Genomic DNA, 54,392 nt, shown 5'->3' with positions numbered 1-54,392 from the left:
AGCGCATCGCGCAACTGGTTAAGCCCAGCTTGAACAATACGTGCCAGATTATAGGCAGCGACCAGCATCAGAGGGCCGATGAGCAAGACTGGCAAAAGTTCTGAAACTTCCAGCTTTCCGTTCAACGCATCGGTTGCCCACTTGAAAAAGTAAGGAACCAGGATCAATACAATTTTGGAAATGATGAGGTAGACCGTAGCCCATACGACCCGCATGCGCAGATCTGGACGTTCAACCGGCCACATATACGGCCAAAGGTTGCGGATTGTCTGGAAAGTTTTTCCAGACTCGGATGATACGGTCTTTTCGGGCACGTCTAATCCTCGAGCATGTTTTCGCGCCAGACTTGCGGCTGCGGTGGAATGATTTTTTGTGGTGGACAGCAGAGCTCTGCCATTTTGTTTACAAGCATTGCAACGTGAGCGAATGCTGCCGGGTCAATGCTGTAATGCGAGCTTTGACCGGACTGGCGATAACGAACCAATCCAGCTTCAACCAAAATCTTGAGATGCTGCGAAACCGTCGATTGAGCAAGGTCGAGACCAGCGACAATATCCTTGCAGCACGATGCATCCAGACATGACAGCTGACGGACAATGCGCAGACGAGCCGGATGGGCAAGCGCGGCCAGGATACGGGCGTTCTCAATGTCTTCAAAAGATTTTTGGCAAGTCATCGTATATCGTCGATAAACGATATATATCGCAAACGCAATCCTACCCGCAAATCTTTTGCGTAAAACCGCCGGAATACAGCAGATATTTTCTATTGGACGGCGGGTTTATCCGTTTCAGGCAAGGCGAACACTTGTCCAGGAAAAATCCGGTTTGGATTGCGTATCTGCTCTTTATTGGCAAGATAGATGGTGGTGTAACGCATTCCCTCGCCATAGGTCCGGCGCGAAATCCGCCACAGATTATCACCCCGGCGAATAATGACCGAGCCCTCAACACTTTGCAGTGGTGCGGCAGCATCACCTGTTGCAGCTTGCGCTGTCGCGCTCTCGGCCTGTACAGGCTCATCGGCTTTCGGCGCAGCTGCGACGGCCGATACTCGCTCGCCTGCCTCACGTTTGAAAGGTACGGCGGATCTGGCAAGAACGGTAACACCGTCAGCCGCAAGCATATCGGCGCGAACGATATAGTCGCCAACTGCCAGCTCCTTTACGGTCTGAACAAGAAAACGCCCTTCCGGCGTTGTCATTGTTGATCCCAGCAAATCGCTGTTTGCGTAAACCTTCACAGTCAAGCCTGCTTCGGCAGTGCCAGCGATGAAGAGCTTGTTGCCTTCGATCTCGACAGCTTCCACAGCAATACGGGCTTTAACGGCTGGCTGAACAACGGGCTTGTCGCCCTTCGGGGCAGCAGTGACCACTGCCTGTGCGGCATCGGGCGCGGGCGTGGCCGCTGGTGTCGTGATCATGCGGCTTGGCTGGCCCGATTGCTCGACAAGAGCCAACACCTGTCCGGTTTTGGATTCAGGAATTGATACTATTGCGGTTTCAATCGAAGTCATGGCTGTCCCGCTGGCTCCGGTTGAACGCAGCACAAGCTGATAATCGCCGGGCTTCAACGGATCTTCGAGAACAATAACAAAGTCGCCACTTTCATTGGATTTTGTAGTGCCAATGACTTTAGAGCGTGAGAGCAGATCAACAGTGGCATTGGCCGACGCCTTGCCCGCAATGACAATCGACCCGGTCGGCTCGACACGCAATACATCAAAAGTGGGTGCGCCAGAGCTTGGTGGAACTGTTGTCAGTTCCGGTTGCGGCATTGCTGCTTGCTGTGTCGGGGCAGTGCCCGTGGAAGGCACCGAAGCAGCCGGTTCGGCGGCTGGCTCTGTTGGTGCGGCAGGCTTCACCGAAGTGTCAATATTAGCAATTGCGGCTGGTTTATCAGCGTCTGTCTTACCCGAAATATCTGCCAGATAAAGCGCAACCAACCCCGCGGCAACAACGGCGCTGACCCCCAATAATGCAATTCGTGTGCTGAGCATTGTTTTTCTACCCTCTTGTTCTTTTTTGCTCTAGCGCCTTTTATGCTCCTCTACAAGAAACGACGCAAATCCGGCCTACTATACTTTTAATTCAGCCAAAGCGGTAGGGTGTCCCGATTTGTCGCGCTTGACTGTCAGCAAAGCAAAAGGCACCAAGAATATATGAGCAAGATTCGATCCATTTGTGTTTACTGCGGTTCCTCGCCGGGCCGTGATCCAATTTACAAACAAAGCGGCAAGCTGCTTGGAAACTCTATAGCCGAGCATGGCCTTGAGTTGATCTATGGCGGCGGCACAAAAGGTATTATGGGTGCAGTCGCCGATGGCGTCATGTCCGCAGGCGGCAAAGTGACCGGCATTATTCCGAAATTCCTTATGAACAAGGAAGCCACCGAGCATTCACTGCAGCAGCTGTCAGAGTTGATCGTCACTGAGGACATGCACCAGCGCAAACACAAGATGTTCGAGCGTTCCGATGCTTTTGTCACCCTCCCCGGTGGTATTGGAACTGTCGAAGAAATTGTCGAGATCATGACCTGGGCGCAGCTTGGCCGTCACAAAAAGCCGATGGTTTTTGCGAACATCAATGGATTCTGGAATCCGATGCTGGCTCTACTTGATCACATGAAAGCCGAGGGGTTCGTACACACGTCACATTTGGTCAATCCAATTGTGGTAGACAGGCCCGAAGATATTGTACCCGCAATCCTCAGCGCCGCGTCGAGGGGGGATCGGGAAGGCAATGAAGCGATCATCGAACGTCTCTGACGGAATGAAAGGGTCAGCATCATCGACACGCTCGATCCCAAACATTTATCGCCTCGAACCGACGATTTTGTCATAGTCCATGATTTTGATACCGGCGGCTGCCTGATTACGAAATCTGCTGTGGATAGTAGCTGGTCATGGAAAAGTTACGCGCTGGTAGATGTACGCGCCAAACGTAACCTGGAAAACGACGACGACCTCCCGGAAGCGGTCAAGGAAACCTTGCTCGCTGCGGGCGACCAATATCAGATAAACTATGAAGACGGCTGGCTTTTCGGCGAACTTCCCGACCTGCAGCACGAGCATTATGGCGATGCACGCAAACTGGGTTATTTCCGCTTCGCTTTAAACGAGAAACTATTCATTAGCGGGCGCAGATACCCTCTGCAATCGGTCGATGATGTCCGGCAGTTCATATTGCGGGACAAGATCAGACTTGAAACTCCGCTGGATCTGTTCCACGCCATATTTCGGCGTTTTCTTGAATTGTTGAAAGCTGAAATAGCAAAACTTGCCGAGACGCTCGACTCAATCGAAGATCATATCGTCGGCGATAATTGGCAGGGCGAACGGGAGCGGCTTGTACCCGTAAGGCGTCAGATTGTGCTGTTTCATCGCCATTTAACCGCGGCCACCGGCATTTTTCGCCATATCGACCATGCTGACCGGCGTGCATTTCCCGAGAACCTCGATGACCTGATCGAAGGCCTGTCTCGCAGAGCCGAAACGCTGCATGCAGAGGGAGAGCAATTGCAACAGCGGGCTCGGCTTTTGCAGGACGAACTCATGGCAAAGCTATCCGACCAGTCCAACCAGTTTCTCTATATTTTGTCGATCATGACCGCCGTCCTGTTGCCCACAACAGTGATCAGCGGCTTGTTCGGCATGAATACCGGTGGATTGCCATTTCTGGAAAGTCCGCACGGTTTCTGGATCGTGGCTTTTGTAGCGCTGTTTATTTCAGTGATGGTTTATCTGTTTGTTCGCAAGATTGGCGGTTCGCGGCGCTAGGCCGCCGTAGCCGGGCGAGCTTTGCGCGCTTCGTGCAACATGGACCACGTATAGATGGCCAAAGCCGACCAGATCAAAGCAAAAGCGATGAACTGGATGTGTGAAAATGGTTCGCCAAATACAAAGATTGCACTCAGAAACACAATGGTCGGCGCAATATATTGCATCAGGCCAATCGTGGTGTATCGGAGCAGTTTCGCACCAAAGGCATAAAGGATAAGTGGAACGGCGGTTGCCGGACCGGCGAAAAGCAACAGAGCGATATCATGCGTATTGCCCTGCATGAAATGGCTGGTGCCCTGAATGATAGTCCAGCCGATTAGAGCAAGCGATGGGATCGACAAGATCAAAACTTCCAGCATGAATCCCTGCGTCGGGCCAATAGGTAGAGTTTTGCGGAAGAACCCATAGAATCCAAAGCTGAATGCGAGGACCAGCGATATCCACGGCAAGCCACCTGAATAAATGGTGAGGAGCAGCACGGCGCAAGCCGCCAGCGCAACGGCCACCATTTGGGGCTTGGATAGACGTTCGCCGAGAAACACTGCACCCAGAACGACATTGACCAGCGGATTTATATAGTAACCCAAGGCCGTATCGATCGCATGGCCAGAGCCGATAGCCCAGACATAAGTGCCCCAGTTAACAGTGATCAGACTGGCGGTTAGTGTGGCCATCGCCAGCATGCGCGGAGTTGTCAAAGCGACCTTGAGATCACCAAACAGGCCGAGCCACCAGAGCAGGATACCGGCAATTGGCACAGACCAGACAATACGATGTGCGACCACTTCCAGCGCAGGAATATGAGCGACGGTCTTCAGATAAAACGGAAGGACGCCCCAAAGAAGATATGCTGAGAGAGCAAAAAGAAAGCCTTTCTTGCCATCGGACATTCCCGGCAAAGGCACGGATTGCATTGCATCATTCATTTTTGCTTGTTCGCTCATGGAGCGAAGTCCTAGACTTCAGCCTGCACTGCGTCCATTGAATTCGAATGATCGTAACATCAACCCATTTGATGTTTTGGCTCTTTTCTAGTCAAATCAATCTATTCCGCGGCAATTTTTCCTGCAAGATCGCGATTTTTCATCAATTTATAGACCACAGAGTCCATTAATGCTTGAAAAGACGCGTCTATGATGTTGTCGGAAACCCCGACTGTCCACCATCTGACATTGGTCGAATCTGTCGATTCTATCAAAACCCGGGTAATCGCTTCCGTACCACCATTGAGAATACGGACCTTGAAGTCCGCCAAAACAAGATCATTGATCTCATCCTGATAGCTGCCCATGTCCTTGCGCAAGGCAAGATCGAGAGCGTTGACCGGCCCGTGCCCTTCGGCCACCGACATACGCATTTCGCCGTCGACTTCCATACGAACCACAGCTTCGGAGACCGTTTTTATATTTCCATTGGCATCGAAGCGGCGCTCGACCATACAGCGGAAGGAATCCACTTTGAAAAACTCCGGCACAGTGCCCAGCGTGCGCCGGGCCAATAGCTCGAAGCTGGCATCGGCACCTTCATAGGCATAACCTTCAGCTTCGTGTTCTTTGACGAGCGAAATCAGCGTATCAAGACGCGGATCGGTTTTGGTGACAGAAATGCCGCGCCGCTCCAGTTCGTTGATGAAATTGGACTTTCCGCCTTGGTCGGAAACCATGACCTTGCGGCGATTCCCCACCGTTTCCGGCGGAACATGTTCGTAGGTCGCTGGCTCCTTGATCAGGGCAGAAGCGTGAATACCCGCCTTTGTGGCGAAGGCGGAAGAACCTACGAAAGCGCCCTGCGCGTTTGGCGCACGGTTAAGCAGTTCGTCGAAACTGCGCGACAAGCGCGACAGCCCCTTCAGCTTTTCGAGGCTGATACCGGTCTCGAAGCGATCCGCCCATGCGGGCTTGAGCATCAATGTCGGGATGATGGTGATTAGATTGGCATTGCCGCAGCGCTCTCCGATACCGTTAAGCGTGCCCTGCACGTGGCGGACGCCAGCATCAATGGCAGCGAGCGAGTTTGCGACAGCTTGTTCCGTATCATTATGCGCGTGAATGCCCAAATGGTCACCCGGAATGATTTTCGTGACCGCCTTGACGATCGCCGTCACTTCAGCAGGTTGCGCACCGCCATTGGTATCGCAAAGAACCACCCAGCGAGCACCAGCATCATAGGCGGTCGTGGCACAAGCCAACGCATAGTCAGGATTTGCCTTGTAACCATCAAAGAAATGTTCACAGTCGACAATGGCTTCCTTGCCCGCGCTGACAGCGGCTTTCACTGACGCGTCGATGGACTCGAGATTTTCTTCGTTCGTGCAGCCGAGCGCAACGCGAACATGATAATCCCAACTCTTGCCAACGAAACAAACCGTATCAGCCGAAGAGCCAATCAGCGCTGTGACACCAGGATCATTTGAAACAGAAACGCCGGCGCGTTTTGTCATGCCGAATGCGGCAAACTTTGCATGGTTTGTGCGTTTTTCGGCAAAGAATGCTGTGTCGGTCGGATTCGCTCCGGGATAGCCGCCTTCAACATAGTCGAAGCCAAACTCGTCCAGCATAGCCGCGATTACTTTCTTGTCTTCCACCGAGAAATCAATGCCAGGTGTCTGCTGGCCATCGCGCAAGGTGGTGTCGAAAAGGTAGATGCGTTCTTTGCTCACTTGTGCGTCTCTTCCGCGGGCCATCTGTCTGTATCGAAATCCGGATGCTGATACGAAATCATGGTTTTCAGGAAATCGATGGATTCCGGATCGCCTTCGGACGTATATCCGGGCAAAGACGAGAGATCATCGACATAAGGCAATTTGCCTTCGAGTCCCCATTGAACAGTCGGCGCTAGTTCTTCCGGCTCATCAAAGGCACCGATGGCAAGAGCTATGCCATCGGGCGCTTCATAGGTCAGCGGTGTTCCGCAGTCGGCGCAGAATCCCCGCTTGACGTGGTTGGACGACTGAAACCGTTTTGGTTCGCCTCGCGTCCATGTCAGATCGGTATCCGTTACCGAAACCAGCGGCGCAAAGAAATTGCCGAATGCTTTCTGGCACATGCGGCAATGACAGATCGATGGGCTCCCCAACGCGCCAGTAGCGCGAAACCGTACGGCCCCGCATTGACAGCCTCCGGTGTAGACTGGCTTGTTATCCAAACTCACCGCTTCACCTCCCAGCTTGTCACACGTTCACCCGTGACCGCATCCTTGCCATCTTTGAGCTGAATGCCCTTTTCCAGCAATTCATAACGGATAGCGTCTGCTTCAGCAAAATCGCGTGCACCGAGCAGTTCTAGCCGTTGCATTACCTTAGCTTCAATCTCTGCGGCGAATTCAGACGACACTTCGTCGGCATCACTACTCAAATCAATGCCGAGTAATGCAAATATTGCCTTGTAAGCTGCGGGATCCAGTGACCGGGATTTGCGGACTGTAGCCAGCCAGTTGATGAGGCCCGGTGTTGCAAGATCATCAGACAATATCTCCAAAGCCTCATCGGGCACCCATCCGACAGCGGCAGAGCCTGCATATTCCCGCGCTTTGGCGAGGATATTCTCAGCTTCTTCTAGCCGATTGATGGTGAAATCAATCGGCTCGCGATAATTGGTCATGAGCATAGCCAATCTCAAAACATCACCCGGCCATTTGCGATCGCCAAATGTCGTCGTCTCCAGCAATTCGTTGATGGTGAAAAAATTTCCGACGCTTTTCGCCATCTTCTGGCCCTCAACCTGGAGGAAACCATTATGCATCCAGATATTGGCCATCCGATCCGTGCCGAATGCGCAGCATGACTGGGCGATTTCGTTTTCATGATGAGGGAAAACGAGATCAATGCCACCTCCGTGAATATCAAGGATATTCTTCATCGGATCATCGCAGCGCAACCCACCGCCGAAGGGCTCAAGCAGCTTGGCCATAGCCATGGCAGAGCACTCTATATGCCAGCCGGGACGACCGAGACCATCAATCCCCGCCGGTGACGGCCAACCGGGCTCACCTTCCTTGGAAGGCTTCCACAAAACAAAGTCCATCTCGTCGCGCTTATACGACGCAACGTCGACGCGGGCACCTGCGAGCATGTCATCTGCGGAGCGCCGTGCCAAAAGCCCATAGCGCGGGCCCCTCGCCGCATTCATCGCAGAGGGTGAGAACAGCACATGTCCGTCAGCAACATAGGCAACGCCGCGCTCTACCAGCCGGTCGATCATCGCCACCATTTCGGCAATATACTCGGTCGCCCGCGGCTGCGCCGATGGCTCCAGATTGCCAAGCGCTGTCACATCGGCCTGAAACTGAGCGTTCGTAGCTTCCGTCACCTTTCGAATAGCTTCGTTCAGTGGCAGATTCGGAAAATCCCGGGCGGCACGCGCGTTAATCTTATCGTCGATATCCGTGATATTGCGAACGTAAGTGACATGATTTTCGCCGTAAGTGTGACGCAAAAGCCGAAACAGCACATCAAAGACAATGACAGGTCTGGCATTGCCGATATGGGCGTAGTCATAGACTGTCGGGCCGCAGACATACATGCGCACATTTTTAGCGTCGATTGGCTCGAACTTCTCCTTCGAGCGTGTCAGCGTATTGTAGAGGCTAATGTCATGCGGCATGGGTCATCTCAATTTCAGGTTCAAGGATGTACAGAATATCAACAGACGGGTCGCTTGACCGGCATATTTGCATCTTTGGTACTGGAAATTTGAGATGAAAACGACCGGGCCAGCAGGAGCTAGCTGATAATGGTCCGACAGGTGATAATAATCGTGACTGACAACGTTTTCATGATGTCTTTATGATTGAGCGCAAGCCAATCGTCAAGCACCGGCAATTGGAAGCTGGTGTGGCAAATTTGTCGGGATCACATTGGTTAATGCAAATTAACCGGAAAGCCTAAAATCCTCCCGGAAAGTGCCTTTTTTCCGGCCAATTTGAACGGGATTCCTGTCTCTTATGCGAAAGGGGAATAGGCCCCGCCCAAAAGGACCAGACCCATGATACCGACACAACAGACTGCAAAGCCGCGAGAGAGTATCTTTGCCGACCACCTTGCCCTGCAATACCGCGCCATCGGCCCGGCAGCCATTCAAGCCGCAGTACTCAACACTGTCCGTCAGCATCCGCCTTTGAAGCTCGCTTCAATTGTTCAGGAAACGGACTAAAAGACTAAGCGCGATCCCCGCCATGACAAGGCCGATGATAACATCGAGCACGCGCCAGGCAGCCGGACGGGCGAACACCGGTTGCAGCAGCCTCGCACCATAGCCGAGGCCGAAAAACCAGACGAAGGATGCAATCGCCGCGCCAGCGCCATAAGCCGCGCGGTTAGCCCCTTCGAAGCGGGCCGAGAGGCCCCCAAGCAAGACAACTGTATCCAGATAGACGTGCGGATTGAGGAATGTTAGCGCCAATACGGTGCCAATAGCCGCCTTCAGCGAGCTACTGCCAAACCGTGCAGCCTGCATTGCCTCTGGGTGCAATGCACGCCGGAATGCTACCGAGGCATACCAGAACAGGAACAGAGCGCCTCCAAGCGTTACAAATGAAATGAGTTTGGGCGACTGGGCGATCAACGTGCCAAGACCCGCAACACCTGCGGCAATGAGCAACGCATCGGATAATGCACAGATCAGGCTGAGAATAAACACATGCTCGCGCAACAATCCCTGACGCAGTATGAAGGCATTTTGAGCGCCGATGGCAATGATCAGCGATCCGCCAAGAAGAAAACCGGAAAGTGCGGCTGAAAGCATTCGAAGATATCCTGATAAACCTGGGCGAATTAAAAAAGCTTCATCTGCGTATCAGGTTCTTCGGGTTTGTTGCGAGCGGATTTTTTGGGCTCGCTCAAATTTTCAAGCACCCTTTCCTGAATATCCGGCCCGGTATTGGCAACCTTGTTGACCTTGTCGGATACGGGAATGGCTTCAAAAAAGTCCGCTTGCGCCGGCTTTAATAAATCCGAAACATGGCGCGGCTCCTGTGTCTTGCAATCGAGCCAGCGGGCAAAATCCTTTTGCTCGATGATCACAGGCATACGATCGTGAATGTGACGAATATCGTCATTGGCACGCGTCGTAAGTATGGCTCCAGTGTCCATTTCCGAGCCTTCGGCATTAGCCCAAGGCTCATAAAGTCCGGCAAAGGCAATGATGCCGCCATTGCGCGGTCTGATCCAGTAAGCTTGGGATTTTTTGTCCCCGCTGCGACGCCACTCATAAAAACCTGATGCCGGAATGAGAGCCCGGCGATGGCGCATAGCGGTCTTGAAAGAGGCCTTCTCGATTGCAGTTTCCGACCTCGCATTGATCATCAATGGGTAATCGGCAGTATTTTTCACCCAGCCCGGAATAAAACCCCAACGGACAAGCAGCGCTTTGCGATCCGAACGATTGCTGCCGGGGGGCGGAGTTTCGCCGCTCATCACCATGAGGATTGGCTGCGTAGGGGCAATATTGAAACGTGGCGGAAAATCTTCAAGCTCCATGAGCGCAAGATAGGCCGCTATTTCTTCAGGTGTCCCAAGGAGTGAAAAACGTCCGCACATATTAACCTGCTTCCACGCTGCCGCGACCTTCGTCAATGCACCACTTGCTCAACTACCGCCATCTTGTCAAACGGACTTGCAAGGCTTACCGCTTGGATATGGACCAAATTCCACTTTCCCCAACTGTCGATGGCGTATCGGTTGTATGCATCCGCGACGGTGCATTTCTCCTGGTTGAGCGTGGGCGCGATCCTTCCAAGGGCTGGCTCGCCTTTCCCGGCGGAAGACGAGAGGATGGTGAGACGCCGCAGGAGGCGGCAATTAGAGAATTGCACGAGGAAACCGGCCTCGCTGCGGCGATGGTCACCTATCTTACGACAGTGACATTCGATTACTCCACGCCTGAATTTCCCTCCCCCAGACCATTCCGCCTTGCTGTTTTTCGAGCCCATGATGTTCTTGGGGAAGCAATTGCTGCCGATGACGCGGCAGCAGTTCATTGGTTGCGGTACGAAGAAATGACCGGATTTGACGTTACGGAAAGTGTGCTTGACGTTGCACGGGAACTTGCGCGGGACTTCGAAAGCTGAGGGTATCCCACCAAACTGCCTTGAAGATGCCTTGCTTTCAGGACACAAGGGTTTGGGGAATCCAGCTCAAGGCAATTTTGTGCGTCGAACAGCGTTTATCATATTGGCATTGATGGGAATTTCGTGCGCTGTTCCAGCCTATGCAGTCGATCCTCTTTATGAAACCAAATTGATAAGACTGGCGGAAGTGCTGGGCTCGATCCACTCTTTGCGCAATATATGCGGCGAGAACAGCAGCCAATGGCGCGACAGAATGGATGCACTGCTTCTGGCCGAAAATCCAGATCCAGTGCGAAAGGCGCGTTTGATTGCCAGTTTTAACCGGGGATACAGGACCTTTAACGAGACCTATTCGACCTGTACAAGCCAGGCGATTGCGGCGATTGACCGCTATGAACAGGAAGGAACAAAGCTTTCTTCCGAAATCGTATCGGGATATGGAAATTAACCGGGCTTTAACTGTTGAAGCCAATGAACCGCATTTTAAGCAAAACCTATGGTATTGTTTAGTGGCACTTTAAGAATTGGCTTCGGCCAAGGATGGTACATCATGAACATGACCTCGACAGATATTGATAAATTGGTTGCTGAAGAGAAAAAACTCGTAGCGATCGAATATCAGAATGAAGTCTGGGCTGATGGCACGCTTGAAGGTATCGAACCGGAGATCATGGCTGAAGCAGCATTTGCCACCGCGCTGATCGAACTTATCCGCGATAACGGGGAAGTGTCCGCGTTAGCCTTGCTCGAAGCCTTGCGCGAACGTATCTCTGCTGGCGAGTTTTCGACGAATCGCATTCTGCAGTAGTTAAATTCCGGGTGACATTCATGCTTGAAAAGCATCTTTCCGCTTATCCTTTCGCCAGAACCATCATGCTGGCGACAGCGGTATGCGCATTGAGCCTACCTGCATGGTCTGCAAATTCAGGTGCGCCGGTGCAACTTGCATTGAGCGAAATCAAAAAGGAAGAACTGCCCAAGGCGGCAGAGCCTGCAAAGCCTGACGCGAGCCAGCCAACTGGCGAAACACAGACACCCCCGCCCGCATCATCAGATACGCCAGGTGCAGCGCCCACCGAGCCTACGGCGGAAGATGGCGCCGAGGGTGCCAAGGCTACCAATCCAGCAATGCCCAATGCGAAGGATGGAGCGGAAACACCAGAGGTCCAGTACGATCTCACCAAGCTACCCTTCCCCGTACAAAAGATGCATCAGCTTATTCTCGAGGCTGCGAAATCGGGCAATATTGAAGCGCTGCGGCCACTTATCGGGTCTGGTGACGATGTAACCATGCTTTCGCTGGCCGAAGTCGACGGCGACCCGCTGGCCTATCTGAAAAGTCAGGCAGGCGATCCGGATGGGCAGGAAATACTTGCAATTTTGGTTGATGTGCTGGAATCCGGCTTCGTGCACATCGATGCAGGCACAGCAGACGAATTATACGTTTGGCCCTATTTCTTTGCCTATCCGTTGGATAAGCTGGATGCAAAACAAAAAGTTGAGCTCTTTCAAATCGTTACTGCTGGCGACTATGATGAAATGAAGCAGTTCGGCACGTATGTATTTTATCGTCTGGGTATCACTCCGAAAGGCCGCTGGCGCTTTTTCGTGACCGGCGACTGATTTTTCAGATTTATTTTCATTGGATGTCACATCCGGCAATGCTGTCTCGTCTCGTATTCAGGCAACTGAATGCCACACAGGAGACAGATGATGAAAGCCAGATTAAATCCTATAAGTTTTGACGCTCTCAAGCCGATGCTTGTCATGAGTGAAGGCGTTGAAGGTAACGGCCTTGAAAAAAGCCTGCAAGAACTCGTCAAGTTGCGTGCATCCCAGATCAATGGCTGCGCCTATTGCCTCGATATGCATTCCAAGGATGCGCGTAAGCATGGCGAAACCGAGCAACGCATTTATTTGCTGAACGGCTGGAGAGAATCTCCATTATATAGCGATCGGGAAAGGGCTGCCTTGGCCTGGACAGAGGCGTTGACTCTGGTCTCGCAAACCCATGCGCCCGATAGTGATTATGAAGCCCTGAAGCTGCACTTCACTGACGAGGAAATTGTGAAATTGACGATGCTCATTGTCACCATCAACGGTTGGAACCGTATTGCCATCGGGTTCCGCTCCATACATCCGGTAGCAAAATCCAGTGTCGCAGCCTGACGACACGCTAGAAGCGTTCAACCGCCTGAGGCCTCGACTGACCCGGATTGCGTATCGCATGCTCGGGTCAGTCGCAGAGGCAGAGGATATTGTTCAAGAGGGCTTCATTCGCTGGCACAAGACCGACAAGTCGAGTGTTCGCAGTGAAGAAGCTTTCCTTGTCAGCATAATTACGCGCCTTTGCCTTGATCATCTGAAATCGGTGCGTGTGCGCAGGGAAAGATATGTAGGAGATTGGCTGCCAGAACCCATATTCGATCCATCTGACGAGGAGTCTGAAGGCGATCTTACCCTAACGCTTATGGTGGCGCTGGAACGATTGTCACCACTTGAGCGTGCCGCCTTTCTCTTGCATGATGTCTTTGGTCAGGACTTCAAGCAGATCTCCGAGACTATTAACCGGGATGCCGCCACGTGTCGGCAACTGGCTAGCCGGGCACGCAACCATGTGCAAAAAGCGAAGCCGAGATTTCCCGTGTCAGATGAGCAAGGCAGCAGGATCGCTGCGGCCTTCTTCAACGCGTCACGCACTGGCGACACACAGACACTTCAAACCCTTCTGGCAGATGACGTTGTTATGTATGCTGACGGCGGCGGAGTTAGGCTTTCGGTGGTCAAGCCAATTTACACAGCTGAGAACATAATGCGCTTTTTCGAGGGCGTTTCACGCCGTGCAGATTTCGAGCTTCCAACTCTGCTATTTGAAGGCCTGATTGATGGCTTGCATGGCTTTGCTACGATGGAGTCTGATGACCTGCCACAAACAACCGCTCTGGAAATCGAGAACGGGAAGATCAAGGCCATCTATGTCATGCGCAACCCGGAAAAACTTGGACATTTGCAGTTTGCGAAATTCCCGGCAAAGGGTACAGCTTGAGGCCACTCTTTTTGAATTCACAGGTGCCCAATGAAGACGCTGACAATGTACCAGGTGGATGCATTCACCACCGAGCTTTTTCGCGGCAATCCGGCAGCAGTGCTTGTTCTTGACGAATGGCTGCCGGTTGAAACCATGCAGAACATTGCCGCCGAGAATAATCTTGCAGAAACTGCCTTTGTCAAACGCAACGCAACTGGCTGGGATTTACGCTGGTTTACGCCAGTTCACGAAGTGAATTTCTGTGGTCATGCCACCCTTGCCTCATCCCATGTGCTGCTGCATGAACTGGGCATAAAAGGCGAATTGGTATTTGAGACAAGGGTCGGAGCCCTGCGCGTCAACAAAAAGCAATCAGCCTATCAGCTCGATTTTCCAAGCTTTCCGCCAGAGCCAGTGACCAATCTCCTCCCCGCGCTAAAAGATATTACTGCACGGGAAAATATCACGGCATTTCAGAATTTCGAGAATGTCTTCATTGAGCTTGAAAATGAGCAGGCGGTGCTTGATTTTGTTCCCGACCTGCCGAAAATTACAGAACTTGACCCGTTCGGACTGGTGATTACCGGCAAAGGTGAAGAGCATGATTTCGTATCGCGCTATTTTGTACCCCATGCCGGCATTCCGGAAGATCCGGTAACCGGATCAATACATTCAACGCTTGTGCCGTATTGGGCCGCGAAGCTTGGCAAAAATCATTTGTCCGCGTTTCAACGCTCAAAGCGTGGCGGACACTTGCTCTGCGAGCTTGCTGATGATCGTGTACTGATCAGCGGTGCAGCGGTGACGTTCATGAAGGCAGAGATTTATCTGCCTTGAAGTGCCTCACCAAATAGCACCGGCTCGCCTTGTGAGGGAGTGACGATCTCCCCCTCCCACATGATTTTAATGCCGCGCACAATAGTGCCTACAGGCCAGCCTGTGACGATCTTGCCGTCATAAGGAGTCCAGCCAGCCTTTGAACCCACCTGCGCATTGGTAATCGTTTCACGACGCTTCATATCGACAATTGTCAAATCCGCATCATAGCCTACGGAGATGCGACCCTTGCGAGCCATACCGAACAGGCGATTTGGACCATGCGAGCTAAGATCGACAAAGCGTTCAATGGAAAGGCGTCCGGCATTTACGTGGTCGAGCATGATCGGCACAAGTGTCTGCACGCCGGTCATGCCGGATGGTGACGCAGGATAGGGTTTGGACTTTTCTTCCAATGTGTGGGGCGCATGATCTGAGCCAAGCACGTCAACGATTCCCTGCCCGATTCCTCTCCAGACACCATCGCGATGACGGGCGTCGCGCACCGGTGGATTCATCTGAAGCAAGGTTCCAAGCGTTGCATATTGGCTGGCATCAAGCGTCAGATGATGCGGCGTTGCTTCACAGCTCGCCACATCCTTGTGTTGAGCAAGGAAGTCAATTTCCTCAGCGGTGGAGATATGCAAAACATGGATACGGGCACCGGTTTCACGGGCAATCCGTACCAGACGCTCGGTGCATTGAAGAGCTGCAATCTCATCGCGCCAGACCGGATGCGAGGACGGATCATTCGGGACGCGGAAGCTTTCGCGCTCACGCAGCCGGAACTCGTCCTCGGAATGGAATGCAGCGCGGCGGCGGGTATTTCTGAGGATTGAACGAACACCCTCATCGTCTTCAACAAGAAGATCACCGGTAGAGGAACCCATGAAAACCTTGATGCCTGCGGCACCTGGCAGACGCTCCAGTTCAGGAACATCATGCGCATTGTCACGCGTACCGCCAACCCAAAAGGCGAAATCGCAATGCATGCGGTGCTTGCCACGACGGACCTTGTCTTCGAGGGTTTCGGCTGAAGTCGTCAACGGCTTGGTATTGGGCATTTCGAAAACCGCCGTGACACCGCCAAGAACGGCCGAACGGGATCCACTTTCCAGGTCTTCCTTGTGTTCGAGGCCGGGCTCACGAAAATGCACCTGGCTGTCGACGACGCCGGGAAGAATATGCAGGCCAGTCGCATCGATGATTTCGCCCGCCGATGCGGTGCCCAGATTGCCAATGGCCGCAATTCGCCCACTGATGATACCGATATCGCGCAAACCGACACCATCCTGATTGACAACCATGCCGCTTCGATAAATCGTGTCGAATGTTTGAGCCATTTGCATCTCCTTCACCTTGCGAACCCGTCCCGAGCGGATTACGTAACAGGAACAGATAAGGCAAGGATAATGCAATGCCATCGGCACTTTTAAACGGAAGAGCGATCCTCAGCGTTACAGGCGAAGAAGCAGAGAGCTTCCTGCAAAACCTGATCACCACAGATCTCGATAATCTGCAAAGAGGCAAACTCAGACCTGGGGCCCTTCTGAGCCCTCAAGGCAAGATCATGTTCGAGTTTCTGATTTCACGATCGGCCGATGGCTTGCGTCTCGACATTTTGCAGTCTGTGATCGATGATTTTGCCAAGCGTCTGAGCCTCTATAAGCTGCGCGCCAAAGTACAGATTTCCATTGATTCTGAATCGCTTGTGGCCGTTTCATGGGGAAATGAGTCAAGCGTCTCAGAATCTGATTCTACGGTTCGGGATGAGCGCTTTCCTGGCGACCTCAACGTTTGCCGCCACTATGGCGATACCGCTATCAATGGCGATGCCGACGCGTGGACGCGTCTGCGGATTGCTCATGGTGTGGCCGAAGCACCTATAGACTATGCGCTGGGTGATGCCTTTCCGCATGACATCAATTTCGATCAGATCAATGGTGTTTCGTTTAAGAAGGGCTGCTTCATCGGCCAGGAGGTCGTTTCCCGGATGCAGCATCGCGGAACTGCACGACGGCGAATCCTTATTGTCGACAGCCCGGTGGACCTGCCCCCAACAGGAACATCCATAACGGCAAATGGACGTGAGCTTGGTACTTTGGGAAGCGCTGCCGGACGAAGCGGGCTAGCCCTTGTCCGTATCGACCGCGTTAAAGATGCGATCGATAGTGAAACTCCCATTTTGGCAGGAGATATTGCTATCGACCTTGCCATTCCACCCGAACACCGGTTTACATTTCCCGTGACTGCGCAGGAAGCGTAACAGGGAATTATAATGTCAGAAAGGGCCGCGCCCAGACAGGACGATTCAATCGAGCCGGAAATGCGGGCTTGGCAGCGCATGTTGTCGGGCCGACGCCTAGATTTGCTTGATCCATCGCCACTGGATATCGAGATTGAAGACATAGCACAGGGCCTCTCACGGGTAGCCCGCTGGAACGGCCAAACGACAGGCGAACATGCTTACTCCGTCGCTCAGCACTCGCTATTGGTGGAGGAAATATTTGGCCGCCTCTTCCCACAGATAACAACCGAGCAAAGACTGATCGCACTTTTGCATGACGCCCCGGAATATGTCATTGGCGATATGATTTCGCCGTTCAAAGCCGTGGTCGGAGGCGATTACAAGGCCGTTGAGTTGCGATTGCAGCACGCCATACATTTGAGGTTTTCGCTCACTCCGATCATCAGTCAGGAGCTTCGCAGGCAAATAAAACGCGCCGATGCCGTGGCCGCATATCACGAAGCGACACTGCTCGCGGGTTTTTTGCCCGATGAAGCAGTCCAGTTTTTCGGACGCCCGCGTGGTATTGACCCGCAAGGCCTGGACTTGACACCACTTCCCACACAAAATGCCCAGAACGCGTTTTTATTGCGCTTTGCTGCGTTAGATCAACAGCGCATCAAAGGATAGACTATGCCGCATCTCATTGTATCACCCGTCTCGCGTATCGCTGAAACAGCGTCACGTTTTGGTGTTAGGGATATGCTCACTCTCATGAATGTCGGCTCGCAATTCAACCGACCGGTCGAGATTGAGGAAGCACGCCATTTATTCATTGGTTTCAATGACATCACAGAGCCATCTGATGGAATGATTCATCCCTCTGTCGATCATATCAGTCAGTTTATTGAGTTTGTGCGGCGCTGGGATCGAAAAGCTCCCTTGCTCATTCATTGCTATGCCGGAATCTCGCGTTCTACTGCTGGAGCTTACATTACTGCACTCGCACTCAATCCGGATTTGGACGAAACCAAATTGGCGCAAACACTCCGCCGCAATGCTCCATCTGCAACGCCGAATGCTTTGCTGGTTGCGCTTGCTGACGATCTGCTGGATCGCAAAGGACGCATGGTGGACGCGATAAAGGCCATTGGCCGCGGCGAAGACGCCTTTGAGGGCACCCCCTTCATTCTTCCGCTAACGGCAGACACATGACGACCGCGCTCAATGCAGTTGAAATCAATCTGAGTGCAGCAATCGCTGCTGTCGCCAATAATGATCCTCTTATCTTGACGACCTCTTCCAGTGGCCAACCGGAAAGAGATGAATTGCCCTTCGGTCCATTCAACCCACTTGAACATCGCACTTTTGAAACCGGCTTGCGCGAATGGGTGGCCGAGCAAACGCCGCTCCAACTCGGATATGTCGAGCAGCTTTATACTTTCGGCGATCGGGGCAGGCACAAAACGGTCGAAGATCGCGGATTGCACGTTGTTTCTGTCGGATATCTTGCACTTACCCGCATTTCCGAAAATAGCAGCGAGCAACTTCGCAAATCAGGCGCACGCTGGCGAAACTGGTATTCCTTTTTGCCGTGGGAAGACTGGCGCGGCGGCAAGCCCGCCATGATCGACGAAGAAATTCGCCCTGCCTTGCAGGAATGGGCGGAGGCAAACGCATTACCGTCTCGGCTAAGCCGTTTTCGCATGGCCTTTGGTGATGAGAATATAGCTTGGGATGAAGAACGCGTGCTTGAGCGCTATGAGCTTTTATATGAGGCGGGACTTATCGAGGAAGCGATACGCGACGGGCGGGCTGACAGAACTCCTGCACGCTGCCTGCCCGGCCTCGCCATGAGCTTTGATCACCGCCGCATCTTGGCAACGGCGATCTCCAGACTGCGTGCGAAGCTGAAATATCGTCCAGTAGTCTTTGAACTGATGCCGCCCGCCTTCACCTTGACGGCACTGCAAGAGACCGTTGAAGCTATTTCCGGACGTCATTTACACAAACAGAACTTTCGACGGCTTGTCGAAACCACGGAATTGGTGGAGCCGACCGGTGCTGAGCAGATACAAGCACGGGGGCGTCCCGCCGCACTTTACCAGTTCCGGCATAACGTTCTTGAGGAGCGAAGTGTAGCGGGCCTCAGGGTTGGTAACCGGTCATAGGAGCTGCAAATGAATGACAAGCCTACATCCATGAACGCCGACGGCATTTTCGAGCCATTTTCCTCGGAGGACGTTCCGGTTGAAGAGTGGTCGCAAGGCACACGCTTCGGCAGCACCTATCGGTATTTATCAGGATTTGGCGGCTCAACCCATGTCGGGGTTCAGCTTGAAGAACTTTCACCGGGAATGGAATCGAGCCTCAACCACTATCACATGCTTGAGGAAGAGCATGCCTTCGTTCTCGAAGGTGAAATGACTTTGAAGCTTGGCGATAAGACATATGTCATGAAGGCAGGGCACTACGTCTGCTTTCCCGCCGGTCAAAAAGCTGGGCATTCATTTTACAATCACAGCGATGCACCCTGCCGTTTCCTGATGATCGGAGAGAAAAACCCTAATGAGGTGTTGTTCTATCCGGAAAATCAACGTGTCGGCGTCCGCCTTATGGGCGAAGGCTATGTGCGATCCTCCCAGATTGAATACTGGGAGCGTGTCGATACGGATAAGCCGGGTTAAGCTTTGGCCGGAACAATACGGATAACATTGCCCCAAGGGTCAATGATCTCACGCTCTTCCTTTGCATCCGCCGAGCTGAACTCAGCCCAGGCCAAGCCGGATCGATCCTTGTCACGGCGTCCGGCTCCCCGGCTCTGCCAGGCATTTGCAGCCACGTGGTGATGGTAGCCGCCTGTGGACATGAACACAGCACCGGCACCATAGGCAGCAACGGTTTGAAGACCAAGCTCCTTATGCCACCATGCTTCAGCTTCCTTGGCGTTGCCGACCCGCAAGTGGAGGTGGCCGACCATGGTTCCATCTGGAGCAGCTGTCCAAGGCTGGGCTGTGGCTTCGGTCAGGAGATTGCCGACATCCAGCGGTTCCGTTGCCATTGTCACAGCAGAGCCATTCCATGTCCATTTTTCATGCGGGCGGTCAGCGTAGATTTCAATGCCGTTACCTTCAGGATCGGTCAGGTAGATCGCCTCGCTGACCAGATGGTCCGATGCACCGACAATAGGTGTGCGCTGATCAATCGCGCGCCTCGCCCATCGCGCCAGATCAGCCCGCTCCGGCAGCAGAAAAGCCGTGTGATAAAGTCCGGCGCTTTGCGGATCATCGGCACGGACGGTGGCCTGTTCTATTTCAAGCAGCGGCGTTTCGCCGGCACCCAGTATGATCGATTGTCCCTTGCGTGAGATTTCGCGCAAGCCCACCACATCCTGATAATAGCTTGAAAGCAGATCAGCATCCTTGGCTTTTATGCCAATCTTCGACACATAAGTCGGGGCTGTTGCAGCAAAAGATACGTCCGTCATTTTTGCCTCCGCGCGCGTACTGGCCACCGTTCCGACAAGGGCTAAAGTTCCACCAACCAGTTCCCGGCGTGTAAATTGCATCGTACTTCGCATTGTTCGTTTCGTTGTGATGAAAATCGGCTTTCACCACCTCCTGCACAAGAGCCGTGGCGGCGAACAGGCTGTTCGCAAATAATGAACTATGAAACGAGCATTGTTTACCGGATCGAGAGGGATCCCCGTTGTGTTCGATATTGCGAAATAGGCGCAACTTTCCTAAATACGGCACATGAAAGTTAAAGATACCGATATTCTTATCATTCCCGGCTACACAAATTCCGGTCCTGATCATTGGCAAAGCCGTTGGGAAAGCAAGCTTTCCACAGCGCGCCGGGTCGAGCAGGCCGAATGGTCAAAGCCGGTTCGTGAAGATTGGGTTGCAGCAGTTGCCAAGGCAATAAATGAGGCAACACGCCCCGTCGTGGTGGTCGCTCATTCTCTCGGCGTGCCTACATTTATCCATGCTCTTCCTCATGTCGGCGATAAGGTCAAAGGCGCATTTCTGGTTACGCCTCCAGATGTTTCCAATCCGAAAATCCGGCCGAAGCATCTCATGACCTTCGGCCCCTACCCTCGCGAGCCCTTCACATTTCCGTCGATGGTGGTTGCAAGCCGGAATGATCATTATTGCAGCTATGAAGTTGCCGACGATCTGGCGGCGGCTTGGGGATCAGTGATTGTGGATGCTGGAGAGTCCGGTCATCTCAATTCGGAGTCCGGTCATGGGCCTTGGCCGGAAGGAACGATGGTCTTTGCGCAATTCCTCTCCAAGCTTTGATCAATGAAACGACCTATTGCTGATCATCCTAAAAATCGATCAGCGTGGGATGGGTCAGGCGCGTAGCAGCTATTGCGAATGCTGAACCAGTTGAGGCGATTTCGGGCAATATAATCGTAAAGCCAATCGCGAAACAAATGCGGGGCAATTTGGGCAGCACAAGCCATCGACCAGGGAAATCCCAAGATCTCTATTGCTCGCAGCGATCCATCCGACTTGATCCGGATCATCCCCTTCTCGAGCAAAATGTTTGACTCATAGTCCTGAGAAACGAGCCCATAGTGCCGAAAAAGAGCACTGCCAAGCGAAGATTGCGCCGACAGGAACCGGAAACGCCGCTTCTTGTCGGCACGCAAAAGGAAATTGACGAAGCCGGAGCATAGGACGCAGTTTCCATCGAAGATCAGGATGGGGTGATCGTCAGGAAAGTCAGGTACCGAGGGATCTGCGCGATAGCTGAAGGCCTTGCGCATGGCTTGGTTTACACTTCTATCTCGTTCAATAGGCTTTGCACGCCATCAGTTAGATAGGTTGTGTCCACAGCAAGCGGCAAATAGGTAAATCCCAGAGCGGAAAAACGTTTCGCCAATGCTGCATTGCCGGCATAGATTCCGGCAAGTTTACCAGCGGCTTTGGAGCGCCTTGCGATTTCGGTCAAAGGCTCAATGATCGCTTCGGAACCAGCATTGACTTCCGTGCCATTGCTCCACGCAATTGAAAAATCCGAGGGGCCAACGAAAATACCGTCGATTCCGTCGACAGCGAGAATATCGTCCAAAGCTTCATATGCTGCGCGGGTTTCGATCATGGCAAAGGCCAACGTGTCCGTGTTGGTCTGTTCGAGGTATCCGCCAGAACCGCCCGAGACATAGCCACCTGGGCGACCGCGCAACTGGCCCCAGGAACGTTCGCCCAATGGCGGATATTTCATCGCTGCGGCAAAAAGCTTTGCATCAGCCACTGTGTTGATCATGGGCGCAATAACAGCTTCAGCGCCTATATCCAAAGCCCTGCTTGCCATGTCAAAGCGGCCAACCGGCACGCGAACTGCGGTGTGCTTTCCGGCACTGCGCAACACGCCGGTCAATGCAACAACGCTGGCGGTGTCATGTGCGCCATGCTGCATATCGAGCAGGACAGCGGAAAGCCTTGTGCGGCAAAGGGCTTCCATCACCAGGGTATCGGTCATGCTGGACCAGCCGGAATAAATTGTTTCTCCGGCTCTGAGACGCGACGCTAATGACATGATTCTTACCTTCCCTGTGACCATTCATATTGCAAACGCAGAACAATGCCGGTCAAGGTCAAAGAAAACAAAAATCCTTCGCGGATTGTCGCAATTATCGCTGCAATAAAAAACCGCCCCGTAGGGCGGCTTGTATAAATAATCAGTATCGGCTCGGCTTACGAAGCGCTTTCGATCTGGCGAATAGCCTCGATCATCAGTTCTTCCATCGTCCGGCGGATACGATGATCGGACTTGTCGACGCCTGCGGCATCAAAATCTGCCCGGATCTTGCGGAACACATCTTCGTCACCAGCTTCATGAAAATCTGCAACGATGACTTCCTTGGCATAGGCTTCGGCTTCCTCGCCGGTCTTGCCCAGCTTTTCCGCAGCCCAAAGGCCAAGCAGCTTGTTACGCCGTGCTTCTGCGCGGAATTTTACTTCGGCATCATGCGCGTATTTATTTTCAGCTGCGTTTTTGCGATCTTCCATGCTCATCTTTTATTGCTCCCGCAAATGGTTGGGTAATCCCTATATATCTGGTCTTGCGGCGTTTTTCAGGCAGAACCACATATAGATCGTGTCCAAGTCTCCTATAAACACTTCGCAAAAAATCGAAAGTCTCAATTCAACTTCATTGCCTATAGCGTCTTAGCAGCGCTTTATAACCCATAAAACAGGGGAGCTCTACAATGCATCATTGTGAAATGCTTGCTTTTGCGATAGTTAGCGCGCCAACATGACGGCTTGGACCAAGGCCGACCGATAACTCCAATACCAGAGATTTTAAATGAACCGTCGCCGCCGTGTCTACGAAGGCAAAGCCAAAATCCTTTATGAAGGACCAGAACCAGGCACTCTGGTGCAGCACTTCAAAGATGATACAACAGTGCTCCATCCGAAGAAAAGCGAAGTGATTGACGGCAAAGGTGTCCTCAACAACCGCATTTCGGAATATATCTTCACGCAATTGAACCGTATGGGGATACCGACGCACTTCATCCGCCGCCTTAACATGCGCGAGCAGTTGATCAAGGAAGTCGAGATTATTCCGCTGCAGGTCGTTGTGCGCAATATCGCCGCCGGATCGCTCGCCAAGCGTCTGGGCATCGAAGAAGGCACCGTCCTGCCGCGCTCGATTATCGAGTTCTATTATAAAAATGATGAACTCGACGATCCAATGGTTTCCGAAGAGCACATTACGGCGTTCGGTTGGGCAGCGCCGCAGGAAATTGATGACATCATGGCACTGGCCATTCGCATCAATGACTTTCTGAGCGGATTGTTTCTTGGTGTGGGAATTCAGCTTGTCGATTTCAAAATCGAATGTGGCAGGCTATATGAAGGCGAAATGATGCGCATAGTTCTCGCCGATGAATTTACGCCGGATTCCGCAAGGCTCTGGGACAGCCAGACCGCCGAAAAGATGGATAAGGATCGGTTCCGCCGCGACATGGGCGGACTTATCGAAGCCTATCAGGAAGTGGCGCGCCGTCTGGGCATCATGAATGAAAACGATCAGACGCGCCCGAGCGGGCCGGTTCTGGTTAAATAGCACTCGACGGAGAAACAGGTAATGAAGGCACGTGTCACTGTAACCTTGAAAAATGGCGTTCTTGATCCACAGGGCAAGGCAATTGTTGGCGCGTTGGGCAGTCTGGGCTTTGACGGCATCGGTTCCGTGCGTCAGGGCAAGGTATTTGACGTCGAACTCGATGGCAGCGACAAGGCGGGTGCTGAGACAAAACTCAAGGCAATGTGCGAACAGCTGCTGGCCAATACTGTGATCGAAGATTATTCGGTGGAGCTTCTTTAATGAAATCAGCAGTCGTTCTCCTTCCCGGCCTCAATCGTGACCGCGATATGATTGCGGCGCTGACAAAAATCTCCGGCGTTGAGCCTCAGACGGTCTGGCAGACAGATACCGAAGTGCCAGATGTCGATCTGATCGTTATCCCAGGCGGTTTCTCCTATGGCGATTATCTGCGTTGCGGGGCAATTGCAGCGCGCATGCCTGTCATGCAGGCTATTCGTGAAAAGGCCAACAAAGGCGTCATGGTAATGGGCGTCTGCAACGGTTTCCAGATTCTCCTGGAAGCAGGCCTTCTGCCGGGAGCCTTGATGCGTAACGCTTCGCTGAAGTTCGTTTGCCGTCAGGTGAAGCTCGAAATCACCAATGCCAATACGCCATTTACCCGCGGCTATTCGCATGGTCAGATCATCAGCAGTCCGGTAGCGCATCATGACGGCAATTATTTTGCCGATGCAGAAACGCTTGCCCGCGTCGAAGGTGAAGGCCAGGTGGTTTTCCGCTATGCCGAAGGCACCAATCCAAATGGCTCCATCAATAACATTGCCGGCATTATCAACAAACAAGGCAATGTTCTGGGCCTGATGCCTCATCCGGAAAATCTGATTGAGGCCGCCCATGGGGGAACCGATGGCCGTGCGTTGTTTGCTGGTATTCTCGGGGTTGCCGCCTGAGTAGAATCCTATACGTTTGGTGAATGCTGTTTCAGCGGGGAGTGCGTTGAAACAGCGTTTCAAACGGAGGAACCAGACATGAAACTTTATTCGCGGCCGCTATCCCCCTATTCCTCCATCGTGCGCTGCATCGCCTACTACAAGAAGGCTCCAATCAAGGTTGTCGCCCCGCCCCCGGGTTTTCCAATCCCGGAAGAATTCCGGGCAATCTCGCCCTTTAATCGTATTCCGGTTTTGATAACCGGTTCGGGGCTTACAATTGTTGAGGCCTCCGTCATTGCAGAATATCTGGAAGAGCATTTTCCCGAACCATCATTGCTACCTGCCGATTCGCGCGATCGCGCCATCGTGCGCATGACGACACGCATCGCGGAACTCGAAGTTCTGGCGCCAGTCATGGAATTGTTCGAGTTGTTCCACCGGAAGTCCAAAGACGATGCCCGTATAGCCAAGCTGTTCAAACAGATGGAAATCGGTTTAACCGAACTTGAGAAGTTCTTGAGCGATGGTCCTTATGCACTCGGCAATGAAATGACATTGGCAGATGCCTGGCTGACCCCGACCCGGTTTGTCTTCAACAATTTCCGGAAAGTATCGGGCCGGGAAGATCTTCTCAGCGATTTTCCAAAGTTCGATGCCTATCAGCAACTGATTCTTCAGGATTCGGACCTATCACTGGTCTGGTACGAGATGTCGGATGGCCTCAAAGTTTTCCTGAAAGAACTTGAGCCTGCCTGAATCCACGAGAATTAGACCCATATCCCGCCCGTGAGCGGCAGCCGGTACATGACCGGGTACTGGAGAATGAATATGAAGATACCGGGATTCGGCGTTGCCGTAGTTGTCACCCTTGCAGCACTCGCCGGATGCCAGTCCACCAGCAAGCCCGGCCCAGGCGGCTTGGCATTCTCCTCCAGCAAGGCAGCGCTTCCAACAATGGAACGCGTTGCGCTTGCCGCAAACAGCTGCTGGTTTAAATCCGGCGATTCAAGCTTCAAGCCTTATCGTCTTGCTCCCGAGCTTAACTCGTTTTCTGGCCGCCCGCGCATTCTGGTTGTACCCGGCAACAATCCTGGCGGACGCCCTCTGCTGGTGGTTCATGCAGAAGGAAATCCTGCCAAAGTGGAAGCATTTGGTCCGCTGATGAGCAATTCGCTAGGCAATCGTATCGCATCGGATGTTCGCCGCTGGGCCGATGGACAATCGGATTGCAGCGCCAAAGGCTAGCCACGCTATTTCAGCGGATAGACGTTTTCATCGCCCGGGAACTGGCGTGAGCGAACGTCGTCCGCATAGGCCTTGACCGCTTGGTCAATTGCATCACCCACCGCGCCATAGACTTTCACGAAACGCGGTGGCTTCGGGTTATAGCCAAGCATGTCTTCCAATACCAGGATTTGGCCATCGCATTCGCGCGAGCCGCCAATTCCAATCGTAGGAATTGCAATCTCGCGGGAGATTTCGGCAGCAAGCGGCTCAACAACGCCTTCAATAACGACCGAAAATGCTCCGGCTTCAGATACGGCCTGTGCGTCTGCCTTGATAAGCGGCCAAAGCGCGGTATCGCGACCTTGAGTTTTGAACCCGCCAAGAGTGTTGATTGACTGCGGTGTCAGACCGATATGCGCCATGACCGGAATGCCGCGCTGGGTGAGGAAACGGATGGTCCCAGCCATTTGCACGCCACCCTCAAGCTTCACCGCACCACACCCGGTTTCCTGCATGACACGGGATGCGCTACGAAAAGCAGCTTCAGGGCTTTCCTCATAGGAACCGAACGGCATATCGACAACAACCATTGCCTTTTTCGAGCCGCGCACGACTGCCTTGCCATGCATGATCATCATGTCGAGCGTCACGCCGAGCGTCGAATCCATTGCATATAAAACCATGCCAAGGCTGTCGCCGACGAGAAGGATATCTCCATGTTCATCGGCAATGCGAGCAGTTGTAGCGTGATATGAGGTCAAGGCAACGATGGGTGTCGCACCCTTACGGCTCTTGATTTCCGGCGCAGTTATGCGGCGTGTGATGACTTGCTGGCTCATGATTATCCCCCCAACCCGATTTCAGCCGATAACCTGCTGATCGATTAACCGCACTTTGCCAAAGCGAACGGTTAAAAGCACAACGACGGGCTGCTTAAACTTGCCTGACACAGGATCCAGTGTTTCGGCATCGCGAATATCGACTGATTCAACGATCCCGCGCTTTTCCGTCTCAAGTACCGCGCGAACGGCATTGCGTATTGCCGGCACTGAGCGCTGGCCCTGCGCCACCATCTCTTCTGCTTTTGCAAGCGACTTTGCCAAGACAACCGAGGCCTTGCGATCTTCAGGTTTCAGCATTGCATTGCGGGACGAGCAGGCCAGTCCGTCATGTTCACGCACCGTTGCAACACCTGTAATTTCAATCGGCATATCCAGATCAGCCACCATGCGGCGTATAATGGTCAGCTGCTGATAGTCTTTTTCACCGAAGAAGGCATGATCCGGCTGCACGATGTTGAACAGCTTCGTGACGACTGTCGTTACGCCACGGAAATGTCCCGGGCGGATTTTCCCGATCAGGATTCGGGAGAGCAGCGGATTATCAACAATCGTGTGTGCGCCCGGCCGATAAATTTCAGCAACTTCCGGGGTGAAAACATAATCCACACCTTCCGCTTCAAGCTTGGCGAGATCGCCCTTCATGTCGCGTGGATAGGCAGCGAGATCTTCATTCGGGCCGAACTGGGTGGGATTGACGAAAATGGACACAACCGTAATGTCACAAGCTCGCTTGGCCTCATGAACCAGCGCCATATGACCTACATGCAGATATCCCATTGTCGGGACCAACCCAACGGATTTTCCCTGCTGGCGTTCAGACTTCAGCGCAGCCCGAAGCTCCGCGGTTGTAGCAATGACTTTCATGTCAGTACAATATCCAGTCCAATATCCAGCGTTGGCGCTGCCATAGTGATTTTTGATGTCGATATGTAATCAACACCGGTTTCCGCAACAGCTTTGATCGTGTCGAAGGTAATATTGCCGGAAGCTTCCAGCTTGGCACGCCCTGCGTTGATTTTCACCGCCTTTTCAAGCAGTTCCGGCCGCATATTATCAAGAAGAATCACATCGGCATTCACGCTGAGCGCTTCCTCGAATTGATCGATGCCGTCTACCTCCACCTCAATTTTTACCAAATGTCCCGCATAGGCCCTCGCCGCGAGAATTGCCTTGGCTACGCTACCAGCCACAGCAATATGATTATCCTTTATCAAAACGGCGTCGTCGAGACCAAAACGATGATTTGATCCGCCGCCACATTTCACCGCATATTTAGCAAAGGCACGCATACCCGGAATGGTTTTTCGCGTGTCGCAAACCTTTGCATTCGTGTGAGCAATGAGATCGGCAAATTTGGCCGTATAACTGGCAATACCGCTAAGATGCATAAGAAAATTCAAAGCGACACGCTCGGCGGAAAGAATGGATCGCGCATTTCCCTCTATCCGCGCAATGTCCTCACCGGGCTTTACACGAGTACCGTCCTTTGTGAGCATTATAAAATTCAGCGAAGGATCAATCAGCGCAAAGGCCGTGCGGGCAAAGCTCATGCCGCAGATGGTTCCTGCCTCACGGCTCGATAGAACTGCTCGCGCAGTCGCATCTTCCGGCAAGGTAGCATTGGTGGTGATATCGCCCGCCCTGCCCAAATCTTCGAGCAAGGCAGAACGCACGGCCTCGTCCACCAGCAATTGTGGCAGCGATGGTGGATAGGCGAGCTGCGAGACCATCAGGCGAACTCCATCAATTCATTTACCGTCAATTCGGCATCAGCAAGCGTCAGAAACGTCCTGTGCTGCCATTCAGGACGTTTCTCGGGGAAATCGGTACGGAAATGCCCGCCGCGGCTCTCGTGGCGTCTGAGGGCGCTTACGGCGACGAGCTTGGCCGTCGCGAGCACGTTGCGGAAAGCGGCATCCCGATTGGAGCGCTCCAGTTCTACGATGATCCTCAATCCTGCCAGCATGCCATCTCTGTCGCGGACCACCCCAAAACTCTCGCTCATTGCCTTGCGCAGGATCGTCATCGCTTCCGTATCATTTTCGGCAGTCAGATCGTCGCGATCAACTGACCCCTTAGACCAATCCTGCGACTTCCCATCATTGACTGCACCAATCTTGGCGGCAATGCGTGCAGAAAAGACTACAGCTTCAAGCAGCGAATTGGAGGCAAGCCTATTGGCACCATGCGCACCCGTGGACGTGCACTCGCCACAGGCCCACAGACCATCAATGGATGTTTGCCCATCCGCATCGGTCAAAATTCCGCCCATGAAGTAATGGGCTGCGGGAACAACGGGTATGGGCTCCGTTACCGGATCGATACCGGCGTCGCGGCAATATTTGTAGACGGTGGGAAACTCCTCAGCAAACGAAGCACCAACGGCCTTGGTGCAATCCAGCCAAGCGCCTCGCCCACTCATGACTTCGGCGTAAATTCCCCGCGCGACAACATCGCGCGGCGCAAGTTCGGCATCTGGATCAATTTTAAGCATGAAGCGCTCGCCATTACGATTGATCAGCGTGGCGCCGTGACCGCGCAAGGCTTCAGTAGCCAAAGGCGCCGGGTCTTTGTTCACATCCAAGGCAGTCGGGTGGAACTGAACGAACTCCATATCGGCCATCATTGCACCGGCGCGGGCAGCCATACCAATGCCCTCACCCCGTGCTTCTGACGGATTGGTTGTCACAGCATAAAGGTGCCCGATCCCGCCCGTGGCAATGACCACTGTTCGCGATTGCAGCTTAACCTGTGCACCCCGACCGGCCTCTGTGCGCGCTATGACCCCTGAAACTGAACCGTGGCTGACCATGAGATCTTCCACGACATAGCCTTCCATCACGCGGATCGAAGGCGTGTTTTCAACGGTCTTGACCAGAGCCTGCATAATAGCGCGCCCTGCCATGTCGCCGCGAACCCGAACGATCCGGCTTTCGGAATGAGCGGCCTCGCGGGAAACCTGAAGCTTCCCTTCCAGATCGCGATCGAACGGCACACCATATCCGAGCAAATCATGAACGCGCGAGGCGGCTTCGCTGGCCATCAGCGAGGCGATGACCTCATCAACGATGCCATCACCTGCCGCAACTGTATCAGCGACGTGCTTATCCTTGGTGTCTCCTTCCGATACGGCAGCGGCGATACCTGCCTGTGCCCAGGCAGAAGATGCCCCCCGCCCAATCGGCGCCGCCGCAAGAATCGTGACTGGCCGGGGTGCCAGCTTCAACGCGCAAAACAAGCCCGCTAGTCCGCCGCCAATGATGATGACGGGATCGGATTGAGTTGACATGGGTGTCGCCTCCGGCGTCAGTTGTTCAGATTGACCATGCGTTCGACAGCAAGCCGCGCACGCGCGCCTATCAGCGGATCGACATGAATTTCGTCACGCATATAGACAAGGCTTTCAAGGATATTGGGCAGGGTGATGCGCTTCATGTGCGGGCATAGATTGCATGGCTTGATGAACTTCACCTCCGGCACTTCCGACTCGATGTTGGACGCCATTGAGCATTCCGTAACGAGCAGCACTTTGGCTGGACGATTATCCTTGACGTAATCGATCATACCTTTCGTCGAACCGGTATAATCCGCAATCGCAACAACTGATGGAGGGCATTCAGGGTGAGCTATGATCTGGATTTCCGGATCAGCAGCGCGATAGGCAAGAAGTTCGTCCGCTGTGAAGCGCTCATGCACTTCGCAATGCCCTTTCCAGGTGAGAATCTTTACATCAGTCTGCGCTGCTACGTTTTGCGCCAGGAATTCATCGGGAATGCAAAGAACGCGGTCCACGCCGAAGCTTTCGACAACCTGCACTGCATTTGCCGAGGTGCAGCAAATGTCGCTTTCCGCTTTCACCTCAGCCGAGGTGTTCACATAGGTAACAATCGGAACGCCCGGGTAAGTTTCTCGCAATAGCCGCACATCAGCACCCGTGATCGACTCCGCCAGCGAACAACCCGCCTTCATGTCGGGGATCAAGACTGTCTTGGAAGGATTGAGCAGTTTCGATGTCTCGGCCATAAAGTGGACGCCGCATTGGATAATGATTTCAGCGTCGACCTTCGTGGCTTCCTTGGCAAGTTGCAGCGAGTCGCCAACAATATCCGCTACGCAATGGAAAATTTCCGGCGTTTGGTAATTATGGGCAAGGATTACTGCATTGCGCTGCTTCTTCAGCCGATTGATTGCAGCCACGTAGGGCGCATAGACCGGCCATTCGATGCGGGGAATGTGATGCGCCACACGGGCATAAAGATGCTCAGTCTCCGCAGCAACCTCAGGCGTGTAAGTAAGGTCCGGCATTTCGAGGATACCAAAGCGTTCCGCTGCGGACTGGCTCACGGAACTGCTTGCTGCAGCTTTGGTGCGGATAGTGTTGGTCATATCCATATTCCTCCTGGACATCCAATCCGGCGTAAGCCTCTCGGCACCGCCACCGATCATTTATACTCAATATGAGCATATTTATGATCAAAAGAAAAACGGCAAGGCCGCTGCGTTCTAGATAGTGGATTATTTTGTCGGCTTCAAGTGCATGATTTTTGAACTTTAGTCGAAAAACCTGCGGCGTATCAGAATATCGTCTCATACGCCGCGCAATCGAACGTTCTAACTGGATGTTTTATAGTAACGATTATTGTAATAGCGTCGGCTTTCCCGCTCACGCTTATACGGGCTATCGCCACCCACACGCTGCGTGCAATTGGTGAACACAGTTGGGTTCATGTCAGTCGGTCTATCGCACCATACGAGCGGACTTACACTACCCGAATTGGCACAACCTGTGAGGGTGATGGCTCCCAGAACCAATGCTGACAGAGCTAATTTCATTTCATTTTCCTCGGATACTTATAATGTGCAGAACGTTCGGGATTGATACATCATCCCTATTTAGAACCTAATCACATCTGTTCAACTGCTTGGGATCATTATTACGCATCAGGGTTGCAATCGTTTGCGAATGGGTTCGAATTCGGCCGTTGGCTGTCGTTTTAATGGATCAGGCTTGTTTGCTTCGATGGCATCCCAGTATTTCCAGTTTACTTTTCCGGATCCCAGCTCGTAATCCATGCCGTCCCAGCTATCCTCTCGAAAGCTATAAAATGCCCAGTGCAGCTTGTTTGCTTCCAAAGCAGTGAGAACATCATCCAAATAGGATTTGCAGCCCGCAAGGCGTCGCATACAGCCAAACTCTCCAGCAACCAGCCGATTGAGCGGTACCCCTCGCGCCTTTGCCCAATCTACCGGCAGTGCGAGATATTGCGATACTTTTTGTGCGTTCCATTCGACTTTCTCGCCACCAAACGGAACCGTTCCCGGATAAGAATAGGGTTTCTCCCGCTTCATATTGGGTGCGCTCGTTGCTTCATAAGGTTCATACATGTGAAAGCTGTAGAGCACCCTCGTGTCGGCAAGTGCAGACGGCCAGTAACCGAAAGCATCCGCGGCGCCATACCAACCCGCATCCACCATTATAGGCGTAGCAGGATCGACCTTTCTGATTTCTTTTATCAGGAACTCATAGAAGGCTGGCAAATCGCGAGCACTACCCTTTTGTTGATCGTACCAAGCTTGCATCACATTTGCAGGAGCATGCTCACCCACACCGCCCATCTTTTCCGGAGCAGGTTCGTTGATCAGATTATAGGCCGCTATGGATGGCTCGTCTTTCAGCGCCGTAGCGATTTCCCGCCAAAAACGCGCGGCATCCTGCCACTTCGCTTTGTCCTGCCAGAGACGGTCATCAAACTTTCCATCATTATTCTGCGCCCATCGCATCCAAGGCAAAGACAGTGGCGCAATGACAACCTTCAGCCCGGCCTTATGAGCGCGAGATAATGTTTGTTTCAGATTTGCCAAATCTTCTGGTGGTATCCCCTCGTAATGATCAGCATTTCCAATGAGAACGTCGCGCTGGGCGGGTTTCCACTTGTCATAAGACAGCCGAACCCAGGTCGCCCCATACTTTCGCAAAGCATCGAAATAGGCTTGGTCCGGAGGAAGACGATTAAAGCTATTGCCGCCATGCTGGGGATGATCCCAGAAGCCAATGAGATCGGCAGCTCTCGAATTGCCCGCCAAGCTTAGAAAAAGCAAAATTGCCGCCAGAATACGCATACAAACACCGCCTCCATAATCAAAAGCGTCGATTGCGCGAAGAGTGAGGCTTTATTTTGCCGAATACTCGCAAAACCACCGCCCGGATTAATGGGCGGCGGCTACTCCGATTGCGTTAGAATCAAGCTTTGAGAATGGCTTCAATTTTGTCGAGGACGTCGTCCTTGCCAATGCCCGTGAGGAACGCCAGTGTTGTAATGGCTGGCTTACCCAAGTCTTTTGGCAATTGCGCTGTCGATACGACAAGATCGACATCTGCGACATGACTGGCAACTTCGGTGGTTTTGCATTGCCGCGTTGCGATGCTTATGCCGCGCTTTTTCAATGCGTCTTCAACCGCATGAGCAACAACGGTCGACGTGGCAATGCCGGTGCCGCAAGCAAATAGTACAGTCTTTGGTTTAGTCATTTATGCCCCCCTGATTCACGCCTGCAACTTAGCCGAGTAAGCGTGAGACGTCTTCCACGGATTTCGATTGAATCAACGCCTCAATGGTTGCGGGCGATTGAATTGCACCGGCGATTTCCTGCAGCATTTCCACCTGCTTGTCCTTATCATTGAGGGCCATGAGGAAAACCAGCCTGACGGGCAGCTTCTCATCCGGATCTTCCATATTGGCGAATGCCACAGGTTGGATCAGTGTCGCAAATGCCAAACCAGGCTTCAAAACATGTTCTGGATCTGTGTGCGGAACGGCGACATTGTTCACGCCGCCAAGCGGGAGCCCGGTCGGCAACTGGGATTCCCTGGCCAGCACCGCATCTGCAAAGCTTGGTTTGACATATCCCAGGGCATGAAGTCGCTCGGCCAGAAGGCTGATAACCTCACGGTCGGTTTCGGCCCTGACCCCGAGTATAATTGCCCCGGGGTCAAGATAGTTCATCAAGGCTTGCGCCATTTGGTTACTCCACTCAATGCAGTTCAGTTGGTGTCCGGGATATCGTCTTCCGCTCCAGCGGCCCGTTCCCAGGCAGCTGTGTTGCGGCGGTAAGCCCAGAATGCACCGGCGATAATCAGGGCCAGAACCGCAAGGCCGATTGCACCCAGATTGTTGATCAGCGCCATGACGACATAGGGTATCCAAAGGAACCCATCGACCACGCTTGTGATCTGAACAGCGTTTGCGGGCATTTGGAAACCAGACGACTGTGCCGCTGCTGTAAAGAGCGGTGCCAGCGCATTGGCAACATAGAATCCTACTGCCAGCGTGAACGTGCCAACAATGACCATGCGGAAGACATTTCCCTTCAACAGCGGGGCTGTCATCGCAACGATAAAGGGAATGACCGCCAGATCGGCAAACAGAATCACGCGGTTACCGGGCAAAATAACGGAAAGGATGATCGCGATCGGCACAAGAATCAGCGACGATGAAATTGCCGCCGGATGTCCGATCAAAATTGCCGAATCGAGGCCAACAAGCAATTCGCGATCGCCCGTCCGCTTACGAACAAACTCCTGCGCTGCATCTGATACAGGGAGCAAGCCCTCCATCAGGATTTTGACCATACGGGGCAAGAGCAGCATCACCGCTGCCAAAGTCATTCCTGTCTGCAAGACCTTTGTGAGAACGACGCCAAAATCACCGGCATTGTAGTACGCGATGATACCGAGCACCAAACCAATGATCAGGCCGAGAATGACCGGCTCACCGAAGACGCCAAAACGCTTTTCGAATGTTTCAGTATTGAGTTCAATCTTGTTGATCCCCGGAATGCGATCCATGATCCAGTTGAGCACAATAGCGATTGGCAATATCTGCGCAGATGCGAGATGCGGCACGGAAATGCCTGGAATGCCATAGAATTTTTGCACGGCCTTTGCCGACCAATCAGCAAATAACAGGCAAAGCGCAACCATGAGCGCAGCTACGATCAACCCATAAACAAGGCTATTCGTGGCCGCGACAGCAAGTGAGCCGATAAAGGCAAAATGCCAGAAATTCCACACATCGACGTTCAATGTTCGCGTCATGCGGGTCAAAAGCAGGATGATGTTGACGGCAATTGCAATCGGAATCACCCAAAGTCCCACCGACGATCCAAAGGCGATGGCCGCAGCCGATGGCCAGCCCACATCAACAATATCCCGCTGAATACCGGTATTGGTCACGATGGCCTTTGCTACGTCGCCAATGGATGTGAGCATAAGCCCCAATACGAGATTGATACCAATGAAAGCCACACCGATGGTGACCGCAGCGCGAAAAGCTCTGCCAGGCTTGGCGCCCAATATCAAAGCGATAATAAATATCACAATAGGCAACAGGACTGTTGGCCCCATTGCGTCGACCGCAGCCTTGAGGCCGCTCAAGAAACTGTCCATTTATTTCCTCCCCCGCGATCCTCCTCGACCGCTCCCCAATAGAACTTTTGCATTCTATAATGCATTAATGTTCAGCACAGCTGCATTATCAAGTCAATGACTTCATCCGGGCACATGTCTGCCACGCATCATTTGCTAAGAAAAAGTTGCCGATTTTCAACAAATTTTATTGAAATCAAACGGCTAACTTGTCCGAACAAGGTTTTCGAGAGGAAAAATTGAACATGTCTCGGTGCCGTGCGCCAGCAATTTCCCGTTCTGATCTCTCAAGAATGCTTCGGATGTTGCTAAAGTACGTCCGCGGTGAATAAGCCGTCCTTCGCAGAACACCATCCCCATGTTAGCACTCAATGGGCGGACCAGATTCACCTTGAATTCTGCGGTCGTATAGGCCTCGCCCGGCTTCAGCGTAGTCATGACGCAGCAAGCCAGGGCAGAATCCATCAATGTTGCGATCCAACCACCATGGACGCCGCCCATCGGATTAAGGTGCTCGATAGAAGGCAGTCCTTTGAACACCACACGATCCTGCGCTACTTCGTGAAGCGTGAAAGATAGTGTCTTGGCAATGTACGGCGCTGGATATTCACCGCGCAACATTGCCTGCAATATCTCCAGTCCGCTGCGTATGGCCAAGTCGCCAAGCGGAAGCTTTCCCACTCCGGCCGGAAACTCGATAGCGTCCATAATATCACTCCCCATGAGGAACCGGCCTTTCTTCGGCGGACACGACATGTCCTTCGCTGTTTTTCAATGATCTGGCGATAGCATTCAGAAAGCCGTCGCGGGCTTCAGGCGGCTTTTGCGCGCGCGGCTCCCACACATGCCGCATGAAGAAAAAACTGGTCAAACGAAATGCGTCGCTGATCTCTGCCATCGACATGGCCCGAACGCTGGAGTTGACCATGAAAGGCGGCATGACCAGCAGCTTGTCCGCCCATGGCGCACCCGCATCCCGGGATACTGCCCTACCTGACTTGGGTGACACGTAAGTCAGATCGCTGGCAACACCCGTCGCGGCGCAACTTTTCAGATCAAGGCCAAAGCCGAGCTCCTCCAGCATCAGCACTTCGAAACGCAAAAGCAATTCGCCAGCGATCATGGTGTCTTCGCAATGTTCAAGAATGACAGCGAGAATTTCGAAAAGGTTCTGGTGGGGATCACGTTCCGGCAAAAGGCGCAAATGCGAGGCAGCAAGCTGCAACCCATAAAGCGCGACGGGCTGTTCAATCAGGCGTGCAGCTGAAAAGCTGACAGGCTCAACCTGCATCATGCCAAGATGTTCATCCATACGGGCCCGCCAGATGACATCAACGCGGTTTCCGGCCTGCAACAAGGGCTGCATACGGCGTGATCGCCCACCGCGCACGAGGCCAAGATGGCGGCCATGATCACGGGTCATCAGTTCAAGGATAGCGCTGGTTTCCCCGTGCCGCCTCGTTCCGAGGATAATGCCTTCGTCTCGCCATTCCATAGCCGAGACTTGGCGCTATTATTGCGGAAATTCAAGTCCCATTTCACGGTAACGCTCGGGATCATTGCCCCAATTGTCACGAACCTTGACGAAAAGGAACAGATGAACCTTCTGCTCCAGGATTTCCATCAATTCCTTGCGTGCTGCCTGACCAATTGATTTTATCGCCTGGCCTTCATGGCCAAGAACGATCTTCTTCTGGCTATCGCGCTCGACGTAAATGACCTGCTGAATGCGAACTGAACCATCCTTCTTTTCTTCCCAGCTTTCGGTCTCAACTGTTGAAGAATATGGCAGTTCATTATGGAGGCGCAGATAAAGCTTTTCGCGGGTGATTTCAGCAGCAAGCATGCGCATGGGCATATCCGAGATCTGATCTTCCGGATAATACCACGGACCTTCAGGAAGGTTTTCCGCCAGATATTTCAGCAGATCCTTACAGCCATAGCCCTTCAGCGCGGAAATCATGAAAGTCTGATCGAATTTGACCTTTTCATTGGCTTTCTTGGCGAGTTCAAGCAGCATTGGCGCTTCAATACGGTCGACCTTATTGAGGACCAAGATCACCTTGCGCTTTTTATCCCGCAGACTATCGAGGAGAATTTCGGCCTCGTCATCAATGCCCTGTTCAACATCGATAAGAACCAGAATGAGATCGGCGTCCTTTGCACCGCCCCATGCGGTCGTCACCATGGCGCGATCCAAGCGGCGCTTCGGTTTGAAAATACCGGGCGTGTCGACCAGCACCATCTGCGTCTGATCGTGAATAACAATGCCGCGAACCAGCGCCCGCGTCGTCTGCACCTTGTGCGTAACGATTGAAACCTTACTGCCAACAAGCTGATTGACCAGCGTCGACTTGCCGGCATTTGGGGCGCCTATCAGGGCAATGAAGCCCGAGCGTGTCGGAACAGCCTGTTCGGCTTCATTCGCAGGCGTTTGATTTTGTTCAGTCATTTCTTGTGTCTTCCTGCGTCTTCTGACGAACGCCTTCGCGATAAAGCAATGCGATGGCAGCTTCTTGCTCCGCCAACCGCTTGGAACGGCCTTTGCCCACCGCCGGTTCGAAGCCTTTTACAACCACCTGAATCGTAAATTGCGGATCGTGGTCAGGTCCGGTTCGTTCAACAACGCTGTACAAAGGTTGAGCACCATCTTGCTGATGTGCCCATTCCTGCAATTCAGTTTTAGGATCGCGCTGAGCGGAATTGCTTCCCTTCGAGCGCGCATCCCAATATCGTTCGATGAAAGGTTGCGCCGCTTCGAGGCCGCCGTCCAGATAAATTGTTGCAATCAGCGATTCAACGACGTCTGCACGCAGACTTTTGAGCCGTTTATCCGCCAGCCCTTTTACATCAGAACCTGTCTTGATGAATTCATGCAGGCCGATTTCATCGGCAACAGCGGCGCAGGTATCAGCGTTCACCAGTGAATTCAGCCGCAAAGACAATTCGCCTTCCGCAGCTGTCGGGTAAGCGCGGAACAACAGGTCCGCAATCACCAGACCGAGCACCCGGTCGCCAAGGAATTCAAGCCGTTCATAGTCCGAGCCTGCCGATGACCGCGCACTGGAGTGCGTTAATGCGCGCTCAAGGCGTCCGAGATCACGAAATACATGTTTCGTTTTTTCTTCCAGCTTATGAACAGCGTCAGTCGAAAGGCTCATCGTCGGATCAATTGTTCTGCACGGAATTTGGTGCCGCATTGACGCTGTGCAACAAGCGGTCGAACCTCAGTTCAGACGGCCAGCGCCACAGTTCCAGCGGGCTTGCCTTGCCGGCGATTGAGAAGAAGATGATGTTCGCACGTCCGATGAAGTTTTCAAGCGGAACATAGCCCACATCAAAACGGCTATCGCTGGAATTATCGCGATTGTCACCCATCATGAAATAATGTCCGGCAGGTACAACAAATTCGCGCGTATCGTCACCAACACCATTGGGCGTCAGGTCGAGCGTGTCGTAGGTTATGCCATTGGGCAGAACTTCGCGGTAAACGTCCACCGGACCCTGCGCCTCGGTGATATCCGGATTGTCGATCTGGCCTACCTTTTCGCGAGGTACGGCAATATCATTGATGTAGAGCACGCCGCTGCGCATCTGAATCTTGTCGCCCGGCAGACCGATAACGCGCTTGATGAAATCGAGCGAGGTATCATTTGGCTTGCGGAACACGGCAATGTCGCCGCGCTTGGGATCACCGCTCCATATGCGACCGGAAAACAGATCAGGCGCAAATGGGATCGAATATTTCGAATAACCATAGGAGAATTTCGAAACGAAGAGATAATCGCCTTCCAACAAGGTCGGGCGCATCGAGCCGGAGGGGATGTTGAATGGCTGGAACAGCAATGTCCGGATTACTAGCGCAAGCAGAAGCGCCTGCACGATGACGCTGACCGTCTCGCCAAGACCACCGGAATTTTTCACAACAGCTTTATCGCTCACGCTTCTCATATCTCCAAAACAAAATGTGCCCCCTCTTAACCGCTGAGGGCTCGGGGGGCAATGCTGCCCATTGCCCTTTGAATGCGGCTATTCTTCGATTTTCAACGCCTCAATAATCACGAATGCTTGTGCCAGGGGGAAATCGTCAGTGATCGTCACATGAATGCGCGCAGAAAACCCAGGCGGAATAAGCTTCGCCAGACGATCCGCTGCACCATTGGTCAGTTTCATGGTCGGCGCACCGCTAGGAAGATTAACGACGCCCATGTCGCGCCAGAACACGCCCTGCGCCAGGCCGGTGCCGAGAGCCTTGGCGCAGGCTTCCTTGGCGGCAAAACGTTTTGCGTAAGATGCAGCCCTTTGTTGACGCCGCTCGGATTTCGCTTGTTCAACAGGCGTATACACCCGATCGATGAAGCGTTTGCCATGGCGCTCAAGAGTTTTTTCTATTCGCCTGATATCGATCAAATCGCTTCCGACGCCAACAATCATGTGGTTTCAGTAATCTTTTGCAGTTGAGCAACCGGACGCCTGCTTTGAAAACTCGCAACCGCCCAACGGATGGGAAAATAGGCGAGCGCTGCCGCTGCCAATCCAAGCGGCACTGCTCCAATCAACATCGGTTCAATGAGTGGATGCCACAAAACGCCAAAATCCAGATGGCGCAACATGCCGCCAAGATGCGGCGGCAATGGATCGCCACTCAGGCTACCGGTCATGACGAAACGGCCAACTTCGAGCGTTGCAGCCCAGATGAAAGGCAAAATCAAAGGGTTGCCTAGAGTGGTCCCAATAACGGCCGCAGCAATGTTTCCACCGATCAACCAAGCGATCGCAAGGGCTATGGCAATATGAACACCGAGAATAGGGATGAACGCGGCAAATATCCCGCAGGCGAAACCTATCGCGATGGAATGCGGCGTGGCACGCAAGCGCAGTACTCGCTTGCCAAAATAGCGCAAAGACCTGCCGATCGAACGGCGCGGCCATAAAGCGAGACGAAGCCGTTCGCGAAAGCCGGGAACATTGCGCTGCCTGAAGAGCATTTTGGTTTGGTTCCTTTTATCCGACAAGAATCCTCAGGATCCACGTTGGATAGTTGTTCGATCAAATATTGCGGCTACCCGGTTTAACAGGCGGAATTGCGGCAAGTTCCGGTGGAAGCTTGTCAGCAGGATAAGCCGGAACTTCGTACTCCGCCAGCGCAATCAGCGGTACGCCGACATCGCTCTTTCCGGCAGACCTGTCGATAATACAGGCAGCAGCCACCACGTCGGCGCCCAATTCCTGCAGGCAGGCTACGGTTTCGCGAATGGAAAGGCCTGTCGTTACGATATCCTCGACGATAACAACACGGGCACCCTTGGCAATTTCAAAGCGGCGAAGCTTGAACGTTCCGTTCTCACGCTCAACCCAAATTGCGGGAACGCCAAGATGCCGCGACGTTTCATAGGCAGGAATAATACCACCTATCGCGGGGCCAACGACGTAATCAATGTGACCGAGATCTGCGGTTTTAATCTTTTCAGCAAGCCCGCGACATACGCGTTCAGTCTTATCCGCATGCATGAACACACGCGCCTTTTGCAGAAAGACAGGACTGCGTAGTCCCGACGTCAGGATAAAATGACCTTCCAAAACCGCACCGGCTTCGCGAAAAACGTCCAAAACTTCATTCGTGTTCATGCTTTCCCCGCTAATTGTTGGGCTTCGATGGAATTGCTTATCCGTTGACGCGTTGGGCATCACTGACGCAATTGCTCTCTTTCAGCTTCGACAATATTCGATTGAGGTGTTTCAAATTCCAGACTTCCAGATCAACGATCATCTGGGTAAAATCCGGTGCTGTACGAACCATCGAAAGATTGTGAATATTGGTTTCATTTTCGGCGATAATCTGCGCGATTTCCGCCAATGAACCCGGCGCATTGATTGCCGAAATATTGATGCGTGCCGGAAAGCGGTCGCGGCGGCTCTCATCCACATCCCAGCGCACATCGATCCAGCGCTCTGGCTGGTCGTCATAGGCCATGAGGGCCGAAGACTGGATCGGATAGATCGTCATGCCGGAACCCGGCTGGAGAATGCCTACAATGCGGTCGCCAGGTACCGCGCCCTCAGGCGAGAAATGCACTGGCATATCATGGCTTGCGCCCCGGATCGGCAGTGCTTGCGGCCCGCCCGGTTCGGCGCCTTCCGGCATTTTGAAGATCATGCCGGAAGTATTGCGGAAGTTGACCCAGCCCTCTTCACGCTCGATTGCGCTCGGCTTTACCTTCGCATCCTGATATTCCGGATAGACCGCCTTCATCACGTCAGAAGAAGGCAATTCGCCACGACCTACTGCCGCCAGCACATCGTCGATTTCCTTGCGGGCCAGACGTGGCAAGCCCTTCTTCAATTCATCGCGTGAATAGACCTTCCCTGCCCGTTCGAAGGCGCGCTCCAAAATCTGCATGCCCAATCCGGAATATTGTTTGCGCACCGCAAGTCGGGTAGCGCGACGGATGGCGGCCCTGGCCTTGCCGGTTACAACAATACCTTCCCATGCGGCGGGCGGAGTTTGTGACTTGGAACGGATGATGTCGACTTCATCGCCATTGTGCAGTACGGTCATGAGCGGCATGATACGGCCATTGACCTTCGCGCCAACACAGCTATCCCCGATATTCGTGTGAACGGCGTAGGCAAAATCAATTGGAGTTGCCCCCCGAGGCAGGGCAATCAAGCGGCCCTTCGGGGTAAAGCAGAATACCTGATCCTGAAACAACTCAAGTTTGGTGTGTTCAAGAAACTCTTCCGGATTATCACCTTCCGCCAGAGCCTCGATAGTTTGCCGCAGCCACGCATAGGCATTGGTTTCAGTAGAGATGACGTGCGGATTTTGCGCGCTACCACGATCCTTATAGATCGAGTGCGCTGCAACACCGTACTCGGCGATATCATTCATCTCGCGGGTGCGAATCTGCAATTCAACGCGCTGACGCGAGGGGCCAACAATGGTTGTATGTATCGAACGATAATCGTTCTGTTTTGGCGTTGAGATATAGTCTTTGAAACGTCCCGGAACCATTGACCAGGTCGTATGAATAATGCCCAACGCATTATAGCAATCGGCCACGGTATCTACGACTACGCGAAATCCGAAAATATCGGACAATTGCTCGAACGAAAGCCCCTTGCTTTCCATCTTGCGGAAAACTGACCAAGCCTTTTTCTGACGGCTTTTAACGCTCGATTTAATACCGTTTTTCTCGAACAGGCTGGAGAGATCCGACTCGATCTGCTGCAGCGTTGCGCGGTTTTTCTCCATCAGCTCAGCAAGACGGTTGGTGACCGCATTGAAGGCTTCAGGGTTGATGTAGCGGAACGCTAATTGCTCGAGTTCCTCGCGCATATCCTGCATACCCATGCGACCGGCCAGCGGCGCATAAATATCCATTGTCTCTTCAGAAATACGCAGACGCTTGTCTTCAGGCACATGGTGGAGTGTGCGCATATTGTGCAAACGGTCGGCAAGCTTGACCAGAAGAACGCGTACATCGTCTGAGATGGCGAGCAAAAGCTTGCGCAGATTCTCCGCCTGAACAGCTTTTTTGGAAACAAGATCAAGCTTTTTAAGCTTTGTCAGCCCCTCAACGAGCTTCCCGATATCTGGTCCGAATAATGTATCGATCTCTTGGCGGGTCGCCGAAGTGTCTTCAATAGTGTCGTGAAGAAGTGCAATCGCGATGGTCGCCTCGTCCAGATGCATGTCCGTGAGGATAGCGGCGACTTCGAGTGGATGAGAAAAATAGGGATCTCCCGACGCGCGTTTCTGGTGCCCATGTTTCTGCATGGCATAGACATAGGCTTTGTTAAGCAGCGCCTCGTTGACGTCAGGCTTGTAACGCTGGACACGCTCGACAAGCTCATACTGACGCATCATGGACGGGCACCTCACACACGGGAATTCAAATACATACCGAACAGTATGCAACCTATATGGTAATTACATTACCAAGACGCAAAAATAATGCGCCGCAGAAGCTGCGACGCATCAAAAGCCGAAACTGGCTGATTATCGCGCTTTTGCGCGATATTTGATTAGTAATCGTCGCTTTTTTCCGGGGCTACGAGGCCCTCGATGCCTGCCAGCAATTCTTCTTCCGACATTGAGTCGAATGAAACATTGTCTTCGTCAGCAGATGCAGTCTCGGCAACCTGACCTTCAATGGCGGCGACCGGTGCAGATGCAGCAGCTTCCGGCTCATCAACTTCAACATGCTTCTGCAAGGAATGAATAAGATCTTCCTTGAGGTCGCCGGGAGAAAGTGTCTCATCTGCGATTTCGCGCAGAGCAACAACCGGATTTTTATCGTTGTCGCGATCAATAGTGATCGCAGCGCCTTGCGAAATCAGGCGGGCGCGATGGCTGGCAAGCAGAACCAGTTCAAAGCGGTTCTCTACCTTGTCAACGCAATCTTCAACAGTGACACGGGCCATGGACTGCCCCTTTCATTTTTAAACGAATTAGCGGATTAATGCCGACATAACGCGGTTGCCGCTAAAAAACAAGCAAAAGCGCATCGAAGATTAATTGTGAGAATTTGATACTAAACGGAGTTTGAGCACTTCTGTCTAGTTATGTGTACAAAATTGCAAGCAGGGGTATTGGCTTTTCTGCGAACTCGACGTACTTAATATATTAGACTTTCGTATAAGATCAGATCGGGCTACTTTACAAAACAAGCTCATTTGAAATTGACGCTCAGATTTTCGAAATGGAACCTTATTATGTTTGACCCCAGAGAAAAGATCGTCTTGTTCATTGACGGTGCAAATCTCTACGCAGCCTCCAAGGTACTGGGATTTGATATTGATTACCGCAAGTTGCTCACAGCTTTTCAAAAGCGCGGATACTTACTTCGGGCTTATTATTACACCGCGTTGGTTGAAGATCAAGAATACTCTTCAATTCGCCCATTGATAGACTGGCTAGACTACAACGGCTACAAGGTTGTAACAAAGCCTGCTAAAGAATTTACTGACTCTGCTGGCCGCCGTAAGATCAAGGGTAATATGGACATCGAACTTGCTGTCGATGCTATGCAGCTTACTGATACGGTAGATCACTTTGTTATCTTCTCCGGCGACGGTGATTTCCGCTCTCTTGTTGAAGCGCTACAGCGTAAAGGCCGCAAGGTAAGCGTTGTTTCAACGCTCTCCACACAGCCGCCGATGATCTCTGATGAATTGCGCCGTCAGGCGGATCACTTCATCGACCTGACTTCCTTGCGCAATGAGATTGGCCGCGAAGCTTCTGAGCGTGCGCCACGTCAGCGCGTTGAAGAAGAGCAAGTCGAGTATTAAGCCTTATCAACACAGTCATGAAAATGCCGCATGGAAATCCGTGCGGCATTATGCTTTTTAGCGGTTATGAGTGTCGAACCCTCCCCCGATTGCCCGATTTGCCAGCGTTTACATGACTTTATCGCCGAGTGGCGCATAAAGGAGCCGAGCTGGCACAATGCGCCTGTGCCGACATTCTTACCCGTCGGCGGGATTGATTCCGTAAAGCTTCTGATTGTTGGTCTGGCGCCCGGGGTGCGCGGCGCCAACCGCACAGGACGGCCATTTACCGGCGATTATGCCGGCGATTTACTGTATGGCACATTGTCCGAATTTGGCTTCTCGCGTGGGACTTTTGCAGCGCGTCCCGATGATGGGCTCGAACTCGTCAATGCCTCCATCACCAATGCCGTTCGATGCGTGCCGCCGGAAAACAAGCCTGTTGGCGGCGAAATCAGCAATTGCCGCAGGTTTTTGACGCCAACCATAGAACAATTCGCCAACCTAAGAGCGATTGTTACACTTGGCACCATTGCGCATCAATCCACGATCCGTGCATTTGCGCAGCCCGTGGCCAAGTTCCCTTTCAGCCATGGCGGTCAAAACGACATCGGTAATATTCGTATTTTTTCGAGCTACCATTGCTCGCGCTACAATACCAATACGGGGCGGCTAACAACCGAAATGTTCAAGAGCGTCTTTGCCGATGTCAGACGCTATCTTGATGATATTCCTGAGTAATTTAGAACAAACCTAGCCACGATCACGCAGGAGCCGAGACTTTTCACGGTTCCAGTCGCGTTGTTTCTCCGTCTCCCGCTTGTCATGCAGCTTTTTGCCGCGGGCGACGGCAAGTTCCAATTTCGCTCTGCCCTGATCGTTGAAATAGAGCTTTAAGGGAACGATTGTCATCCCTTCGCGATCCACAGATTGGCCGAGCCGCGACATTTCACGCTTACTAATCAATAGCTTACGATGCCGTCGTGGTTGATGATTGAAGCGGTTCGCCTGCAGATATTCTGGAATGTAGGAGTTGATGAGCCAGAATTCCCCATTCTCAAAGCTAGCATAGCTTTCGGCGATGTTGGACTGGTTGTTGCGAAGGGATTTAACCTCCGTGCCAGCCAGAACAATGCCAGCCTCCAGCGTGTCGAGAATCTCGAAATTGAAGCGCGCTTTACGGTTTTCAGCAATTATTTTGCGAACCGTGATGGGTTTTGAGGCGGATTTTGGCTTATTCATGCAATTTATATGGGATTCCGTACCTTAATTAACCAGCCCTGCATGCCGCATGGCCTGATCAAGACGAGCAGCAGTTGCAGCCTCAATCTGAACCATTGGCGAACGAAGAGCATTTTGCATCTTTCCAAGCTTTGACAGAGCATATTTGGGACCGCTTGGGTTCGGCTCAATAAAGAGAGCCTTGTGCAAAGGCATCAATTTATCCTGTATTTCCAAAGCCTTGGCGTAGTCACCGCTAAGCGTCGCCGCCTGAAATTCAGCGCAAAGGCGCGGCGCAACATTAGAAGTTACAGAGATGCAGCCGACGCCACCATGAGCATTGAAGCCCAAAGCCGTCGCATCTTCACCCGATAGCTGGATGAAATCCTTGCCGCAGGTAATACGCTGCTCAGAAACACGCTCAATCTTGCCAGTGGCATCCTTGACCCCGGCTATATTCTTGAAATCATTGGTCAACTGACCCATGGTTTCTGGCGTCATGTCGATAATAGAACGGCCCGGAATATTATAGATGATGATCGGCAGCGATACGGCTTCGGCGATCGCCTTGTAGTGAGCATAGAGGCCGCGCTGACTGGGCTTGTTGTAATATGGGGTAACAACCAGAATTGCGTCAGCACCGGCCTTTTCCGAAAACTGAGCCAATTCAATGGCTTCACGTGTATTGTTTGACCCAGCGCCCGCAATAACAGGAACTTTTCCAGCGGCTTCCTCAATGCAGACCTCGACAACACGCTTATGTTCGGCATGGGAAAGCGTGGGAGATTCACCTGTGGTTCCGACTGGAACCAGACCATTGGTGCCCTCGTCTATCTGCCAGGACACGAAGCTGCGAAAGGCTTTTTCGTCAAACGCACCATCATCGAGAAATGGCGTGACGAGTGCGGTGATTGAGCCTTTCAGCATGGGGAAACTCCAGAATAATAAACATTGTCCCCTTTCCGCTACCGGAAAGAAGGTGGCGCACCATAGTCGGACGAGCCTTATGGCACAAGTTCATTTGCGTTATGTAAATGATCAACCTCGCGCAACTATTTTGCACGCGTGGATTGATATTTTTCGGGAAAATTCGGGGTTTTTTCCAGAGTTTTTTGATATTTTTGCGCAGTTATTTTTGAAAAACAGTTCAAGCCCTGTCAAAACACGGATTTGTAGGGGCTTTTGGCCTGTTTCACACTCAAAAACGGATCAAATTAATAGAACGAGCGTTCAATTAAATGATCGCTCATATGTAAACGGACGTTTTTTGTTTTAATTCCGTTCACTCTTGTGTGAATGAACGCGCGTCTTTCATCAGGCAGCACATGCCAGGCGGGCCATTCTCTACGCCTGTTCAAATGCAAGCTTTGCAGATAACCTTTCGTTAATATCCCCTTCATACGTCCGCCATTATTATCTGATTTACAGGTCTCTGGATCAGGGGCCATGGATCCAACCTTTAAATAACCGGTAGTCTGTATGCTGAGAACTTCTGTTTTGCGTCTCGTTCTTTTCGGCTCCGCCTGCACTCTGGCGGTAACGACGGCTTATGCTCAAAATGCTGTTCCAACCCCGACCTTGCGCCCCTTTGCGCCCAGTCAAACCCGTGCCAATCCGGCCATGCAGGCGATGACGCATCCAGATCCGGTCACCACGTCGGGAATAGCTCAACCTTCAAAGCCATCGGCCATAGCAGGAAGCCTGAAAAGCGGACTTGATGCCATCGCTTCAGGCGATGTGCAGCGCGCTGTCGGCATACGCAATGGATTGCCTGCGCAGGCTCTGGACCGCCACATTTTGACATGGGCCATCGGGCTGTCAAATGCACCGGGTCTGCCCTCTTCCGAAATTGCCAATGCTGCTGCCGAGCTCCCGGGCTGGCCGGGCATGGCAACCTTCCGCAATAATTCCGAGCGCGCACTTTATAAGGAAAATCCGGCTCCATCCGTTGTCATCAAGGCTTTCGGCAATACCGCGCCTCAAACTGTCGAAGGCGTGATTATTCTTGCACGCGCCCATGTCGCCAACGGCAATGCCCGTGCGGCTCAAGCCGTGCTTGGGCCATTCTGGCGCGACAAGAAGCTGGATGACAATCAGGAAGCGATGATCTTAAAAGAGTTCTCGCAGGTCATATCGCGCACGGATCATCTGACACGCATGCTGACCATGCTTTATGAGGGCAAGGTCAAATCGGCCGGACGTGTTGCCAAGCTTGCCAATGCTTCCTCGCTCTATCAGGGCTTTGCTGCTGTGTTGCAAAAGTCTCCCGATGCCGCAAAAAAACTGGCAGCGGTCGATGACTCGTGGAAATCTAATGCGGCCTATATTTTCGCCAAAGCGCAATATTTGCGGCGCGCCGAGAAATATAAGGAAGCGGCAGACGTGATCAACACAGCGCCGCGCGACGCAGCCTCGCTGGTTGATCCCGATGCATGGTGGACCGAGCGCCGCGTCCTCTCGCGTGAGTTGCTGGATATTGGTGATGCCAAGCGCGCCTATCGCGTAGCCGCCATGCATAGCGCTGAAACGCCAACAGCTGCTGCCGACGCTGAATTTCATGCGGGATGGTACGCGCTGCGCGCGCTGCGCGATCCGAAAACAGCACAGCGCCATTTCGCACGGATTGCCGAGATCTCCTCGCGACCAATGTCTGCTTCGCGCGCCTATTATTGGCTGGGCCGTGCAGCCGAAGAAGGAAGCGCAGGCAGCGCACGCGATTATTACGCACGCGCCTCCCGCTATGGCACGACATTCTATGGACAGCTGGCTGCCGCCAAGCTTGGACAAAATGGCCTGCAACTGCCCTACCCCAAGCCGACCGATGCCGACCGCAATCGCTTTGCAGAGCGCGAAGCCGTGCGCGCCATACAACGGCTGGAGCAAACCGGTTATGACAGCAGGGCTGCATTGCTTTACACCAGCCTTGCACAGGAAATCGACAGTCCGGGCGAGCTGGCGCTTCTCGCCGTGATGGCCGAACGCAAGAACAACCATTTTGTCGCCTTGCGTGTAGGCAAGGCCGCTGCGCAACGCGGGATTGATGTTGGTGCGCTTTCGCACCCCATCGGAGCGATCCCCGGCAATGCCAATATCTCCGGTTCGGGCACCGCATTGGCCTATGCCATTGCGCGACAGGAAAGCGAATTCAATCCAGGCGCCGTATCGAGCGCTGGGGCACGCGGGCTATTGCAGCTGTTGCCCGGAACAGCAAAGGGCGTGGCAACCCGCGCCGGGATGAGCTATTCGCAAGCCCGCCTGACCACGGATGCCGCTTATAATGCGACGCTGGGAGCAAAATTTCTTGGCGAGCAAATTGCCAAGTTTGATGGCTCGTATGTGCTTACCTTTGCCGGTTATAATGCAGGTCCCACCCGCGCCAATGAATGGAAAGCCAAATATGGCGATCCCCGTGGCAAATCGGTGGACGAGGTTGTCGATTGGATTGAGCGGATCCCCTATACCGAAACCCGTAACTACGTGCAGCGGGTAATGGAAAACTATCAGGTCTATAAGGCGCGGCTTACTGGCAAGGCGCAAATCGAAAGCGACCTGACAGCGGGTCGTCGCGGCTGAGTTTTGTTGAGCTTGAAGATTGCAAACCCCCTCTCTTGCGATTTCTAGCACTTAGCAAAAGCTAAGATCTTGAAATCGCTTTCTCTCCCACAAGGGAGAGATAACCGGCATCAGCTTTTAGATCTTCTTACAGCTTTAGCAGGCTGCTACTCAGGGAGGGGCTGTAAATGGGGCGATTATCGTGAGCGAAACTTTCACCGAGGTCTTTTACGACGCACCTGACAAGTTGACGCTTTATGCCCGGGTCTATCAACCGGCCTCCGAAACCGAAAATCTCCCGCTCATTTGTTTACCCGGTCTGACGCGTAACAGCCGCGATTTTCACGAATTGGCGTTGATACTTGCCAATCACCCGGCGACACCGCGCAAGGTCGTGACTTTCGATTATCGCGGTCGCGGGCAATCAGCCTACGACCCTGAGTGGCAAAACTACAATATCCGCGTTGAAGCCGGCGATATTCTTGCCGGACTGAAAGCGCTCAATATAGATCAAGCGACTTTTCTTGGTACATCGCGTGGAGGCTTTATCATTCACGTGCTTGCTGCTGTGGCGCCGCAAGTCTTGAAGGGTATCATTTTCAACGATATCGGACCTGAAATTGTGTCTGATGGCCTGCGGCAGATCAGCGATTACCTATCCAAATCCAAGAATCCCGCCGATTGGCAGCATGCAACAGCGCTGCAAAAAGCAGTTCATGGCAAGGCTTTTCCCGCGCTTGGCAACGCCGACTGGGACCGTTTCGCCCGAGCCATCTATCGCGACGACAATGGAAAAATCCGTTCGGACTATGATCCCAACCTATTGAAAACACTGGAAGGAATTGACTTCAGCGTCAAACTTCCCGATCTCTGGGCGCAGTTTGAACTCATGAAAGACTTGCCATTGCTGGTAATCCGGGGGGAGAACACGACACTTCTGGCACAGGAAACCGTTGATGATATGATGCGCCGTCACCCGGCTTTGCAGTTCATCAATGTTGGCGGACAGGGCCATGCGCCATTTCTAGAAACGGGGCAACTGCCTCAATTGATTGCTGCGTTTTTGGCCGGTGTGGATCTGCGTGCTGATTGAACCAAACAGCATCATGTATTGTGCATGTTTACAGTTTCTTGTTACGAAGTGGCATTCGCGCTGTGCGTGGTTCGCCCTTCGACTAGCTCAGGAGGGCTCACCATGAGGAAGGTTGGCTCTCGGCAGTACCATTCTGCAATCAGCGAAACTTCCTCATGGTGAGCTTGTCGAACCACGCAAGGTTTTTTTTGCCGCTTTTTCAGGCGTCTTTTTCACCAAAGCAGCCGCCTGTTTGACCCAATTTTCACGCAGTGCCCTACCCGCAAAGCCGATTTCCGTACTGACCCAATTAGCTTGTTCGACAGTCCATGCGGCGATCTGGTCATAATGGAAAATACCAAGGGCGAAAAGTTTGGCTTCGATGCTGGCACCAATTCCGTCAATCTCACTCAGTTTGTCAGGTTTGCCACGACGCGCGCTCTTAAGAAGAGTCGGGCGATGATCATCATTCTGATTGGGGTGGCGCGTTATAACCTTGGGCTCTGCCTTCCGCGGCGATTTTTGCGCTGTCTTGACCGGTCTCGGTGGAACCGGCTCTGCCGGAGGTATCATCGCGGCAGCCTCAATAGCTGATTTTTTTACATCATCATTGACCGCCACCAGAGTGGATTGAGATGCAAGCCGCGCATCGGCGGCGCGGGTGGAGCTTTCGGCGACTGAGGGTTTTCGCGGCGACAACCTCCTGAAAACATTACCTAAAACCGCGCCAACAACAAAAGCTGCGGCGATAAGGAATAATGATTGAAGGATAAAACTCATCATCGCCGACTATCTCCTGCCCTCAAGCCTGCTCAACTTATTTCACCCTCATGAGTGGACCAGCCGACATAGAATCCCACGAGAACAGCGACAAGCAGGAAGAACCAGAGCTGCGAAATCATGTACCACATTTACAAAACCCCTTCGCCCCGGATTCAGTTGTCAGCCACCTTGACCGACGGGTGGGACCAATTTGATCTCATTTAAAGCCGCATCCCCCGGAAGCGGTTTTTTCAACGCATCATTTATAGCAGCATAATCGGCAGAACTGGCCGGAGTGCCTCTGATCGTATAGGTTTTTCCCGAGATTTCCACTTCACCATTGATCAATTGTGCAGCCTGTCCCAAGGCAAATTGCACAAGTTCAAAGAACGCTGGCGGAGCGCCCCGCGCCACGGCCATCTCATCAAGAATCTCAATACCGGGCATGGCAAGTTCTGCTGCGCTGAGGATTTTTACCCTTGTATCTCCATAAGGAACATTGCCCGAAAGCAGAATTCCATCATCTGATTTGGTGATGACAAAGGAAAAAGGCTCGGCCAGAGACAAAAGGGTCGTCTGATTATCGACAATTCGGACACCGGGAATCTCATTGGTGATCTTTATGGCGTCGGCCAGAGCTTCCTCCGATGGTGCCACACCTTTCAAGATAAGATCGCGGCCATCCACTTCGGCACTGGCCCAGTCATTTTGCGCTGAAAGTGCTGTGTTGGCAGCTTCTGTAATGCGGGCGTCAATCGGGCCTGCAAGAAACCATCCAGCCAGAACAGTCAGAAGCGCGACGGTAATAATACCTGGCCAAAACCAGTTCTTCAGGGCGCGCATTTCAAACCTTGTCCTTTATCCAGCACATTGAACCAATGTTCTGCCTGATGTGGACAGCGATATCAACATGCAGAGCCCAGAGAATCAGGACCTGCAAACAAAGAAAAACCCGACAGCTTGCGCTGCCGGGTTTCAATCAACCAATCCAGTGAAGGATTAGAAGTTACGCTGGAAACGTACGATACCTGTGAAAGCGTCGTCGCCTGAACCACGGCTTTCGTCAAACGAAGCGTAGTTTACTTCTGGAGTGATTACGAAGCCTGGTACGATTTCGTAGTTCACGTTCAAAGCAGCAGCGAATGTGCCAGCTTCTTCGTAAGCAACCTGTGCATTGACAGTTGCCTTCTCGGAAACCTTAGCAGACAGACCGCCCCAGATTGCGTAGTCGCCGTTCCACGAACCGTAGTAGTTGCCGCCTTCGGAAACTACATCCAGATCGTCTTCGTTAGACTGGTAACCACCCATTACGAAAGCGGATACTGTGTCTGTGAACTTAACGTCCAAACGAACCTTACCAGCGAATTCTTCAACAACTGAGTCGTAAGCTGCAACAGCGGAGATACCGCCCCAAGCCTGCTCAAACTTCACACCAGCAACAACGTGTGGCATGTAGTCTTCGATCAGGTGATCTTCGTCGCCTTGTTCCAAACCAACCATTGCAGAGAAGCCATTGCCACCAGCAAAGGTGTAGCTGATCTGGTTTGTACGGCCGCCAGCATAAGCAATAACGTCATCGGAGATTACGTTACCAGCTGAACCGGTCCATGTATCATACTGCGAGTCGGAAACACCAACGCGGAAACCACCGAGTTCGATGTAAGCATGTGAAATGTAGCCGCCGTTGCCGTAGTATGAACCTTCGTCAACGATTGTTTCTAGTTCGCCATCTGCGTTAATGAAAGTTCTGTCGCCGCGGCCGCCATATGCCTTGTGATCAAAGCGAGCTTCGATGAACGAACGCAATGTGCCAAGTTCAGTTTCGCTACGAGCGTCGAAACGGAGAGTAGCACGTGCCTGCTTCGCCCATGTGTCGAGTTCTTCACCGCTGTATGGATCGTCACCAGCAATTGCGTCGTAACGAACGTAACCGCTGATCTTCAAGCAGGTTTCGGTGCCTGGGATGTAGAAGAAGCCAGCGCCGTATGTGTCGCAAACGCGAACATATTCGACAGGCTCTGGTTCAGCGACAACAACTGCGTCTGCAGCGCGTGCGCCTGATACTGCAACGAGGGCTGCAGCGGAGCCGAGAAGTAGGCTCTTAATGTTCATTTCTGACCTCCAGTCAAAGTTAAAAATGGGTCTGGGCATTCCAATTTGGCTGAAGGACAACCTGTCCCCATCCCCTAAGTGCAAGAAGAAATGCTGTAACGCCCTTCCTCTCGACAGACCATACTCGCCAGCGCTCGCGTTTCAACCACGAATGTCCATCGGCGGGCCTTGTGCAGGCTCTATGACCGGGGGCTGTTGCACAAAAGCCACGAAATCGCCGTTCCATCTTCAATATCTTTACCACTCATTAATATAGGTAACCCGAATTTTAATAAATTCCGCATGTTCCTGCCGGTATTGGAACGGCATTTGAACACGGAATCAGCCATTACTGCGCCCTGCAAGGCGAGTCACTGAATCGAATCAAGCCTTTAACCGGCAAATCCGCCGGTCGCCACTTGAGGGCTGCGAATCATTCTTGAGGCGTCTGTGCGTTGCCATGCGTTCATTTGATGGTCCCCACATGACATATGTTTACCTCGTTGCTGCCATAATTTTTGAAGTCATCGCCACATCCGCGCTCAAGCAGGCTGAGGGCTTTACGCGCCTATTGCCTTCGCTTGTATGCATCTTCGGCTATGGCGCCGCATTCTATCTGCTTTCAATCCCGATCAGAACCATTCCAGTCGGCGTGGTCTATGCCATCTGGTCCGGCGCCGGCATCGTCCTTATTGCGGCTGTTGGCTGGTTCTGGTTTCGGCAAACCCTGGATCTTGCCGCGATCATTGGCCTGGCACTCATTATAGCCGGTGTTCTGGTGGTTAATCTGTTTTCGAATTCGGTTGGCCACTAAACCCAGCAAAGACGGGTTTTCGCGCGTCCCCTCCAGCGAATCTTGACTGGAGGTCAGAAATGAACATTAAGAGCCTACTTCTCGGCTCCGCTGCAGCCCTCGTTGCAGTATCAGGCGCACGCGCTGCAGACGCAGTTGTTGTCGCTGAACCAGAGCCTGTCGAATATGTTCGCGTTTGCGACACATACGGCGCTGGCTTC

66 protein-coding genes (2 of these 66 running past the window's edge) are annotated in these 54,392 nt (G+C 52.8%); 27 read left to right on the top strand and 39 right to left on the bottom strand.

Going from position 1 to position 54,392, the window contains the following annotated elements; all coding sequences use genetic code 11:
• The 3 genes from V9K95_RS12410 to V9K95_RS12400 all read right to left on the bottom strand — a co-directional run.
• On the bottom strand, positions 1-245 hold the 5' portion of the coding sequence (locus tag V9K95_RS12410) for an ABCB family ABC transporter ATP-binding protein/permease (protein WP_370878861.1). The gene continues 1,573 nt to the left of window position 1, outside the view; 245 of the gene's 1,818 nt are visible here — the first part of the coding sequence; its start codon is at positions 243-245; the stop codon falls past the left edge of the window.
• Between the two features lie 71 nt (positions 246-316).
• Positions 317-676 carry an ArsR/SmtB family transcription factor gene (locus tag V9K95_RS12405; RefSeq protein WP_115051811.1) on the bottom strand — a complete coding sequence of 120 codons (360 nt, stop codon included), beginning with the start codon at positions 674-676 and terminating at the stop codon, positions 317-319.
• 89 nt (positions 677-765) lie between these two features.
• Positions 766-1,998, bottom strand: coding sequence for a LysM peptidoglycan-binding domain-containing protein (locus V9K95_RS12400; RefSeq protein WP_336440998.1), 1,233 nt, complete (start codon positions 1,996-1,998; stop codon positions 766-768).
• A 162-nt stretch (positions 1,999-2,160) separates the two neighbouring features.
• Here V9K95_RS12400 and V9K95_RS12395 point away from each other — a divergent pair, with 162 nt between their 5' ends.
• Both V9K95_RS12395 and V9K95_RS12390 read left to right on the top strand, forming a co-directional pair.
• Positions 2,161-2,766 (top strand): TIGR00730 family Rossman fold protein, encoded by a 606-nt coding sequence (locus V9K95_RS12395; protein ID WP_115051813.1) that lies wholly within the window; start codon positions 2,161-2,163, stop codon positions 2,764-2,766.
• Between the two features lie 120 nt (positions 2,767-2,886).
• On the top strand, positions 2,887-3,777 hold the full coding sequence (locus tag V9K95_RS12390) for a CorA family divalent cation transporter (protein WP_336440997.1): 891 nt from the start codon (positions 2,887-2,889) through the stop codon (positions 3,775-3,777).
• On the opposite strand, the gene rarD is transcribed toward V9K95_RS12390, so the two are convergent.
• The 4 genes from rarD to cysS all read right to left on the bottom strand — a co-directional run bounded on the left by rarD (position 3,774) and on the right by cysS (position 8,381).
• A complete protein-coding gene (rarD, locus tag V9K95_RS12385) occupies positions 3,774-4,724 on the bottom strand; it encodes an EamA family transporter RarD (protein ID WP_115051815.1) in 951 nt (316 codons plus the stop codon). The genes V9K95_RS12390 and rarD overlap by 4 nt on opposite strands.
• 101 nt (positions 4,725-4,825) lie before the next feature.
• Positions 4,826-6,463, bottom strand: a complete 1,638-nt coding sequence (cimA, locus tag V9K95_RS12380; protein WP_336440996.1) for a citramalate synthase — start codon at positions 6,461-6,463, stop codon at positions 4,826-4,828.
• Positions 6,436-6,930 (bottom strand): GFA family protein, encoded by a 495-nt coding sequence (locus V9K95_RS12375; protein WP_115051817.1) that lies wholly within the window; start codon positions 6,928-6,930, stop codon positions 6,436-6,438. Before V9K95_RS12375 ends, cimA begins: the two co-directional genes overlap by 28 nt.
• Positions 6,927-8,381: a cysteine--tRNA ligase gene (gene cysS, locus V9K95_RS12370; protein WP_336440995.1), complete on the bottom strand. Its 1,455-nt coding sequence runs from the start codon at positions 8,379-8,381 to the stop codon at positions 6,927-6,929. The genes V9K95_RS12375 and cysS overlap by 4 nt, the downstream gene beginning before the upstream one ends.
• Positions 8,382-8,762: 381 nt before the next feature.
• Between cysS and V9K95_RS12365 the strand changes: the two genes are divergently transcribed.
• The gene (locus V9K95_RS12365) at positions 8,763-8,930 is read left to right on the top strand and encodes a hypothetical protein (protein WP_336440994.1); all 168 of its coding nucleotides are present in this window, start codon (positions 8,763-8,765) and stop codon (positions 8,928-8,930) included.
• On the opposite strand, the gene V9K95_RS12360 is transcribed toward V9K95_RS12365, so the two are convergent.
• Positions 8,907-9,521, bottom strand: coding sequence for a LysE/ArgO family amino acid transporter (locus tag V9K95_RS12360; protein WP_115051819.1), 615 nt, complete (start codon positions 9,519-9,521; stop codon positions 8,907-8,909). The genes V9K95_RS12365 and V9K95_RS12360 overlap by 24 nt on opposite strands.
• A gap of 29 nt (positions 9,522-9,550) precedes the next feature.
• Positions 9,551-10,315 carry an SOS response-associated peptidase family protein gene (locus V9K95_RS12355; protein WP_115051820.1) on the bottom strand — a complete coding sequence of 255 codons (765 nt, stop codon included), beginning with the start codon at positions 10,313-10,315 and terminating at the stop codon, positions 9,551-9,553.
• Between the two features lie 98 nt (positions 10,316-10,413).
• On the opposite strand from V9K95_RS12355, the gene V9K95_RS12350 reads away from it, so the two are divergent.
• The 7 genes from V9K95_RS12350 (at position 10,414) to V9K95_RS12320 (ending at position 14,710) form a co-directional block, all read left to right on the top strand.
• Positions 10,414-10,845, top strand: a complete 432-nt coding sequence (locus tag V9K95_RS12350) for an NUDIX hydrolase (protein ID WP_336441014.1) — start codon at positions 10,414-10,416, stop codon at positions 10,843-10,845.
• 112 nt (positions 10,846-10,957) lie between these two features.
• Positions 10,958-11,293 carry a TIGR02301 family protein gene (locus V9K95_RS12345; protein WP_115052189.1) on the top strand — a complete coding sequence of 112 codons (336 nt, stop codon included), beginning with the start codon at positions 10,958-10,960 and terminating at the stop codon, positions 11,291-11,293.
• A 102-nt stretch (positions 11,294-11,395) separates the two neighbouring features.
• Positions 11,396-11,653, top strand: coding sequence for a hypothetical protein (locus tag V9K95_RS12340; RefSeq protein WP_115051821.1), 258 nt, complete (start codon positions 11,396-11,398; stop codon positions 11,651-11,653).
• Positions 11,654-11,673: 20 nt separating this feature from the next.
• Entirely contained in the window at positions 11,674-12,468 is a 795-nt protein-coding gene (locus V9K95_RS12335; protein WP_307283906.1) for a hypothetical protein, read from the top strand.
• Positions 12,469-12,558: 90 nt separating this feature from the next.
• Positions 12,559-13,014: a carboxymuconolactone decarboxylase family protein gene (locus V9K95_RS12330; protein WP_336440993.1), complete on the top strand. Its 456-nt coding sequence runs from the start codon at positions 12,559-12,561 to the stop codon at positions 13,012-13,014.
• Positions 13,001-13,891 carry a sigma-70 family RNA polymerase sigma factor gene (locus V9K95_RS12325; protein ID WP_336440992.1) on the top strand — a complete coding sequence of 297 codons (891 nt, stop codon included), beginning with the start codon at positions 13,001-13,003 and terminating at the stop codon, positions 13,889-13,891. Before V9K95_RS12330 ends, V9K95_RS12325 begins: the two co-directional genes overlap by 14 nt.
• Positions 13,892-13,921: 30 nt before the next feature.
• The gene (locus V9K95_RS12320; RefSeq protein ID WP_336440991.1) at positions 13,922-14,710 is read left to right on the top strand and encodes a PhzF family phenazine biosynthesis protein; all 789 of its coding nucleotides are present in this window, start codon (positions 13,922-13,924) and stop codon (positions 14,708-14,710) included.
• Here the strand turns inward: V9K95_RS12320 and V9K95_RS12315 are convergent.
• Positions 14,698-16,032: a dihydroorotase gene (locus V9K95_RS12315; RefSeq protein ID WP_336440990.1), complete on the bottom strand. Its 1,335-nt coding sequence runs from the start codon at positions 16,030-16,032 to the stop codon at positions 14,698-14,700. The genes V9K95_RS12320 and V9K95_RS12315 overlap by 13 nt on opposite strands.
• Positions 16,033-16,106: 74 nt before the next feature.
• Between V9K95_RS12315 and ygfZ the strand changes: the two genes are divergently transcribed.
• The 5 genes from ygfZ to V9K95_RS12290 are packed head-to-tail and all read left to right on the top strand — an operon-like array spanning position 16,107 to position 19,603.
• Entirely contained in the window at positions 16,107-16,955 is an 849-nt protein-coding gene (ygfZ, locus tag V9K95_RS12310) for a CAF17-like 4Fe-4S cluster assembly/insertion protein YgfZ (RefSeq protein WP_336440989.1), read from the top strand.
• Between the two features lie 12 nt (positions 16,956-16,967).
• A complete protein-coding gene (locus V9K95_RS12305) occupies positions 16,968-17,606 on the top strand; it encodes an HD family hydrolase (protein ID WP_115051827.1) in 639 nt (212 codons plus the stop codon).
• A 3-nt stretch (positions 17,607-17,609) separates the two neighbouring features.
• Positions 17,610-18,131: a tyrosine phosphatase family protein gene (locus V9K95_RS12300; RefSeq protein WP_336440988.1), complete on the top strand. Its 522-nt coding sequence runs from the start codon at positions 17,610-17,612 to the stop codon at positions 18,129-18,131.
• Positions 18,128-19,087 (top strand): NUDIX hydrolase, encoded by a 960-nt coding sequence (locus V9K95_RS12295; protein WP_336440987.1) that lies wholly within the window; start codon positions 18,128-18,130, stop codon positions 19,085-19,087. The genes V9K95_RS12300 and V9K95_RS12295 overlap by 4 nt, the downstream gene beginning before the upstream one ends.
• A 9-nt stretch (positions 19,088-19,096) precedes the next feature.
• Positions 19,097-19,603, top strand: coding sequence for a cupin domain-containing protein (locus tag V9K95_RS12290; protein ID WP_336440986.1), 507 nt, complete (start codon positions 19,097-19,099; stop codon positions 19,601-19,603).
• Here V9K95_RS12290 and V9K95_RS12285 read toward each other — a convergent pair.
• Positions 19,600-20,484, bottom strand: a complete 885-nt coding sequence (locus V9K95_RS12285) for a VOC family protein (protein WP_442958558.1) — start codon at positions 20,482-20,484, stop codon at positions 19,600-19,602. The genes V9K95_RS12290 and V9K95_RS12285 overlap by 4 nt on opposite strands.
• Before the next feature lie 187 nt (positions 20,485-20,671).
• On the opposite strand from V9K95_RS12285, the gene V9K95_RS12280 reads away from it, so the two are divergent.
• Positions 20,672-21,220 (top strand): alpha/beta hydrolase, encoded by a 549-nt coding sequence (locus V9K95_RS12280; RefSeq protein WP_115051832.1) that lies wholly within the window; start codon positions 20,672-20,674, stop codon positions 21,218-21,220.
• A gap of 23 nt (positions 21,221-21,243) precedes the next feature.
• Here the strand turns inward: V9K95_RS12280 and V9K95_RS12275 are convergent, their stop codons facing one another.
• The 3 genes from V9K95_RS12275 to V9K95_RS12265 all read right to left on the bottom strand — a co-directional run bounded on the left by V9K95_RS12275 (position 21,244) and on the right by V9K95_RS12265 (position 22,945).
• A complete protein-coding gene (locus V9K95_RS12275) occupies positions 21,244-21,693 on the bottom strand; it encodes a thiol-disulfide oxidoreductase DCC family protein (RefSeq protein ID WP_336440984.1) in 450 nt (149 codons plus the stop codon).
• 8 nt (positions 21,694-21,701) lie between these two features.
• Positions 21,702-22,466, bottom strand: a complete 765-nt coding sequence (locus V9K95_RS12270) for an HpcH/HpaI aldolase family protein (RefSeq protein WP_336440983.1) — start codon at positions 22,464-22,466, stop codon at positions 21,702-21,704.
• A gap of 158 nt (positions 22,467-22,624) precedes the next feature.
• Positions 22,625-22,945 (bottom strand): DUF1476 domain-containing protein, encoded by a 321-nt coding sequence (locus V9K95_RS12265; protein WP_115051835.1) that lies wholly within the window; start codon positions 22,943-22,945, stop codon positions 22,625-22,627.
• 292 nt (positions 22,946-23,237) lie between these two features.
• On the opposite strand from V9K95_RS12265, the gene purC reads away from it, so the two are divergent.
• The 5 genes from purC (at position 23,238) to V9K95_RS12240 (ending at position 26,158) form a co-directional block, all read left to right on the top strand.
• The gene (gene purC, locus V9K95_RS12260; protein ID WP_307283868.1) at positions 23,238-24,002 is read left to right on the top strand and encodes a phosphoribosylaminoimidazolesuccinocarboxamide synthase; all 765 of its coding nucleotides are present in this window, start codon (positions 23,238-23,240) and stop codon (positions 24,000-24,002) included.
• Between the two features lie 21 nt (positions 24,003-24,023).
• A complete protein-coding gene (gene purS / locus V9K95_RS12255; RefSeq protein ID WP_115051837.1) occupies positions 24,024-24,263 on the top strand; it encodes a phosphoribosylformylglycinamidine synthase subunit PurS in 240 nt (79 codons plus the stop codon).
• The gene (gene purQ / locus V9K95_RS12250; RefSeq protein ID WP_115051838.1) at positions 24,263-24,931 is read left to right on the top strand and encodes a phosphoribosylformylglycinamidine synthase subunit PurQ; all 669 of its coding nucleotides are present in this window, start codon (positions 24,263-24,265) and stop codon (positions 24,929-24,931) included. The genes purS and purQ overlap by 1 nt, the downstream gene beginning before the upstream one ends.
• 78 nt (positions 24,932-25,009) lie before the next feature.
• Complete coding sequence (locus tag V9K95_RS12245) at positions 25,010-25,669, top strand: glutathione S-transferase family protein (protein WP_336440982.1); 660 nt, start codon at positions 25,010-25,012, stop codon at positions 25,667-25,669.
• Between the two features lie 72 nt (positions 25,670-25,741).
• Positions 25,742-26,158: a hypothetical protein gene (locus V9K95_RS12240; protein ID WP_115051840.1), complete on the top strand. Its 417-nt coding sequence runs from the start codon at positions 25,742-25,744 to the stop codon at positions 26,156-26,158.
• Positions 26,159-26,163: 5 nt separating this feature from the next.
• Here the strand turns inward: V9K95_RS12240 and panB are convergent, their stop codons facing one another.
• The 20 genes from panB to rpoZ all read right to left on the bottom strand — a co-directional run bounded on the left by panB (position 26,164) and on the right by rpoZ (position 43,834).
• Complete coding sequence (gene panB / locus V9K95_RS12235; RefSeq protein ID WP_336440981.1) at positions 26,164-26,979, bottom strand: 3-methyl-2-oxobutanoate hydroxymethyltransferase; 816 nt, start codon at positions 26,977-26,979, stop codon at positions 26,164-26,166.
• 21 nt (positions 26,980-27,000) lie between these two features.
• On the bottom strand, positions 27,001-27,846 hold the full coding sequence (gene panC / locus V9K95_RS12230; RefSeq protein WP_336440980.1) for a pantoate--beta-alanine ligase: 846 nt from the start codon (positions 27,844-27,846) through the stop codon (positions 27,001-27,003).
• Complete coding sequence (gene nadC, locus V9K95_RS12225) at positions 27,843-28,712, bottom strand: carboxylating nicotinate-nucleotide diphosphorylase (RefSeq protein ID WP_336440979.1); 870 nt, start codon at positions 28,710-28,712, stop codon at positions 27,843-27,845. Before nadC ends, panC begins: the two co-directional genes overlap by 4 nt.
• On the bottom strand, positions 28,712-30,271 hold the full coding sequence (locus V9K95_RS12220) for an L-aspartate oxidase (RefSeq protein ID WP_336440978.1): 1,560 nt from the start codon (positions 30,269-30,271) through the stop codon (positions 28,712-28,714). The genes nadC and V9K95_RS12220 overlap by 1 nt, the downstream gene beginning before the upstream one ends.
• Before the next feature lie 17 nt (positions 30,272-30,288).
• On the bottom strand, positions 30,289-31,368 hold the full coding sequence (gene nadA, locus V9K95_RS12215; protein WP_336440977.1) for a quinolinate synthase NadA: 1,080 nt from the start codon (positions 31,366-31,368) through the stop codon (positions 30,289-30,291).
• 225 nt (positions 31,369-31,593) lie between these two features.
• Positions 31,594-31,815, bottom strand: coding sequence for a hypothetical protein (locus tag V9K95_RS12210; protein WP_162802417.1), 222 nt, complete (start codon positions 31,813-31,815; stop codon positions 31,594-31,596).
• Between the two features lie 108 nt (positions 31,816-31,923).
• Positions 31,924-33,102 (bottom strand): glycoside hydrolase family 5 protein, encoded by a 1,179-nt coding sequence (locus V9K95_RS12205; RefSeq protein ID WP_336440976.1) that lies wholly within the window; start codon positions 33,100-33,102, stop codon positions 31,924-31,926.
• Between the two features lie 121 nt (positions 33,103-33,223).
• On the bottom strand, positions 33,224-33,511 hold the full coding sequence (locus V9K95_RS12200; RefSeq protein WP_115051846.1) for a PTS sugar transporter subunit IIB: 288 nt from the start codon (positions 33,509-33,511) through the stop codon (positions 33,224-33,226).
• 28 nt (positions 33,512-33,539) lie between these two features.
• Complete coding sequence (locus tag V9K95_RS12195) at positions 33,540-34,001, bottom strand: PTS sugar transporter subunit IIA (RefSeq protein WP_115051847.1); 462 nt, start codon at positions 33,999-34,001, stop codon at positions 33,540-33,542.
• A 23-nt stretch (positions 34,002-34,024) separates the two neighbouring features.
• On the bottom strand, positions 34,025-35,428 hold the full coding sequence (locus tag V9K95_RS12190) for a PTS galactitol transporter subunit IIC (protein ID WP_115051848.1): 1,404 nt from the start codon (positions 35,426-35,428) through the stop codon (positions 34,025-34,027).
• Between the two features lie 183 nt (positions 35,429-35,611).
• A complete protein-coding gene (locus tag V9K95_RS12185) occupies positions 35,612-36,115 on the bottom strand; it encodes a PaaI family thioesterase (protein ID WP_336440975.1) in 504 nt (167 codons plus the stop codon).
• Positions 36,116-36,119: 4 nt separating this feature from the next.
• Positions 36,120-36,902 carry a DNA repair protein RecO gene (recO, locus tag V9K95_RS12180; protein ID WP_115051850.1) on the bottom strand — a complete coding sequence of 261 codons (783 nt, stop codon included), beginning with the start codon at positions 36,900-36,902 and terminating at the stop codon, positions 36,120-36,122.
• An 18-nt stretch (positions 36,903-36,920) separates the two neighbouring features.
• Positions 36,921-37,859, bottom strand: a complete 939-nt coding sequence (gene era / locus V9K95_RS12175; protein WP_115051851.1) for a GTPase Era — start codon at positions 37,857-37,859, stop codon at positions 36,921-36,923.
• Positions 37,852-38,568: a ribonuclease III gene (rnc, locus tag V9K95_RS12170; protein ID WP_115051852.1), complete on the bottom strand. Its 717-nt coding sequence runs from the start codon at positions 38,566-38,568 to the stop codon at positions 37,852-37,854. The genes era and rnc overlap by 8 nt, the downstream gene beginning before the upstream one ends.
• Positions 38,569-38,575: 7 nt before the next feature.
• Positions 38,576-39,358 carry a signal peptidase I gene (gene lepB, locus V9K95_RS12165; protein ID WP_336440974.1) on the bottom strand — a complete coding sequence of 261 codons (783 nt, stop codon included), beginning with the start codon at positions 39,356-39,358 and terminating at the stop codon, positions 38,576-38,578.
• A 78-nt stretch (positions 39,359-39,436) separates the two neighbouring features.
• A complete protein-coding gene (acpS, locus tag V9K95_RS12160; RefSeq protein WP_115051854.1) occupies positions 39,437-39,841 on the bottom strand; it encodes a holo-ACP synthase in 405 nt (134 codons plus the stop codon).
• Positions 39,838-40,395 carry a DUF2062 domain-containing protein gene (locus V9K95_RS12155; RefSeq protein ID WP_307283822.1) on the bottom strand — a complete coding sequence of 186 codons (558 nt, stop codon included), beginning with the start codon at positions 40,393-40,395 and terminating at the stop codon, positions 39,838-39,840. The genes acpS and V9K95_RS12155 overlap by 4 nt, the downstream gene beginning before the upstream one ends.
• A 61-nt stretch (positions 40,396-40,456) precedes the next feature.
• The gene (gene pyrE / locus V9K95_RS12150; protein WP_115051856.1) at positions 40,457-41,035 is read right to left on the bottom strand and encodes an orotate phosphoribosyltransferase; all 579 of its coding nucleotides are present in this window, start codon (positions 41,033-41,035) and stop codon (positions 40,457-40,459) included.
• 37 nt (positions 41,036-41,072) lie between these two features.
• Positions 41,073-43,277 (bottom strand): RelA/SpoT family protein, encoded by a 2,205-nt coding sequence (locus V9K95_RS12145; protein WP_307283817.1) that lies wholly within the window; start codon positions 43,275-43,277, stop codon positions 41,073-41,075.
• Positions 43,278-43,435: 158 nt separating this feature from the next.
• On the bottom strand, positions 43,436-43,834 hold the full coding sequence (gene rpoZ / locus V9K95_RS12140) for a DNA-directed RNA polymerase subunit omega (RefSeq protein ID WP_115051858.1): 399 nt from the start codon (positions 43,832-43,834) through the stop codon (positions 43,436-43,438).
• A 291-nt stretch (positions 43,835-44,125) separates the two neighbouring features.
• On the opposite strand from rpoZ, the gene V9K95_RS12135 reads away from it, so the two are divergent.
• Both V9K95_RS12135 and V9K95_RS12130 read left to right on the top strand, forming a co-directional pair.
• Positions 44,126-44,701, top strand: coding sequence for a LabA-like NYN domain-containing protein (locus V9K95_RS12135; protein WP_115051859.1), 576 nt, complete (start codon positions 44,126-44,128; stop codon positions 44,699-44,701).
• Positions 44,702-44,767: 66 nt separating this feature from the next.
• A complete protein-coding gene (locus V9K95_RS12130) occupies positions 44,768-45,421 on the top strand; it encodes a uracil-DNA glycosylase (protein WP_336441013.1) in 654 nt (217 codons plus the stop codon).
• A gap of 12 nt (positions 45,422-45,433) precedes the next feature.
• Here V9K95_RS12130 and smpB read toward each other — a convergent pair whose 3' ends face one another.
• Positions 45,434-45,922, bottom strand: coding sequence for an SsrA-binding protein SmpB (gene smpB, locus V9K95_RS12125; RefSeq protein ID WP_115051860.1), 489 nt, complete (start codon positions 45,920-45,922; stop codon positions 45,434-45,436).
• Between the two features lie 24 nt (positions 45,923-45,946).
• Entirely contained in the window at positions 45,947-46,828 is an 882-nt protein-coding gene (dapA, locus tag V9K95_RS12120) for a 4-hydroxy-tetrahydrodipicolinate synthase (protein WP_336440973.1), read from the bottom strand.
• Between the two features lie 552 nt (positions 46,829-47,380).
• On the opposite strand from dapA, the gene V9K95_RS12115 reads away from it, so the two are divergent.
• The gene (locus tag V9K95_RS12115) at positions 47,381-49,474 is read left to right on the top strand and encodes a lytic transglycosylase domain-containing protein (protein WP_336440972.1); all 2,094 of its coding nucleotides are present in this window, start codon (positions 47,381-47,383) and stop codon (positions 49,472-49,474) included.
• A 181-nt stretch (positions 49,475-49,655) separates the two neighbouring features.
• A complete protein-coding gene (locus tag V9K95_RS12110; protein WP_336440971.1) occupies positions 49,656-50,546 on the top strand; it encodes an alpha/beta fold hydrolase in 891 nt (296 codons plus the stop codon).
• A 153-nt stretch (positions 50,547-50,699) separates the two neighbouring features.
• On the opposite strand, the gene V9K95_RS12105 is transcribed toward V9K95_RS12110, so the two are convergent.
• The 3 genes from V9K95_RS12105 to V9K95_RS12095 all read right to left on the bottom strand — a co-directional run bounded on the left by V9K95_RS12105 (position 50,700) and on the right by V9K95_RS12095 (position 53,399).
• Positions 50,700-51,308 (bottom strand): hypothetical protein, encoded by a 609-nt coding sequence (locus V9K95_RS12105; RefSeq protein ID WP_115051864.1) that lies wholly within the window; start codon positions 51,306-51,308, stop codon positions 50,700-50,702.
• 159 nt (positions 51,309-51,467) lie between these two features.
• Complete coding sequence (locus tag V9K95_RS12100) at positions 51,468-52,130, bottom strand: BON domain-containing protein (protein ID WP_336440970.1); 663 nt, start codon at positions 52,128-52,130, stop codon at positions 51,468-51,470.
• 156 nt (positions 52,131-52,286) lie between these two features.
• Positions 52,287-53,399: a porin gene (locus V9K95_RS12095; protein WP_336440969.1), complete on the bottom strand. Its 1,113-nt coding sequence runs from the start codon at positions 53,397-53,399 to the stop codon at positions 52,287-52,289.
• Between the two features lie 463 nt (positions 53,400-53,862).
• Here V9K95_RS12095 and V9K95_RS12090 point away from each other — a divergent pair, with 463 nt between their 5' ends.
• Positions 53,863-54,192, top strand: a complete 330-nt coding sequence (locus V9K95_RS12090) for a DMT family transporter (protein ID WP_115052194.1) — start codon at positions 53,863-53,865, stop codon at positions 54,190-54,192.
• A 59-nt stretch (positions 54,193-54,251) separates the two neighbouring features.
• A protein-coding gene (locus tag V9K95_RS12085; RefSeq protein WP_336440968.1) for a porin crosses the window boundary here: on the top strand, positions 54,252-54,392 show its 5' end (the start). 876 nt of this gene lie beyond the right edge of the window; only the first 141 of its 1,017 coding nucleotides appear in the window; it begins with the start codon at positions 54,252-54,254; the stop codon falls past the right edge of the window.

It is taken from the genome of Phyllobacterium sp. CCNWLW183 (assembly GCF_037203775.1).
Lineage (GTDB): Bacteria > Pseudomonadota > Alphaproteobacteria > Rhizobiales > Rhizobiaceae > Phyllobacterium > Phyllobacterium ifriqiyense.
Note: the sequence above shows the minus strand (reverse complement) of the source record. Positions and strands in the feature narration are given on the sequence as shown.

What these genes read in the sequence shown, in the direction of transcription:
- V9K95_RS12405 (WP_115051811.1), bottom strand. Translation starts at nt 676, where the DNA reads ATGACTTGCCAAAAATCTTTTGAAGACATTGAGAACGCCCGTATCCTG.
- V9K95_RS12400 (WP_336440998.1), bottom strand. Translation starts at nt 1,998, where the DNA reads ATGCTCAGCACACGAATTGCATTATTGGGGGTCAGCGCCGTTGTTGCC.
- V9K95_RS12395 (WP_115051813.1), top strand. Translation starts at nt 2,161, where the DNA reads ATGAGCAAGATTCGATCCATTTGTGTTTACTGCGGTTCCTCGCCGGGC.
- rarD (WP_115051815.1), bottom strand. Translation starts at nt 4,724, where the DNA reads ATGAGCGAACAAGCAAAAATGAATGATGCAATGCAATCCGTGCCTTTG.
- cimA (WP_336440996.1), bottom strand. Translation starts at nt 6,463, where the DNA reads ATGGCCCGCGGAAGAGACGCACAAGTGAGCAAAGAACGCATCTACCTT.
- cysS (WP_336440995.1), bottom strand. Translation starts at nt 8,381, where the DNA reads ATGCCGCATGACATTAGCCTCTACAATACGCTGACACGCTCGAAGGAG.
- V9K95_RS12365 (WP_336440994.1), top strand. Translation starts at nt 8,763, where the DNA reads ATGATACCGACACAACAGACTGCAAAGCCGCGAGAGAGTATCTTTGCC.
- V9K95_RS12360 (WP_115051819.1), bottom strand. Translation starts at nt 9,521, where the DNA reads ATGCTTTCAGCCGCACTTTCCGGTTTTCTTCTTGGCGGATCGCTGATC.
- V9K95_RS12355 (WP_115051820.1), bottom strand. Translation starts at nt 10,315, where the DNA reads ATGTGCGGACGTTTTTCACTCCTTGGGACACCTGAAGAAATAGCGGCC.
- V9K95_RS12350 (WP_336441014.1), top strand. Translation starts at nt 10,414, where the DNA reads ATGGACCAAATTCCACTTTCCCCAACTGTCGATGGCGTATCGGTTGTA.
- V9K95_RS12345 (WP_115052189.1), top strand. Translation starts at nt 10,958, where the DNA reads ATGGGAATTTCGTGCGCTGTTCCAGCCTATGCAGTCGATCCTCTTTAT.
- V9K95_RS12340 (WP_115051821.1), top strand. Translation starts at nt 11,396, where the DNA reads ATGAACATGACCTCGACAGATATTGATAAATTGGTTGCTGAAGAGAAA.
- V9K95_RS12335 (WP_307283906.1), top strand. Translation starts at nt 11,674, where the DNA reads ATGCTTGAAAAGCATCTTTCCGCTTATCCTTTCGCCAGAACCATCATG.
- V9K95_RS12330 (WP_336440993.1), top strand. Translation starts at nt 12,559, where the DNA reads ATGAAAGCCAGATTAAATCCTATAAGTTTTGACGCTCTCAAGCCGATG.
- V9K95_RS12320 (WP_336440991.1), top strand. Translation starts at nt 13,922, where the DNA reads ATGAAGACGCTGACAATGTACCAGGTGGATGCATTCACCACCGAGCTT.
- V9K95_RS12315 (WP_336440990.1), bottom strand. Translation starts at nt 16,032, where the DNA reads ATGGCTCAAACATTCGACACGATTTATCGAAGCGGCATGGTTGTCAAT.
- ygfZ (WP_336440989.1), top strand. Translation starts at nt 16,107, where the DNA reads ATGCCATCGGCACTTTTAAACGGAAGAGCGATCCTCAGCGTTACAGGC.
- V9K95_RS12305 (WP_115051827.1), top strand. Translation starts at nt 16,968, where the DNA reads ATGTCAGAAAGGGCCGCGCCCAGACAGGACGATTCAATCGAGCCGGAA.
- V9K95_RS12300 (WP_336440988.1), top strand. Translation starts at nt 17,610, where the DNA reads ATGCCGCATCTCATTGTATCACCCGTCTCGCGTATCGCTGAAACAGCG.
- V9K95_RS12295 (WP_336440987.1), top strand. Translation starts at nt 18,128, where the DNA reads ATGACGACCGCGCTCAATGCAGTTGAAATCAATCTGAGTGCAGCAATC.
- V9K95_RS12290 (WP_336440986.1), top strand. Translation starts at nt 19,097, where the DNA reads ATGAATGACAAGCCTACATCCATGAACGCCGACGGCATTTTCGAGCCA.
- V9K95_RS12285 (WP_442958558.1), bottom strand. Translation starts at nt 20,484, where the DNA reads ATGCAATTTACACGCCGGGAACTGGTTGGTGGAACTTTAGCCCTTGTC.
- V9K95_RS12280 (WP_115051832.1), top strand. Translation starts at nt 20,672, where the DNA reads ATGAAAGTTAAAGATACCGATATTCTTATCATTCCCGGCTACACAAAT.
- V9K95_RS12275 (WP_336440984.1), bottom strand. Translation starts at nt 21,693, where the DNA reads ATGCGCAAGGCCTTCAGCTATCGCGCAGATCCCTCGGTACCTGACTTT.
- V9K95_RS12270 (WP_336440983.1), bottom strand. Translation starts at nt 22,466, where the DNA reads ATGTCATTAGCGTCGCGTCTCAGAGCCGGAGAAACAATTTATTCCGGC.
- V9K95_RS12265 (WP_115051835.1), bottom strand. Translation starts at nt 22,945, where the DNA reads ATGAGCATGGAAGATCGCAAAAACGCAGCTGAAAATAAATACGCGCAT.
- purC (WP_307283868.1), top strand. Translation starts at nt 23,238, where the DNA reads ATGAACCGTCGCCGCCGTGTCTACGAAGGCAAAGCCAAAATCCTTTAT.
- purS (WP_115051837.1), top strand. Translation starts at nt 24,024, where the DNA reads ATGAAGGCACGTGTCACTGTAACCTTGAAAAATGGCGTTCTTGATCCA.
- purQ (WP_115051838.1), top strand. Translation starts at nt 24,263, where the DNA reads ATGAAATCAGCAGTCGTTCTCCTTCCCGGCCTCAATCGTGACCGCGAT.
- V9K95_RS12245 (WP_336440982.1), top strand. Translation starts at nt 25,010, where the DNA reads ATGAAACTTTATTCGCGGCCGCTATCCCCCTATTCCTCCATCGTGCGC.
- V9K95_RS12240 (WP_115051840.1), top strand. Translation starts at nt 25,742, where the DNA reads ATGAAGATACCGGGATTCGGCGTTGCCGTAGTTGTCACCCTTGCAGCA.
- panB (WP_336440981.1), bottom strand. Translation starts at nt 26,979, where the DNA reads ATGAGCCAGCAAGTCATCACACGCCGCATAACTGCGCCGGAAATCAAG.
- panC (WP_336440980.1), bottom strand. Translation starts at nt 27,846, where the DNA reads ATGAAAGTCATTGCTACAACCGCGGAGCTTCGGGCTGCGCTGAAGTCT.
- nadC (WP_336440979.1), bottom strand. Translation starts at nt 28,712, where the DNA reads ATGGTCTCGCAGCTCGCCTATCCACCATCGCTGCCACAATTGCTGGTG.
- V9K95_RS12220 (WP_336440978.1), bottom strand. Translation starts at nt 30,271, where the DNA reads ATGTCAACTCAATCCGATCCCGTCATCATCATTGGCGGCGGACTAGCG.
- nadA (WP_336440977.1), bottom strand. Translation starts at nt 31,368, where the DNA reads ATGACCAACACTATCCGCACCAAAGCTGCAGCAAGCAGTTCCGTGAGC.
- V9K95_RS12210 (WP_162802417.1), bottom strand. Translation starts at nt 31,815, where the DNA reads ATGAAATTAGCTCTGTCAGCATTGGTTCTGGGAGCCATCACCCTCACA.
- V9K95_RS12205 (WP_336440976.1), bottom strand. Translation starts at nt 33,102, where the DNA reads ATGCGTATTCTGGCGGCAATTTTGCTTTTTCTAAGCTTGGCGGGCAAT.
- V9K95_RS12200 (WP_115051846.1), bottom strand. Translation starts at nt 33,511, where the DNA reads ATGACTAAACCAAAGACTGTACTATTTGCTTGCGGCACCGGCATTGCC.
- V9K95_RS12195 (WP_115051847.1), bottom strand. Translation starts at nt 34,001, where the DNA reads ATGGCGCAAGCCTTGATGAACTATCTTGACCCCGGGGCAATTATACTC.
- V9K95_RS12190 (WP_115051848.1), bottom strand. Translation starts at nt 35,428, where the DNA reads ATGGACAGTTTCTTGAGCGGCCTCAAGGCTGCGGTCGACGCAATGGGG.
- V9K95_RS12185 (WP_336440975.1), bottom strand. Translation starts at nt 36,115, where the DNA reads ATGGACGCTATCGAGTTTCCGGCCGGAGTGGGAAAGCTTCCGCTTGGC.
- recO (WP_115051850.1), bottom strand. Translation starts at nt 36,902, where the DNA reads ATGGAATGGCGAGACGAAGGCATTATCCTCGGAACGAGGCGGCACGGG.
- era (WP_115051851.1), bottom strand. Translation starts at nt 37,859, where the DNA reads ATGACTGAACAAAATCAAACGCCTGCGAATGAAGCCGAACAGGCTGTT.
- rnc (WP_115051852.1), bottom strand. Translation starts at nt 38,568, where the DNA reads ATGAGCCTTTCGACTGACGCTGTTCATAAGCTGGAAGAAAAAACGAAA.
- lepB (WP_336440974.1), bottom strand. Translation starts at nt 39,358, where the DNA reads ATGAGAAGCGTGAGCGATAAAGCTGTTGTGAAAAATTCCGGTGGTCTT.
- acpS (WP_115051854.1), bottom strand. Translation starts at nt 39,841, where the DNA reads ATGATTGTTGGCGTCGGAAGCGATTTGATCGATATCAGGCGAATAGAA.
- V9K95_RS12155 (WP_307283822.1), bottom strand. Translation starts at nt 40,395, where the DNA reads ATGCTCTTCAGGCAGCGCAATGTTCCCGGCTTTCGCGAACGGCTTCGT.
- pyrE (WP_115051856.1), bottom strand. Translation starts at nt 41,035, where the DNA reads ATGAACACGAATGAAGTTTTGGACGTTTTTCGCGAAGCCGGTGCGGTT.
- V9K95_RS12145 (WP_307283817.1), bottom strand. Translation starts at nt 43,277, where the DNA reads ATGATGCGTCAGTATGAGCTTGTCGAGCGTGTCCAGCGTTACAAGCCT.
- rpoZ (WP_115051858.1), bottom strand. Translation starts at nt 43,834, where the DNA reads ATGGCCCGTGTCACTGTTGAAGATTGCGTTGACAAGGTAGAGAACCGC.
- V9K95_RS12135 (WP_115051859.1), top strand. Translation starts at nt 44,126, where the DNA reads ATGTTTGACCCCAGAGAAAAGATCGTCTTGTTCATTGACGGTGCAAAT.
- V9K95_RS12130 (WP_336441013.1), top strand. Translation starts at nt 44,768, where the DNA reads ATGAGTGTCGAACCCTCCCCCGATTGCCCGATTTGCCAGCGTTTACAT.
- smpB (WP_115051860.1), bottom strand. Translation starts at nt 45,922, where the DNA reads ATGAATAAGCCAAAATCCGCCTCAAAACCCATCACGGTTCGCAAAATA.
- dapA (WP_336440973.1), bottom strand. Translation starts at nt 46,828, where the DNA reads ATGCTGAAAGGCTCAATCACCGCACTCGTCACGCCATTTCTCGATGAT.
- V9K95_RS12115 (WP_336440972.1), top strand. Translation starts at nt 47,381, where the DNA reads ATGCTGAGAACTTCTGTTTTGCGTCTCGTTCTTTTCGGCTCCGCCTGC.
- V9K95_RS12105 (WP_115051864.1), bottom strand. Translation starts at nt 51,308, where the DNA reads ATGATGAGTTTTATCCTTCAATCATTATTCCTTATCGCCGCAGCTTTT.
- V9K95_RS12100 (WP_336440970.1), bottom strand. Translation starts at nt 52,130, where the DNA reads ATGCGCGCCCTGAAGAACTGGTTTTGGCCAGGTATTATTACCGTCGCG.
- V9K95_RS12095 (WP_336440969.1), bottom strand. Translation starts at nt 53,399, where the DNA reads ATGAACATTAAGAGCCTACTTCTCGGCTCCGCTGCAGCCCTCGTTGCA.
- V9K95_RS12090 (WP_115052194.1), top strand. Translation starts at nt 53,863, where the DNA reads ATGACATATGTTTACCTCGTTGCTGCCATAATTTTTGAAGTCATCGCC.